A 57,671-nucleotide genomic window follows, 5' to 3' on the forward strand; every position below is an offset into this window, starting at 1 on the left:
GGAAAAATCGTTCCCGGTTATGAAGCTAAAATTGTGGATGAACAAGGTCATGAAACTCAGGTGAATGAAGTGGGAGACCTTTTAATTAAGGGAGAAAGCATTGCAGCCTCTTATTGGAATCTTGATGATGAAAACAAAAAGAAGTTTTTCGGTAATTGGCTGTTGACAGGAGATAAATACTTTAAGGATGAAGGTGGCTTCTATTGGTACGCGGGCCGCAATGATGACATGATGAAGGTAAATGGAATTTGGGTATCGCCAATAGAAATAGAAAACGCATTCTTATCACATCCCGATATACTGGAAACTGCTGTTGTTGCTGTAAAGGATGAAAATGGTTTAATAAAACCAAAAGCCTTCATAGTATTAAAAGAAAGTGCGGAATCAGGTGAAGGAGTAAAAGCAGGAATAAAAGGATTTGTCAAAAAAGTGTTAGCGTCATATAAAGTTCCTCGCGACATTGAATTCGTGAACGAGTTACCAAAGACTTCGACAGGAAAGATAAAAAGATTTAAATTAAGAGAGCCAGAGATCAAATCACAATCGTAAACAAGAAGGATGATTCCATCTCCTTGAATGTGGATTGAAAATGAATGTCTGAAATCCAGAGGCGATGGCAAAAGCTGCTTCACGTGTCCATGAACTGGGAGGAGGAATCGTAATTGTCGATGGAAATGTAATAATACTTGAAATTCCATTACAGCTTACGGTGACTTCTGATCCTTCATTTAATAGGGCAGTAGAATTTAATAAAAAATAATTAAAGATGCTTCAAGCGAGAGGCTATCCTTTTCAAGCCATTTTGTATACATTATTATTTTTAACTTGCTACTTTCTTCCTGGGCTGCGTTTAAAACCCTTTGGGCTATATGATGTGAAAAACATAGAATCTTATTTCCTTCCACATCCATGACGAACTTTTTAAATGAAAGGAAAGCGTAGAAAAGAACAGATGATATTAGTGGGCTTGCGGGGCTGCCGTTTCACCAAATTATTTGGGAAACGGCAGCCAGATTTTCGTTAATGTGGCTCATATAAAAATTCCCAGGGAACTCCAAATCGATGTATAGAAATACTTCAAAATGCCGATTATCCCAATCTATATTCGTTCATATTTACTGCCATATGTATTATTTAGGGATGCGCCCACCCTGGAATTTTTGAGTGTTTTAATTAAGGAGATTAAAAAGTGACTGAGCGTATATATAAGATCTATACAGGATGGTTCGATCGATTAAACCAGTTATGTCGCTTGGATGATTCTTGGACACGGTGAAGAATAATAAGTTTACGAATGCGCAAAAGCTAAAAATCTAGGCATGAAAGTTAAGCTATAGATTTTTTATTTATTTACTCGTAAGCCAACTTTCAATAAACAATGAACTTGCCCATCCTTAGATGGGCTTTTCAAATTTAATAATACACCATGGATATAATCAAAAATATGATTTGTGAGTAGGTATAATCTATAATATGGTAAAAACCTACTTTTCACGATCGTTAGAAAACCAACTAGAGCCTGTGAAAATTCATAAATGAATTATTGGCATTTCGATGAATCCTCTACAGAAAGGCTTTATTTGTGAATAAAATTCATAAATGAATTGAGTTACACGTAAAATCTTGCTGTTTTACTCCTTTATAGGACTTGGCATGCAAGTTGCATAATAAATAAGTATAAATCAAACATGTACGATATGACATTCGTTTATGTGTGGAGGGATAAATGGTGCGAAAAACGATAAATAAACCATGGGAGCAATGGTATGTTGAAAGAATGAAATCTATGAAGCTACCGGAAATATCCGTCTATTCCCTGCTTGATAAAACAGCAAGTAAGTTTCCTCACCATACAGCCATCATTTATGAAGACGATTCATTGGATTATATGAATCTTAAAATGCAGGTAGACAAACTTGCAGGAAAGTGGCGTGAAATGGGCTTTGTTAAAGGTGAACGGATTGGTCTGATGCTGGCCAACCACCCTTATTTCATAATCAGTTATTACGCCGCGCAGGCTCTTGGTCTAATAGTTGTACAGATGAATCCCATGTATAAACCGAGGGAACTTTTGCAAATTTTAATAGACTCGGATGCTAAGTATATTGTATTTGATCATACGGCCGCGGATACAATCGAAGAAACGAAAGCGATATATGCATTTGATGTCTGCATGAAAACGGAAGATGATCAAAATGGCTCATACTCCCTTCAAACGTTGATTCAATCCGGAGAGGCCATTAAAGAGTCCGAAATCATAAACCCTCATGAAGATATTGCAGTCATCCAATACACAGGCGGCACAACTGGGAAGATGAAGGGGGTCATGCTCACTCACCATAATTTAACCTCCAACGTCGTGCAGAGCTTTGAAATGTATGGGGATTCTTTGAAACCTGGTGAAGAAATCGTGTTGGCAGCTACGCCACTTTATCATGTTTATGCCATGACAAGTGCGATGAATCTAGGTATCTATATTGGAGCAGCCATTCTCTTGTTTCCCAAATTCGATCTTCAAGATGTCCTTTCAAACATTAAAAAATATCGCCCGACTTTCTTTCCAGGTGTTCCAAAGATGTATAATGCTTTCGTCAATCATCCAGGAATTAAAAACTATGGACTGGATTGTTTAAAAAGTTGTTCTTGTGGCTCGGCCCCCCTTCCAGTTGAAGTGATCAAGCGATTTGAGGTGTTGACCGGTGCCAAAATAGGAGAGGGTTTCGGCTTGTCGGAAGCTTCACCTTCCACTCATCGTAATCCGCCTTTCGGAAAAAGGAAAATTGGAAGCATTGGAATCCCTTTTCCAGGCACGGATTGTATGATCATTGACGATGAAAATAATGAAGTGCCTAACACAGGTGTCGGGGAGCTGCTGATAAAAGGCCCGCAAATCATGAAGGGATACTGGAATAACGAAGCCGAAACAAAAAAAGCCTTACAGAATGACTGGCTATATACCGGCGATCTTGCTGTTATGGATGACGAAGGATATTTCTATATTGTCGGCAGGAAAAAAGAAATGATCATCGTCGGAGGATTCAATATTTACCCGCAGGAGGTGGAAGGTGTTCTATATGAACATCCGGCAATTAAAGAGGCAGCCGTGGTGGGTATTCCCCATAAAGAAAAAGGCGAAGTTGTGAAAGCATTCATCGTCCCTAAAGAAAGCGCTTCCGTAGATCTTGAAGAAATAGAAGGTTATTGCTATTCCCAATTGACGCCTTATAAGGTGCCGAAAGTATTTGAAGTGAGAAAAGAACTGCCGCGAAATACAGTGGGTAAACTATTAAAAAGATTGTTAGTTAAAGAAGAACTTGAAAAGGAAGGAAGAAAAGACTAAGGGGGATGCAGTTCGTTTGCTCATTCCAACCATTCAGGTTGAAACCTGCATTGGATGGAATGTCAAACACACATAAAGAAGAGGAGGGATTCATTATGCGTTGGGTTGTTCTCATTCTATTGTTCTTTGGAGCCGTGATTAATTTTGCAGATAAATCGATCGTAGGACTTGCAGCTGTTCCTATCATGAAGGAATTCGATCTTTCCTATGCGGAGTGGGGTCTAGTCGGAAGCAGTTATTATTGGCTCTATCCAGTAACGGGGATTTTTGGGGCAGCATGGGCTGATCGGCTGGGTGCTAAAAAAGTGCTTGGATTCATCATGCTGACATGGACTATTTTGCAATTTGGTGTTTTAGCCATTACCGCACTTCCATTATTAATTTTATACAGGATTTTACTGGGCGCATTCGAAGGGCCCTATAGCCCAATTGCTTATAGTCATGCAGATAAGTGGTTTCCGCCGAAATTAAAAGGCTTTGCCAATTCGGTAGTGGTTGGCGGAGGAACGGTTGGTGCGATGATCGTGGCGCCGATCCTCGTTTCCTTAATTACGATATTCGGTTGGAAGGTTGCCTTTGCCACTCTTGGTGCAGCAAGCCTAATTTGGTTCTTCCTCTTTCAATTTTTAACAAAGGAGAATCCAGTTGAAGTATATGAAAATGTACAAAAGAGAAAGAAAGTAAAACTTGAAAAAATAAAAGTGAAAGACTTTTTGTTGCTGCTGGCTTCACCTACTGCTTTATTTACTACCCTCGCTTATTTTTCAACTTATATATTAGTTGTTTGGTTTTCAGTTTGGCTCCCGATTTATTTAGTGGAAGCCGTAAAAATGACTCCCGGTCAGATGGGAACCAGTGTTGCCATAATCGGAGTCGTTTCCGTATGCATTTATATGGGTGTTTCGATGGTGTCCGATCATTTATTCAAAAAGAATCAGAATTGGCGGTCATCAAGGGTATTTGTCGTCGCGGGCGCAATGATTCTTGGTGCATTGTTCTTTTCCTCGATCATGGTGTTTCAAAATCCAATCTGGGTGATAGTCGCCATGTGTTTGGCAAAGGGCCTGACATACGCCATTTTACCGATTGGACCAACAATCATGATCAATGAAATGCAAGAGCGGGGGGGATTGATGACGAGCATTTTAACATCGTCTGGAAATTTAGCAGGCATTGTCGCACCTCTATTAACTGGCTATATCATAAGTTTAGCTGGAGGAAACCAACTAATGGGTTATAACTTATCGATATTGTTCATGGCCATCCTAGTCTTGGCTTTTGGCATCCTATTTGCGATATTCGTAAAACCTGCCAAATCAAAAGTGAATCATAAAAATAAAGGTTCGGATAACTTTGATCTTAAGTCCTCATAAGCAGGGTCGAACCTGCTTAAATTCAATGAAACTAGTGAAATGAAGGAAGGGCCATCAAATAATGTTATCAAAGAAAAGGAAAAGGAAAAGGAGCGGATGTTGAAATGAATAGAGATGCCGTCATAGTTTCTGCAGTACGAACAGCTATTGGAAAACAGGGAGGTGCACTTGCGTCTGTACCTGCCCACGTATTTGGAGCAGAAGTGATGAAAGAAGCGATAAAACGAGCGAATGTCGACCCTGAAATGATAGATGATGTCATCATGGGGAATGTATTAAGCGGGGGTGGAAATATAGCCAGGTTAACCGCGTTGGAAACTGGCCTTTCCATTCATCTTCCGGGACTGACTATTGACCGTCAATGCGGATCGGGAATAAATGCTGTCAATCTGGCTGCACAAGCGATCCGTGCTGGCGAAGGCGATGTCTATATCGCCGGTGGGGTAGAGAGTATGAGCAGGGCGCCTTACTTGATGGACCGTCCGGAAAAAACATACAGTGCAAAGCCACCGCAGTTCAGGAAATCCCGGTTGTCCCCAAAAGAAATTGGCGATCCCCCAATGGGAATCACAGCTGAAAACTTAGCTGAAAAATATGAGGTCAGCAGGGAAGAACAGGATGAATTCGCTCTACAAAGCCAAAAAAATATGGCTAGAGCCGTGGAAGAGGTCCGTTTTCATGAACAAATTGTGCCAGTTTCCATTCCGGTCAGAAAAGGTGAAGCCGTCGAATTTAAATTGGATGAACATCCACGACCGCAAATAACGAAGGAAGGGCTAGCCAAATTATCTCCGGCGTTTTTAGAAGGTGGGTCCGTGACTGCAGGAAATAGTTCAGGATTGAATGATGCCGCATCAGTCCTGGTGATAATGTCGAGGGGCAAAGCGGAGGAATTGGGGATAAAGCCTTTAGCGACGATCAGGGCTCAGGCAGTTGCAGGGGTGGATCCAAATTATATGGGAATAGGACCTGTTCCCGCTATAAGAAGGGTAATGGAAAAGTCAGGGCTTTCCTTAAATGATATGGACATCATAGAAATTAATGAAGCCTTTGCTGCTCAAGTCATTGCTTGTAATAGGGAGCTTGATATGGATCCCGCCAGAGTGAATGTGAACGGGGGAGCCATTGCACACGGACACCCACTTGGTGCGACTGGCGCAATTCTCATTACGAAAGCGGTTTACGAATTGAAGCGTTCTGCGGGAAGATTTGCTCTTATTACAGCTTGCATTGGAGGCGGGCAGGGGATTGCTACGATAATTGAGCGTGAAGCCTGATTTTGTTAGTGTGAGGACTCTAGTTAACTAGAAAATTAAGTATTTGGTCAATTGACTGACTAGGTGATAACACGACATTCAAATGAAGCCCCATAATATGAAAAAACCTTATCCATGTCTCACTTTACATGAACAGACCTAAGGAGGAGTAACTCATGACAATCACTTTAACCAAGGAAATGCAGCAAATGAAGGAAATGATCCGTAATTTCGTTGAAAGGGAAGTGGAGCCTTACGCCATACAAATTGAAGAAGAAGATGCCATCCCGCAGCATTTGGTGGAAAAAGCAAAAGACCTTGGCTTATTTGGAATAAGCATTCCCGAACAATACGGTGGAATTGGCTTAAATGCGGTTGGAAAGGCTACCGTATTGGAGCAGTTAGGAAGGACCCATAATGGTTTTGTTTCATTAATTAGCGCTCACACCGGGATTGGCAGTACAGGTCTGGTTAAGCTTGCATCCGAACATTTGAAAAATAAATACTTGCCTGAAATGGCAGCAGGCACTAAAATTGGCGCCTTTGCTTTATCTGAACCCGGAGCGGGATCGGATGCAACCAATTTGGCAACAAGTGCAGAAAAGAAGGGTGATTACTGGGTGATGAACGGGACCAAACATTTCATCACGAATGGGCCGATAGCTGATGTTTATACAGTATTCGCTTTAACGGATAAAGATAAAGGGGCAAAGGGAGGGATTACTGCTTTTTTAGTAGAAAGAGATTTTCCCGGTTTGACAGTCGGCAAAAAGGACAAAAAAATGGGGTTAAGGGGATCATATACCTCACAGGTCATTTTCGAGGATTGTATTATACCTGAAGAAAATGTTATCGGCGAGGTTGGAATGGGATATATCTCTGCCCTTAAAATTTTAGGTGAAGGGCGGGTAGGATTGGCTGCAAGAGCAGTGGGATCAAGCGGGAAATTGATTGAATTGTCAGCTAAATATGCAAAAGAGCGCATTCAATTCGGTAAACCAATCGCGGACAACCAAGCGATTCAATGGATGCTTGCTGATATGGCAACCGAAACGGAAGCCGCAAGAGCATTGACGATGATGGCGGCACAAAAGATTGATGAAGGAAAAAAAGTGATCAAGGAAGCATCAATGGCAAAACTGTTCGCTTCAGACGTTTTTAATCGGGTGGCGGATAAAGCGGTTCAAATTCATGGCGGAATGGGATATATGGCCGAATATCCAGTTGAACGTTTTTATCGGGATGCCCGCATAACGAAGATTTATGAAGGAACGAATGAAATCCAACGATTAATCATTGCTCGTAATGTCTTGGAAGAGTGTTAGGCGATTTTTGCATTAATTAGCAAAAACGTAAAGAACTTTGAGCGCTATAGAAAAAGCTTGCTGGCAGGCATTCTATTGCTCATGTATCTGTAATTTCAAGGGGGAGGAACGAAATGGGAGAAGATATTGTAATCGTGAGTGCTGTGCGAACGCCAATTGGAAGGTACGGAGGCGCATTTAAAGAGATTAGTTCCGGTCATTTGGCGAGCATAGCCATCAAAGAAGCGATCAAGCGGGCTAATATTGCAGCTGAACAAGTGGATGAAGTCATTTTCGGGGAGGTTAGGCAAACGACCGAATCCTCGAATGTAGCGAGAGTGGCAGCGCTGCGCTCAGGGATTCCCGATACTGTAACTGCTTTTACGGTAAATCGATTATGTGCATCTGGAATGCAGGCCATCACATCAGCTGCACAGCAAATAAGCTCAGGCCAAGCCAAAATAATCGTTGCCGGCGGTACGGAAAGCATGAGCCGTGCCCCCCTTTATTTAAGAAGTGCCCGTTTTGGGGGAGACCGGACCAAACTAGTGGACTCTAATACTGAAGCAGGCCAGCAACCTCAAGAAATTTATGGAAAAAACTTGGGGATGGGAATCACCGCTGAAAATGTCGCACAGCGATACAACATTTCCAGGGAAGAACAAGATGCCTTTTCAGTGGAAAGTCAAAGAAGAGCGGCAAAAGCGATGGAAGAAGGAAAGTTCAAGGATGAGATAGTTCCTGTCCAGCTATTTGACAGGAAGAGTACGGTTACCATTGAAACGGATGAATATCCCCGCCCGGAAACCACAATGGAAAAGCTTGCAAGCTTAAAACCGGCATTCAAGGAAAATGGAACCGTCACTGCAGGGAATGCCTGTGGCCGTAATGACGGGGCTACTGCTTTGGTATTAATGAAAGCTAGTGAAGCTGAACGGTTACAAGTACAGCCAATCGCAAAGATTGTGGATTGGGCGACTGCGGGAGTTTCCCCTGAAGTGATGGGAATTGGTCCAGTACCAGCCGTTGGAAAACTTTTGGAACGCACCGGAAAAAAGCTAGAGGAGATTGGGCTTTTTGAACTGAATGAGGCGTTCGCTTCACAGGCATTGGCCGTAATCCGGGATTTATCGCTTGATGAAAATAAGGTTAATGTGAATGGGGGAGCTATAGCACTTGGACACCCAGTCGGATCGACGGGTGCCCGGATAGTGACTACGCTAATATATGAACTGATTCGCAGGAAAGAAAGATATGGAGTTGCCACACTTTGTGTTGGCGGCGGACAGGGAATGGCGATCATGGTTGAAACGATATAGGCCAACGATAAAGGAGTGGAAACCCAATGTGTTTCTGCTCCTTTCCATAAGTTGAATCGCGCAAAAGTGAGGGGGAAGAAGATTGGCTGTTGAAGTGGAGGATATTCGCAATCAATTCGAAAGTAGTGCATTCTTTTCACATATAGGGTTTGAAATCATTCGGTTTGAAGAAGGGAATGTTACGATAAAGTTAAACATAGAAGAACATTTACTTAATGTTAACGGATCATTGCACGGCGGCATTCATGCTACCATGCTGGATACCATTCTAGGAATGGTAACTCGTTCCGTTACCAAATCTAAAGTTGTAACGACAAGCTTAACTGTACATTATTTAGCCAGCATATCGAGCGGTGAATTATTTGCGGAAGCAAAAGTCCTTCAAAAAGGGTACAAAATTGCCTTTACTGAAGGAGAAATAAAAGATACTGAAGGCAACATCATTGCAAAGGGCACAGGAATATTTAAAATCATTCGTGATAAATGAAAGCAAGGAAGATCAAAATTGGCTGATAAATGGCTATATTTCATTTAATTAGAAAAGAATGAGGTGTGAAAAAAATTGACTAGAACTTGGCATGGATTTTATCCGATAGAAACTCCTGCTGAAATTGACATTCCATTGATGTCATTATACGGACTTTTAGAACGTTCGGCCCGACATTACCCAACCTGCAAAGCGGTCATAGATGGAGAACGGGAAATGACATATATGGAATTGAAGGATGCCTCAGATCGTTTTGCCGTGAAATTATACAACCGTGGATTTCAAATGAACGATCGTATAGCGATCATGCTGCCAAATTGTCTAGAATATATCATTGCCTATTATGCCATTCATCGTTTGGGTGGTGTGGTCGTTCAAGTAAACCCCCTCTATCAGTCAAGTGAATTGGATTATATATTACGGGATTCGGAAGCCGATTGGTTCATTGGGCGTGAGGAACAACAGGAAAAATTAGTGCAAACGGGTTTTTCTGACAGGTTAACGTTCATTTCTGCCGAAAAATTAATCGAAACCGGAACGGATTTATCAAGGGTAGATATGGCACTTCCTGCTTTGACCATCGACCCAAAGGAAGCTCTGGCCGTACTTCAATATACAGGAGGGACTACAGGGAAATCGAAAGGGGTCATGCTTACGCATTTTAATTTGGTCTCCAATGTCTTCCAAGACTTTGCCTTTACGGCAGATGCCCTTCAACTCCAAAGGCCTGGCGAACGGATGCTTGGATTGACCCCATTATTCCATGTGTTTGGAAATGGGAGATTGAATAGTGCCATTTATGCCGGATCGACTTATATCACATTAGAAAAATTTGAAATAAACAAAGTGGTCGATTTGATTCGCACACATCGGCCAACCATTTTTCCTGGTGTCCCGACCATGTATATTGCTTTACTGAATCATCCGGATTTAACGGCGGAAGATTTAAGTTGCTTTAAATACTGCAGCTGTGGTTCAGCCCCGCTCCCTATGGAGATCATTCATCAGTTCGAAACAAAATTAGGCGTTTCGATATCGGAAGGATTCGGAATGTCGGAAACTTCACCTACAAGCCACCGCAATCCAGTTACAGGACAAAAAAAGCCAGGAAGTATCGGAGTTCCATACCCTAATACCGATGCCAAAATCGTTGATCTGAAAACAGGCATTGATGAATTGCCAACCGGCGAAATAGGCGAACTGCTCATTAAAGGCCCGCAAGTAATGAAGGGATATTGGAAAAATTCAGAGGAAACGGCAACGGCATTGCGGGACGGATGGCTATACACCGGGGATATCGCGAAGATGGATGAGGATGGATATTTTTATATAGTGGGCAGGAAGAAAGATATGATCATTGCAAGCGGCTATAATGTCTATCCAAACGAAGTCGAAGATATTATTTATGAGCATCCAGCCGTGAAAGAGACATGTGTATATGGTGTGCCGGATACATACCGTGGGGAAACGGTAAAAGCGGCCATAGTCTTAAAGAAAGGAAAGTCTGTCTCAGAGAAGGAAATCAGGGAGTTTTGCCTGCAGCGATTGGCCAGATTTAAAGTGCCGCGAAGATTTGAGTTCAGGGAACAGCTGCCGAAATCAGCTGTAGGGAAAGTTTTACGGCGATTATTATTGGAAGAAGAAACTCGGAGCCCCACTGTCGGGGAGAGATAAGCATATCTGTTATAGAATGAGAGTTCGTATGGAACCCTAATAAGGGAAAGCTTTTTTCGAAGTTCCCCTTATATAGGGTTTTTTACCGTATCCCTATAGTCTATAAAACTACTTTCCATTTAGGGGGATTTCAAATGAAGTCCCATCCACCAATAATTCGTGAGACTCTCCATCTGCTATATCATCGGTAGTGAATGAAAAGGAATCGAGCCCTTTGAATTTTTCATCAGGATCAACTAATAAGCCAATTGTGCCTTTTCTAGTTTCTCCGGGCTGGTAATCTGATCGACTTACTTTTTTTGTCCCCATAAAAGTATCCCCGGAGTGGATGAAATTTTTAGAAGGCACATTATATGTAAGATCATCATTGAAAGTAACTTGCTCCATGCTGAAGAACTGAAGTTCCTTCGAATCTTTATTTTCCACAGAATAAGTGATTTCCAGATAAGAAACCTCTTCACCAATATCCGTTTTGGACAACACAGTCTGTTGGTCGATTTCCTCCATGGATAAATTCTCTTTATAGTATATCGAATAAGCTTCTTCAAAGCTCAAACCAGTATAGGACTTGAGCTCCTCCTTTACTTCATCTGTGAGTGAAGATAATTGAATCCTGCGGATATCGTTGATTGTGATGACCATGGGAGCCAATTCAAATGACTCATTTATAGACTTCGTTTCAGTTAATGTGAATGTTCCCCAATCTTTTTGGCGGACCTTATCTCCGACTTTTTCAAGCTTGGTCCCGCCATATTCCTGAACCTCAGGAATTTTGGCCCCCTTGGCTTCTGCATTTTTCCTTTTTTCCGTTTTATTATCGCTGTCGATATAATTGAAGGCTATTACACTTAAAAAAATAAGCAATAATCCAACAATTGTTGAAATGATCCATCTTTTACGGATAATTCATCACTCCTTGTCTTAAACCATTGAAGTCATAAACAATAATATACCATTTTTTTCGTAAATGAAGGAAAGAGTACCTCCATATTGACCCTTTTAATTACTAGAACAATTGAATGTTACCTGTTCCTTTCACAGAAAGGATGGAGAGAGAAAAAATGCTTGTTTTTTCATTTGCTCGCCCAAATAATCAATGTTTCCTGTCCATGATGATATCTCAGCTACAGTACAAGCCATTTTATATTAAAGTCATATCATATTAGGAAAGAGAAACTGAAGACATGCTTGGTAAGGGATCCATGGATGAAGAAAATGACTTACGAACGACAAATAGATAGGTCCTTACTTATTTAAATTTCTTTGCCGTTTCGTGAAACTGCTGCTATTGCTCTTTCCTGGACATTATTTTTGCTTTCTCAGCATTCAGGAATGGGGTTTCCAACACTAAATCTTTTGCTTATTATTAATTCTTCTATGTACTTGTTTTTTCATCTCCCTGGAATCCATCTTCTAGTAAAAAAATTAAAAAGGAGACGTTTAGGGAATGTGGCCAATTAACAATGGTAAGGAACGGATACATCAGCCGAATAAAAGTAAAATGCTGTCCCGGCAAGAGATAAAGGCCATTGAGTCCTGGATATCTCAAATGGGGCCATTTCAATTTTATAAAACCGTAATACAAAATGTGTCTACTGCTAGAAAAACGCTAAAGTTCAAGTATAAAATGGTTGGACATGGATTTAACCGGGTCGTCTTTGATTTAAATAATGGCTATATATTAAAAATTGCATTGTCAGAAGTAGGATTAATAAGCACTGCAAATGAAGCCTATATTTATAATAACTGTAATGAGGAAGTCAAAAAGTATTTATGTCCGGTTAAGGAGTATGGAACTGGCTGGATCATCATGAAGAAGATGGACATTAATATGCCACGTGCAATCATGGAATATCCGAAACTTATCAAGTTGGAACTAAAGTTTCTAAAGTACGGTATCATTCCAATAGATTTGCGTTTAGCTAATGTCGGTTTTACCGAGAATGATGAAATGGTTGTCATTGATTACGGTCTCTTCACCAAGGATCTAAATAGTCCTGTGCTGCGTTGGTTAGTTTGATGATGGTTCTATCCATAGACACAAGATAACAAAGGTAGTTAAATTAAATGGTGGTTTGCTTAATAAATCAAATCTGCTTGTAGCAAAAAAAAAGGAACTGGCTTTAACATTACAAATTTTGCGAAGAAACAGCAGTCTATAAAAAGATATAGAAAAATTGTTAAAAACCTAAAAAAAGATAGATTGCTGATATTATTTGACATTAGTAGTTTCAGAATCAATATAAAAAAAGCAAAACAAGAGATCTCCTCTTGTTTCAGACTGTAGACCAACTCGAAGGAAAGCGAGTTAGCCTGCAGTTTTTTTATTTAAAAACGTTTAAGTTGTTTTCAGAAATTCCTCCCTTCCTCGTCTCGGCTAGCCAGTTATTCGGAAGGAGGGTCGCAAATTTCTTCAATCCAGTGAGGGTTTCATAAAAACCATGGAGTATAACTAAGTCTCGTTTTAAAGTTATGGTATTCATTCCCTCGAAAAATTCTGAAAGGGATTGAGACCAATCCGAACCTCATTTTGTCGATAAACTCAAACAAGAGATTTCCGCTTGTTTTTTAATTTACAACTAAGTAATATCTTTATACCATTTCGCCGAGAACATATAGTGAGGTAATGAAAAAGGTTTTTACTTTAACAAGTAGGATGTTGTAAACAAATAACAATATATTTAGGTGAAGACCTCGCTAGAATATTTTAGGTTAAAGTTTGCAGAGAGTAGTGGTGGATTGTTAAATGGGGGGATGGGTAATTAGAAGTTGGGGCTAAGAATGACGAGTTCCTTATTCAATTTTCAGATACAGTTGTAGATAAATATATAAAATATCTTAGAAAGGCTATACGATTAGAGGAACTGGAAAAGATCTTATAGTTTGTTGAAGGGATAGAAGATTCCATGTAGTTAGGAAAGGTTATGGTAAAAAGAAAAAGTAAACAAACTAGAAAAACGGTCTGATATAGTCATCTTATAGCTGGATTTGCTTATTAGAGGAACGCTTGCTTTACTACAATAATGAAGGTTGCTGAGGCAGCCTTTTTTCTCATGTCACTAACGGGGCAGTTAGTTGAAGAAAAATATTATATCTGTGTTCAACAATCGGGCCATATTCTTGAATAAGAAGTAAAACCTTCTTTGCAGGATATCCATTATTTTGTAACGAATTACTAGAAGAATTTTATATAAGAAGAAGGAGGATTATAGTGGAGATAAATATTGACGAATACGAACTTTTTGACAAAGATTCTGGCCCTTATGGAATAACTACGGGAAAAGATGGTGCGCTATGGTTTACACAACATAAAGCAAATCAAATTGGTCGAATGACTGTTAACGGTGAAGTTACTCATTTCGTTGTTCCTACACCTGATGCAGGTGTCCTATCTATAACCTCCACAACTCAGGGTGATATATGGTTCACGGAAAATAGGGCGAATAAAATTGGAAAACTGACAGTAACAGGTGAAATCATCGAATATACTCTCCCGAGTCCAAATTCAGCACCTTTTGGAATAACTGAAGGACACAATGGAGACATTTGGTTTACCGAAATGAATGGAAATAGAATAGGGAGAATTTTACCATCAGGTGAAATTATTCAGTATGATTTACCGAGTCCTGGCTCCTATCCCTCTTTTATTGTTGCTGGACCTGACGGTGCCATGTGGTTTACAGAGAATCAGAGTAATCAAATTGGTCGGATTACGATGCTCGGAGAAGTGACTAATTACAATTTGCCAACAAAACATGCTGGTCCTGTAGGTATTACAAGTGGACCCGACGATGCACTCTGGTTTGTGGAAATTAACGGAAATAAAATCGGTCGAATTACTACCTCTGGAACAATAAGTGAATACTCCATCCCTACTGCAAATGCTCGCCCACACGCAATAGTAACGGGTCCTGACCGTGCTTTATGGTTCACTGAATGGGGAAGAAATCAAATTGGTCGAATTTCAATGCAAGGTGAAATTACGGAATATCTAATTCCTACACAAAATGCGGAGCCACATGGAATTGTATTAGGACCTGACGGTGCCATTTGGTTCGCTGAGGAATGCAATAAAATAGGTCGGCTAAGTGTATTATAAAATTCCTGAAAGGCAGTTGATATCCATGGGATCAAATAGGCAACATGGGCCAAATCCTAAAGATAAATATCCGATTAAAGGAAATTGCGTTGTGCAATTTATAAAAAATACAATTACTAGACCAAACATTATTGTGGGTGAATACTCGTATTACGATGCAAGAAATGGTGAATCCTTTGAGGATCAAGTGTTATATCACTACGAATTCTTCGGTGACCGACTTGTCATTGGCAAATTTTGTGCAATAGCACCTGGTGTAACGTTTATTATGAATGGAGCTAATCATAGAATGGATGGTTTTTCGTCCTACCCATTCAATATTTTCGGACACGGTTGGGGGAAATATACACCAACGTTAGATCAGTTGCCGTTTAAAGGTGATACCATAATTGGAAATGACGTTTGGATTGGAATGGATACTGTCATAATGCCTGGAATAAAAATAGGGGATGGTGCAATTGTCGCGGCCAAATCGGTTATTACCAAAGATGTGGAACCTTACACTATCGTTGGAGGAAATCCTGTAAAGCAACTTAAAAACCGTTTCTCAGAAGAAACCATTAACGAATTACTGGAAATTAAATGGTGGGATTTGGATATTGATATCATTTCTGCTCATATAGATGTGATAGTAAATGGAGACATGGAGAATCTAAGAAATTTAAAAAATAAAATATGACAAAGTGAAGAACTTCAGAGAATCCGTGTTCGGCAAAAAAAGAAATATGTTTCTGGTTCCACAAACGGGGGCAATTGTTGCATAATTAAATCCCAATTTCTTATTACTATCACTGAGAAATTGTTTTTTTTGATACTGGAATATCCTTAACGTTGTAAATCAATGTTGTCGGAACCCCTTTATGCAACTTACGGGGCAGGATAGTTCAAGAACACATGTTGCTGAATATGGTGAAATGAATAAAAAGGGAGGGGCGTTATGAAGGTGGTTCTTCAAGCAATTATAGGTTCATTTTCTCTTCATGTAATCTATGTAGTCGTTGTGATGTTAGTCGGTTATATTAAAACAAAAAACTATAAACCAGATGTAAAGAGTGCATGGGATAAAGTAGAAACTCTTCAAAACGAGATAGAGTTTGTGAGTGTTACGCCTTCTCATTTTTATGTACTTTCATTTTTGGGAGTATCTGTAATATGTGGAATAGTAATTTTATCGTATGAAAAGTTAATGAACTAACAGATGCTTAACTTTAATAAGAGAGTTGCTTTGGCAGCTCTTTTTCTTGTGCAACAAACGGGGCAGCATTCCTGTAATAACTGAAGAAGTTGATATGATCCAGTTTTTTCGATAGAAAGGGCCTTTTAAATTCCATTCATTTTAAATGAAAAAATGGTAAAGTTAGGGGAGGATAGATGTTGTCAAACTGACCCTCTACAACAGGATATGGCTCCGTATATGAATAATGGAAGATAACGGTAAAAGTAAGATTTGGATATAACTCACAAAAAGGTTTTGCAGAGGAGGAACACATATGGGCAATTACTTATCAATCAGTGAAATGGCTTCCATTCACAGTATCTCAAGGCAAACACTCATTTATTACGATAAGATCGGATTATTTAAACCCGTACATATAGATGAACATGGTTATCGATATTATAGTGCAGTTCAGATTCCGTTTCTAAGGGAAATTTGCTTTTTAAAGTCGATTGGCATCAAACTGAATGATATTAAGGACCATATAGGAAATCGGAATTTAACTACTGCCATGTCACTTTTGGAATTTCATCAAGAATTCATTGATAAAGAAATAAGCGCCTTGATGAATACACGTACATTTATTCAACAGAGATTAATGAAATATTCAGAAGCCAAAAATATTAAAAGTGAATTGGATAAACCTATTATAGAAGAATTTCCTGAAAGGCATGTCTTATTTATACCATTTGAAAATGAATTGTGCCGTGAAGAATTACATTTAACGCTGATGAAAGCTTGGAATGTATTAAGTAAACATGAGATGCTTCCGTCAGAGGGATTTGGCACAGTTATTTTAAAGGATAAGCTTGGAACGGATGATGTTTTCGAGGGTGCGGGAATATATACTTCATTACCCTTTATAGATTCTGATATGGATAACATGATGACGTTGCCTGCTGGTCAATATGCATGTGTGTATAAATACGGAATGCCATATAACATTGAGTTTTTAAATGAATTGGTTCATTGGATCGGTGAAAATCAGTATAGAATTGTAGGGGACGTCGTGGACGCTTGCTTATTGGATACGACCTTTTACGAGAATGATAATAGTGTTGATTTTTGTCAGCTGCAAATCCCTGTAGAGAAAATTACTTGAATTTTCAAATATCCATTGACTGTATAGTAGAAATACACTTTAGAATATCAATTGTAACCGATAACATATAGGTTATTTGAATTTGATTGATACATAGGATACTGATCATAAAGTGATAGGGGGACTTTTTATGGCTGAAAAAATGAATAAAGTGACAGATTTACGTTCTGCCTTGGAACTACTGAAGTCCATTCCAGGACAATTGATTGAAACGGATGAACCAGTCAATCCTCATGCTGAATTATCTGGGGTTTATCGTCATGTAGGTGCTGGCGGAACAGTAATGCGGCCAACAAAAATTGGACCTGCCATGGTTTTCAATCATGTATTGGGGCATGAAGATTCAAGCGTGGTGATTGGACTTTTAGCCAGCCGGGAAAGAGTCGGCCTCATGCTAAATACAAAACCGGAGCGACTGGGGTTCCTTTTAAATGAAGCTGTAAAAAATCCAATTGATCCAATCACCATTTCAAATGATAAAGCTAAAGCTCAAGAAGTGGTTCACTATGCAGAAGATCCGGATTTCGATATCAGAAAGTTAATACCTGCGCCTACGAATACAGAGGAAGATGCAGGCCCGTATATCACCATAGGTATGTGCTATGCCTCCGATTCAGAAACGGGTGAATCTGATATAACGATACATCGTTTATGTTTACAAAGTAAAGATGAGATGTCCATGTATTTTGTTCCTGGCCGCCATTTGGAAGTTTTTCGTGAAAAGGCTGAAAAAGCAGGAAAACCGTTACCAATTTCCATTAGTATCGGTGTTGACCCTGCTATTGAAGTCGCTGCTTGTTTTGAAGCACCTACGACTCCCCTTGGCTTTAATGAGTTGAGTGTTGCAGGGGCGATCAGGAAAGAAGCGGTAGAATTGGTCCAATGCTTGACCATTGATGAAAAAGCTATCGCAAATGCTGAATATGTAATTGAAGGGGAATTGGTTCCCGGAGTGCGCGTTCGGGAAGATCAAAACACCAATACTGGAAAAGCAATGCCGGAATTCCCTGGTTATACAGGTTCAGCTGTTGCGGAACTGCCTCTAATCAAAGTGAAAGCTGTAACACACCGTGTCAATCCAATCATGCAAACAGTTATTGGTCCAAGTGAAGAACATGTGAATATGGCTGGCATTCCAACTGAAGCAAGCATTCTGCAAATGGTGGAAAAGGCAATGCCAGGCAAATTATTGAATGTTTATGCCCATACTTCGGGAGGAGGTAAATACATGGCTGTTCTTCAATTCAAGAAAAGTCAGCCAAGTGATGAAGGTCGCCAAAGACAAGCTGCACTATTGGCGTTCTCTGCCTTTTCTGAACTTAAGCATGTATTCATAGTGGACGAAGATGTGGATCCCTTCGATAGTAATGATGTTTTATGGGCGTTAAATACTCGTTACCAAGGTGATGTTGATACGGTTTTCATTCCTGGAGTGCGCTGTCACCCGTTAGATCCTTCACAAGATCCCGCATACAGCCCTACCATTCAGGAAAAGGGGATTTCCTGTAAGACCATTTTTGACTGTACAGTACCGTTTCATTTAAAAGATGAATTTAAAAGGTCTGAATTTAAAGAGGTAGATCCAAGGCGGTTTGTTCCTGAATTTTCTAATGTATAAGTTCTCGTTTCGATACAAGGACTAATGAATAAGGAGGGGAATTAATGAAAATCATCGTTGGGATAACAGGAGCGACTGGAGCCATTTTCGGAATTAGGATTCTTCAGATGCTTAAAAGCAGTGAAGTGGAGACCCATTTAATCATGTCCCCTTGGGCACATGCCACCATTCAACATGAAACTTCATATTCTGTTAAAGACGTGGAGGGATTAGCTGATCATTCCTATTCTTATAAAGATCAAGCAGCAAGAATATCAAGTGGATCTTTCCGGGTTGATGGAATGATCGTAGCACCTTGCAGTATGAAAACACTAGCTTCCATTCGCATGGGACTTGCCGATAATTTGTTAACGCGATCTGCTGACGTCATGTTGAAGGAAAGAAAAAAATTATTGCTAATGACAAGAGAAACTCCTCTAAATACGATTCATTTGGAGAATATGACGGAGCTTTCAAAAATGGGGACCATTATATTCCCTCCGATGCCAGCCTTCTATAATCATCCTGAAAACGTTAACGATATCATTGATCATCTTGCTTATAGGGCGTTAGATCAATTTGAAATTGATGCTCATGGTGCGAAGCGATGGGACGGAATGAAAATTCGCGCCAAAATTTAATACAATTGCCAGGGGACTTGGTGTTAATTACTGGGGAATTAAAGAAAAAGGTGAAAAAATGAATGGAATGGAAATGCCAGTAGAGGTATTCGCCTTGTTAAATGGCAAAGAATTGGCCGACAAACAGCATGAAGCCATGATGTTGTTGACGGTAAGTGAAGAAGGATGGCCACATACTGCTATGATTAGTGTGGGTGAGATCGTAGCAATAAGCCGTGGGGAATTAAGGATTGGTCTATGGCCGGATACTTCGACTACAACCAATGTCATTCGTACCCATAAAGCTACACTGGTTTTGTTTTGGAAAGGGAAAGCTCATTATATTCGACTATCGATAGAGAGATTAAAAGAGCTGCCAAATGCCCGGTACCAAAGAGAAAGGTTCTACGCCAAAATAGTAGAGGCACGGGAGGATATTGCTAAGTATGCTGAAATAACCTCTGGAATTAAAATCGACTTGAAAAATTCCAAAGAAGTCGTAGAACGATGGAGTGAGACCATAGAGGACCTCCTTCAAAAAAATTCCGCAAGTAACAACTTTTAGTTACAAAGAAATCGAAATTATCAAATTAAATTTGAAATAATATGAACTTCCTGTAAAATGGAAGCATTACATGTATTTATATCATGCCTATTCATTAATCATTAAAAAAAGTCCTTTTTTAATGAAAATTAATGAAGTGACTGGCTATCTTAATTTCGCGATCAAGTTACCTTGATGGTTAAGTTAAGATAGCTTTTTTTTATTAAATATGTAGGCTGGCTGGTTTATGTTGATAATCAAGGATATGGAGGAGTATTACTATGGAAATGTATGTAAAGGAATTGAGGGATCATAGAATCCAAATTGCAGATTATCCAGGAACGAAAGGGACAATCATCGCCATACATGGTTTAACGGGTAATCATAAGCAAATGCATTATTATGCAGAAATGTTAAAAGGCGAGTACAGAGTCATTTCGATTGACTTGAGAGGGAGGGGAAATAGTTCAAGTGCAGATGAGCAGTCTTCTATTTTCAATCATGCAGAGGATGTAATTGAGTTAATTCAGGAGTTAAAGATTAATAATCCAATTTTGATTGGGTATTCAATGGGAGCATTCATCTCAAGTGTTGTAGCCAGTAAATTAACCTCGGTACAAGCCCTGATATTATTGGATGGTGCGGCCACTTCCTCTCAACAACAAAGGGACATCGTACAACCATCATTAGGCCGATTAAGTAAAGAATATGAATCTCAAGAAAGTTATATTGCGGAAATTAAGGAAATCTATAGCCGTTTGGGTATCAAATGGACGGATCATCTGCAAAGTGTGGTGGAGTATGAGGTTCATGAAGTGGATGGTCACTGGGAGAATAAATCATCAGAAGATAGCATTCTTTCAGATTTCAATAGTTTTTATTCTTTTGTCCCTAAAGAAGTTTGTAGTCTAATTACCTGTAAAACCTTATTGGTTTATGCCAGTGGGAAAATAGGGGATTTTCCTCCATTATTTTATGAAGAAGCCTATGATGATACGAAGAAATATACACCTGATATTGAAACGATCGTTTCAACTTGTAACCACTATACAATGGTGTTTGAAAATAGAGTGGAGATTAGTGAAGGGATAAAGTCTTTCTTAAAACGAATTTAATTTTTTAAAAATAATTTTAAAAAAAATATTGAAATTAACAGAAAATAGTGTAATATTTAGAATATAAAATAAACTTAATTATTGCCTATTCACTAGCTATTAAAAAATAACCTTTTTTAATAACAACTGGTGAACAAATGGCTACCTTAAACACCTGCTGTCAATTATTGATAGTAATGTTTAGGGTAGCCATTTTTGTCGTGATAATGTAAACGCTTAATGAATTTGGGGGTTTTACCATTGAAAATCATTGATTTAACATTGGAACTGTACGATGGTCTAGTTACAAATAATGATTTACCTGCAATAGGCATTAAAGATGAACCTCTTGAACATAAGGGAAAACATGATTCGCTTCCTAAAGGATTCCGTACCAAGTTGATCTCTTTTTCTGATCATAGTGGGACACATGTCGATGTACCTTCACATTTCTCTGTAAATGAGGAGTCGTTTGAAAACATCAAGCTGAAGAAAATGTTTGGGGATGCCCTCATACTGGATGTAAGCATGTTAAAAGCAACAGATGAACCTGTTACGAAAGATTTACTTGAAGAGGCGGAACGCAGGCAGGGAGTATATGTTGAAAAAGACGATATTGTCCTCATCAGGATATGGGGACAAGAATGGGGGAAAGAAGGCTTTTTTGAAGCGCAGGCTTTAGATGATAGTGTGGCTGAATGGTTTATCGAAAAGCAAGTACATATTGTCGGGTTGGATTTGCCCAATGCCGATTCGAACCAGGATTCAGAAAGTGGAATTCATCAAAAGTTACTGAACAATGATATATATATCGTCGAAAATCTAGTGAATCTGGAAAAATTACCTAAGCACTCTCGCTTTCTTTTTTTCGGGATCCCTTTAAAACTAAAAAATGCAACAGCCTCACCTATTAGAGCACTATCGATACTTGACTCTCAATTAATTTAAAGAGGTGCAGACGAATGAGCGAAGGATTATCGTATTTTAAAGAAGTTTATGATGTGGTACCAGGCTGGGTGCAAAAAATGCACGATTATAGCCCAAATGCACTTGATCACTATACAAACTTACGCAGTAACATCATGCAAGAGGGAGCCTTGACGAAGAAGGAGAAAGATATCTTACTGGTAGGCATGAATGCTGCGAGGTTGTATGAACGGAGTATGGTTTACCATACAAAAGGGGCAATGGATGGTGGAGCAACATTACCGGAACTGGTGGAATACCTAATTGTTTCATACTTATATAACGGAACTAAAGCCTTAAGTATAGGAATTAAGTCTTTGGAATATGCCCTTACACTTAAAGGCATTCGATATCCCGAAATAAGTGGCCATAAAGAAACAGCAGAAGAAATCCTGCTTTATATGATTGAGCTATTAGGTGATGAGGAGACGGCATTCGTCTCGAATGTTTTGAAACTGGTTAAATCTGAAGACCAAAACTCCCTCAAAGATTATATATTAAGCGATTCAGTCGTTACAAAAAAGCTAAAACATATCCTGATGACAGGAATATTCATTACAGAATTAAAAGGGAAACAGGTTGGGGAATGGATGGAGACGGCAAGGTTAAATGGAGCTTCGGAAGAACAATTAGCGGAAGTGGGACTAATTTGCTTATTGACTGCTGGAATACCTGCTTGGTTTGAAGCAAGTGATTCATTAATAGAAAATAAGTAACGTGAGATTGGTGGGGAAAACATGACGAAAGTACATCAAGATATAGAAGCAGCTTTATCTTGTGTGAAGAACGGTCATACATTAATGGTTGGAGGGTTTGGCTTGATCGGTGCCCCTCTTACTTTAATTGATGGTTTGGCCAAAAAGGATGTAGCAGGCTTAACTGTCATCAGTAACAATTTAGGCGAGAAAGGGAAAGGTCTGGGAGTTCTCCTAAGTCAGAAGAAAATAAAAAAAGCGATTGGTTCTTATTTTACAAGCAATCGTGAAATTGGGGAGCTTTACCTACGTGGTGAAATTGAATTAGAACTTTTACCACAGGGGACATTAGCGGAATCCATTCGTGCTGGCGGTGCTGGCATAGGCGGTTACTATACGAAAACGAGTGTAGGGACCGATTTAGCAAAAGGAAAAGAAGAAAGGGAGATAAATGGGGCTACATATATGTTTGAACCTGCCATAAGAGCAAATGTAGCTTTGATCAGGGCATGGAAGGCAGATGCGCTTGGTAATCTTGTTTATTATAAAACTGCTCGAAACTTTAATCCGGTTATGGCAACAGCCGCAGACGTCGTAATTGCAGAAGTGGATGAGATAGTTGAACCTGGTGAACTCTCGCCAGAGGAGATTGTAACACCGCATCTATTCGTCGATGGAATTATTAAGGCAAAGAAATTCCTGACGAAGGAAGGTGTCAAAGATTATGAGTGAAAAAGAATCAATGCAAAATATGATAGCAAGACGGGCGGCAAAAGAATTGACGGGTCCTTGTATAGTGAACCTTGGAATCGGGATTCCGACCTTGGTTGCAAAATACATTGATGATGAAAATGTTTTTTTCCATACGGAAAATGGATTATTAGGGGTTGCAGAAGTGGATGAAGATAAAATCGATCCCAATTTAGTAAATGCAGGCAAGTTACCAGTAGGGGAATCAATTGGTGCATCATTCTTTAATAGTGCAGAATCGTTTGCAATGATCCGTGGAGGCCACATCGATGTTGCTATCTTAGGTGTTTTGCAGGTGGGTCAAACCGGGGAAATTGCAAATTGGGCGGTGCCTGGCAAGAATATCATGGGTGTTGGAGGAGCGATGGACCTATTGGTTGGTGCCAAAAAAGTGATCGTGACAATGACACATACAAGTAAGGAAGGTCAAAGTAAAGTTTTAAAAGAGTGCACCTACCCCATTACTTCCAATCGAAGCGTTGACATGATCATCACTGAATTGGCTGTCTTTGAAGTTATTGACAAACAGTTGAACCTGATTGAATTGATGCCCGGTGTAACGATCGAAGAAGTAAGAGCAAAAACGGAAGCGGATTTTATCTATTAAATGTTAAAAAGGTGGATTAAATGAAAATACGTTCAGTAGATGTATACATTATTGATTTACCCACAATTCGTCCTCATCAGCTTGCCATGCATACGATCGTGGAACAAACAATCATTCTTGCCCGTGTCATGGATGAAGAGGGAGCGGAAGGTTGGGCAGAGGTGGCGACAATAGGCGGGGCTTCATATGGTGAGGGGACGCCTGAGGCGATAAAAGTGAATATTGATACTTATATCGCCCCACTTATCATAGGTAAAAACCCAATCCATTATGACAAAATCATGCATGAGGTTTCACTTAATGTTAGAGGGAATAATTTTGCAAAGGCTGTCGTTGAATCGGCCATGGTAGATTTAGTAGCTAGAAGGAGAAACATCCCTGCCTATGAATTATTCGGAGGGCAAATTCATAAATCATTGCCGGTGGCATGGACTTTGGCAAGTGGGGATACGTATAAAGATATCGAAGAAGCGAAAGAATCCTTACACCAAAAACGTCATAATATCTTTAAATTGAAAATTGGCAAAGGTAATCCATATAAGAATGTGGAGCATGTATTGAAAATTATTGAAGCAGTAGGAGATCAAGCCCGCATTACGGTTGATGTTAATCAAGCATGGGATGAAACAACGGCTACGTATTGCATTGAAGCTTTACAGGAAGGTGGGGTTTCCATGGTCGAACAGCCGCTGCCAGCTTGGGATAATGAAGGGATGTCAAGATTGACCGAACGTTTTAAGGTTCCGATCATGGCCGATGAATCATTGAATACTTTACAAGATTCATTCCAAATAGCTAAACATAGAGCAGGTAATTCCTTTGCCTTGAAAATATGTAAACATGGTGGAATGACCCAAACAAAAAAGGTGGCTGCGATTGCCGAAGGTGTAGGTTTTGGTTTGTATGGCGGAACGATGATTGAATCATCATTAGGAACGGCCATTTGTGCACAACTTTATTCAACCATTCCAAAATTTGAATTCGGTACTGAATTGTTTGGACCGTTACTTTTCAAAGAAAATATTACGCTAAACCAAATTAAATATGAGAATTTTGAAATAATCATCCCGGATGGGCCAGGATTTGGCATGGAGATAGATATGGAAAAAGTAAAACATTTTTCAAGAGGTCTTTAATTAATATAAACTGGAAAGGGGATTATGGAACACCCACTGGTTTATGCAAGTAATCTTGAGAGGATGTAGTTTTATATGGGACAGCCAACATTATTAATCACGGCCTATGCGAAGGCACCGCAAAATACGAGCATGTATGAAAATTATAAATACGCTGGGATGGTACTTGAAATCCACAAGGAAAGTCACATTATCATTAATGCAGAATTTACGTTTTTAACAACTTTGGCCCAGGATTTTTTTAAGCGAATGATAGTAGGTTTTGATTTTAGTAAAGATATTGATTCCTTAATAGATAATATTAAAACGGACTTTTTGGCTCCATCGCAGCAGTCGGTGATTGTTGCCTTGAAAATAGCTCACCAAAGATATAAGGATAGTTTAGAAGAAAGAAATAAAAATAGGAGGGGGTAGAAAATTGAGCAATGTAGTTATTATAGACTCGGTTCGCACCGCTATAGGGAAATTAGGGGGAGCATTGGAAAATGTTCCTGCCGATTTCCTGGCAGCCGCTGTCCTTGATGAAGTGATCAAGAGAGCGGATATTCCTAAAGAGAGTATTGATGAAGTGATTATGGGACAAGCCAAACAAAGTTCAGACGCGTCAAATTTGGCAAGGGTTGCATCGCTCAGGGCAGGCTTCCCTGTGGAAGTACCAGGTTATACCGTTCACCGACAATGCGGATCCGGCATCCAGGCGATCAATTCTGCCAGTCAACAAATACAATGCGGATTTGGAGATGTAATCATTGCAGGTGGAGCGGAATCAATGAGCACGGCTCCATACTATATGAGAAATATCCGTTTTGGGTTGAAATCAGGCAATGGACAGTTATTGGACCCGAATACGGAAAGCCAGCCAGGTTCACAGCCTATAGAAGATTACGGTATGTTAACGATGGGAATGACAGCAGAAAATCTGGCTGAAAAATATTCCATTTCAAGGACTGAACAAGATGAATTTGCTTTAAGGAGCCAGGAAAATGCAAGACGGGCAATTTCTACGGAAATATTTTCGAAAGAAATCGTTTCCTATCAAATTAAAACGAAAAAGGGGTTAATGGAATTTAATGTGGATGAGCACCCAAGAGAAACCAGTCTGGAAAAGTTGGCCAGTTTAAAACCGGTTTTCAAAAAAAATGGAACGGTAACCGCAGGAAATAGTAGTGGAAGGAATGATGGTGCATCCGCTCTGATACTTATGTCGGAAGAAGCAGCCAAAAGGCGTGGTAAAAAGCCGAAAGCAAGAGTGATTGCTCAAGCTGCAGCAGGCGTATCACCGAATTTCATGGGGCTGGGGCCTGTTGACTCTACCTTGAAAGCGCTTCAAAAGTCAGGGTTGAAACTGAATGATATTGATTTAATAGAACTGAACGAAGCCTTTTCTGCACAAGCTTTGGCAGTGATCAAAGAATTGAACCTTGATATGAATAAGGTGAACCCTAACGGCGGTGCCATTGCCATGGGACATCCAATTGGTGCCACTGGTGCAATTTTAGCAACCAAATTGATACATGAACTAGAAAGAACCGGAAAAAGATATGGGCTAATCACACTATGTATAGCAGGTGGATTGGGAATCAGTACGATTATTGAAAATAAACAGATATAAAAACTTATAAAAATTGGAGGAATTATTATGAAGAATCAAAAAGTAATCGACGTTTATAATGGATTGGTAGTTAAATTCAAGGAATTAGTCAGTGAATACGAAATTGATCATAATGACTATCAAGCTCTTGTTGATTGGATGGATCAATTAGGCAGGGCAGGGGAAATTCCGTTGTTTATGGATGTTTTCTTTGAAACTCATGCACTTCAAGAAATGTATAAAAGTGTAAAAGGAACTGAACCTACTATTCTAGGACCATATTACATTGAAAATACGCCAGTCGTTCAAAATCCTGGAGTGCTGCCACAACGTGAAAATGAACCAGGTGACGCCCTTTACTTTTCAGGATCTGTGAAAGATGTTAATGGAAATCCGTTGGCAAATACAAAAATAGATATGTGGCAGGCCGATACAAATGGTGAATACTCATACTTCGCCGAAGGAATTCCAAATGATAATCTACGTGGAGTTTTTTATACGGATGCGAATGGTAATTTCGAAATTAAAACAGTTGTACCGGGTAATTACTCAATTCCAACAGATGGACCCTCTGGTCAGTTCTTAAAGTGGATTGATCATCATTCATTTCGTCCAGCACATTTGCACCTGTTATTCCAACCGGAAAATGGCGATAGATTAGTAACACAAATTTATTTTGAAGGCGACGAATATTTAGAAAATGATGTTGCACAAGGTGTTCGCGGAAGCTTAATTACAAAGTTAGAAAAACATTCCGGTGCTGAAAAAGGATTGAAAAATGAATATTATACAGCTCATTTAGATTTTGAACTTAGATTACAAGATAAACCTGTTTTCAATAAAGCTGTCGTGAAAAATTAATCATCCCTAAGAATATGCAGGCAAGAATCTTGAAAAAAGGGTTTGTTCCCTTAGTATATATACCCATGAATCTTTTCAAAATTATATATAACCGGGATTGATCCTTTTAAACGAAAGTGCCTAAGTGGATAATGAAATTGAAATAGTTTGCTAATGAACAACCTTAGTCTGTATTATCTGATTTTTTCGTTTTTTCGAGTTCCTGTATTGGAACTCGGAAAAAACATTCGAACGGACATTTTTTAAAAGGATGGGAGGCGGAAAATGCGTAGTGTAGTTGCTTCGGATATTATTGCTGTCAGTAAATTTAACCGCTTTCATTTACTTGTTTTTCTTTGGTGCTTTTATGCCATCGCATTCGACGGGTATGATATTGCGATGTATGGTGTGGGCTTGCCATGGATGATGGAAGAGTGGAATTTAACTTCCATTCAGGCAGGGGCAGTCGGCAGTTATTCCTTATTCGGCATGATGATGGGGGCCCTGATTTTAGCACCTATTGCAGATAAATATGGCCGGAAAAATGTTCTCGTTATTTGTATGATTTTGTTCAGCGTATTTACCTTGGGGGCAGGGATTGCACCCAACCTCACATGGTTCACCGTCATGCGCTTCATTGCTGCAATTGGCATGGGTGCCTTGATGCCGAATGTTATATCGCTAATGACTGAATATTCCCCAAAACAAAATCGGGCCATCATTGTAGCTGCGATGTATTGTGGCTATTCAATCGGTGGAATCATGGCATCGTTAGTAGGAATGTATATCGTTCCTTATACGGATTGGCGTGTATTGTACTTTATTGGAATTCTGCCATTACTTACACTTCCAATTTTCATGAAGCAGTTTCCTGAATCCCTTTCCTACTATTTAGCAAAGAAAGAAATTGGTAAGGTTGTTGAAATCCTCAATAAAGTCAAACCAGAAGGGGATTTTAAGGAAACAGACGATTTCAGGCTTAATGAAGCTGTACAGATGGGGAAAGGATCTCCAGTAAAAAAACTCTTCACGAACAAACGGGCATTCAGTACGATTTCAATATGGGTGGCTGTGTTCTGTACATTGATGATGGCTTATGGATTAAATACATGGCTTCCAAAAATGATGCAGGATTCCGGATTCAGTATCACCTCGAGCCTTTCATTTAACCTGGTTTTATGCCTTGGTCAAATTGGGGGTTCCTTAGTAGGCGGTTATTATGCTGGAAAAATGGGACATCGTAAAATTCTTGTTACACTATTCTTGATAGGGGCCGTTACCTTTGTCGCATTGAGCGCTACGACTAATACCGTCGGAGTATATTTATTGATCTTCGTGGGGGGTGCCTGCACTGTAGGTGCCATGAACTTGGCCAATCCGTATATCACAGAATATTACCCCCGTGAGATCCGTACGACGGGGATGGGCTATTCGCAAGCTATAGGCAGGATTGGCTCAATCCTCGCTCCTACTTTAATTGCCTTTCTTCTGTCAACAGGCATGAATCCAAAGATGGCTTTTGCTACATTTGCCCTTCCAAGTATCATCGCAGCAATCGGTTATCTTCTTGTCCAAGAGAAATATGGATCTTTTGACAGGGTAGTCAAGGAGGATAATGAAGAGGTAGAATCAGAGAAGGCTGTAACTAACTAAAGAAATCATTCACAATTCGGAATACTTCCCCTTAGTTGTTTAACTTTGCAATAAGGGGAATCTGCTATTCTAAGTTCTTAGGAGCTGCTCTTGAAAATATTAAACCCAGGTTGCTAAGTGATTGCAGGAAATATACAAGCATTTATATAATTTCAATAAAATTAGTAGAACGATGTACTAGTGTTAGGCATTAGGTTAGGGGGGAAAATATTGAGCTCAGAATTAAAGGCAATAATAGAAGATTGCACATCGGAACTGGAAACTGACAGATCAATAAAAGGAAAACAGAAAACTGTTCGATGGTTTATCTTATTTCTAATTGCTTTAGTCACTTGCATTAATTACATCGACCGTGCCATCATTTCGCTTGCGGCTCCGAATATTCAAGCCGATTTACAAATAGATCCGGCTTTAATGGGAATCATATTTTCCGTTTTTGGCTGGAGTTATACCTTTTCCATGTTATTTAGCGGCTACTTTCTTGATAGATTTGGTCCTAGAAAGGTATACACGGTTTCTTTGATTTTTTGGTCTGTATTTACATTCATGGTAGGAACCGCGAAAAGTATATCATCACTGGTTGCATATCGCATAGGACTCGGTGCATTTGAATCTCCTTCCATTCCTACAAATGCCTGGTGTGTATCCGAGTGGTTTCCTAAAAAAGAACGGGCTACAGCTGTAGGGATTTATACGGGTACCCAATATATTGGGTTAGCCTTCCTGACTCCAGTTTTTACTTGGATCATCATAACATTTGGTTGGAATTACCTTTTTTATATCGCCGGAAGTATAGGGATTCTTATTGGATTTGTTTGGTATGGATTCTATCGGAACCCAAGGGAACATAAGTGGATTTCTCAAGAAGAGCTAAATTATATCAAAGAAGGCGGAGGGATGATCGGAACTGAAGAGAAGCATCCGTTCTCCTGGAAACGAATGGGCCAACTGCTTAAACACCGTCAAATTTGGGGAATGTTCATCGGGCAATTTTCCATTCAAACTACTTTGTTTTTCTTTATGACTTGGTTTCCATCCTATTTGATTGATGAAAAGGGAATGACAATGTTAAAAACAGGAATTTATGCCAGTATCCCATACATTGTCGCGATACTAGGAACTCTCATTGGCGGCCGATGTTCCGATTGGATGATAATACGCGGGTTATCAACCGGAATGGCCCGTAAACTGCCCATTATTGTCGGATTGTTACTTTCTTGTTTGATCCTCGGGGGGAATTATACGGATTCACCAAACATGGTCATCACCTTTATGGCGATAGCATTCTTTGGACAGGGGATGGCATCAACGGTTACCGGTGCTCTTTTAGCTGATATTGCCCCGAAAGGAATGGTAGGCCTAACGGGTTCCTCACTATATTTTGTAGCTAATATTGGCGGGGCATTATCACCGTTAATCGTCGGTTTAATCATTAGTGCGACTCATTCTTATGCAGCAGCGCTAACCTTCATATCCGTAGTGGCCCTAATTGGTGCTTTTGCTTATATCTTTCTTCTAGGAAAAGTCAGGCGTATAGAAATCACTGAATGAAAAAATAAAAGGAGAAAGGCGGAATTACATTGAAACTGAGTTTATGCACTACAGGATTTAAAGAGTGGGATATAGAGGAAATAATAAATTGGCTGAATCCGTTGCAAGCGGATGTTAAAGGACTTGAATTATGGAATAAACATATAGAACGATATCAGGAGAAGCACGGACCACTGGACAAATTAGTCCAATTACTTGAAAAAAATGATTTACAAATACCTTCCATTAGTGGATATACGACTTTTTCGAAACTCTGGAACCAAAAAGAACATCAAAACGAAATCAATCAAGCAAGAACATTGTTAGATATGGCCCATCAATTAAACTGCCCATTAATACGGACGTTCGCTGGGCATATAGCATCAAGGAATGCCTCACCAGAGCAATGGTCGGAAACGGCTACCGAATTAAATAAATTAGGGCAAATGGCAGATCTCTATGGAGTGGATGTTGCAATAGAAATTCACTATGACTCCTTTGCTGATAACCTCGAAGCCATACATAAGCTTTTAGAAGATATCAACCATCCACGGATAAAACTGATTTTCGATGGAGCAAACTTATACGTTGATCAATTGAATCCGAAAGAGGTATTGGAATCCATTTTCCCTCATGTCAGCCATGTACATTTAAAAAATTATCACTACAATCATAAAGAGCGTTATAAAAACAAGCCGGCACCCATTTTTAGTGGGGATGTTGACAATATTCGCTTACTCGAAGAATTGAGAAAGCGAAATTATACAGGCTTTGTTTCTTTGGAATATTTTGGTCAGGAAGGAATGCCTAACTTGCTTGCCTCACTAGAACAATGGAAACAACAACTGACATATTGATTCTATGTATTCTAGATGAAAAATAATCGTGGGAAATTCATCTTTTATTAAAATCTTAAGAGATTGATACGACAACAATGCAGTCGAATATCCAGTAGTATAAGAGGGTCCTCATTTGCGAGAGGTTGAATACAAAATCTTGAACCTGAACAAGTCAGTCGAATTCTCCATGGAAAGAAGCGCGACATATTGATTTAAAAAGGATTCCAGTGGTACATGGCTCTGCATAATCGACAACTCTTATGGTGCTGAAATAATTGAACAATTGAAGTAATTAGTGAAAGCTGCTATATTTGGTGGCTTTTCATAATAAATGTGTTTTAATCACAGCCTCTGGGGAAATGTAAAATGGTTGTGCGACCACTATCAACTATATGGAACGAGAGAACCTGTCTGTGGCAGGTTCTACTCTACAGCAAGAATTAGGGCTAACTGTAACACAGTTAGGGGTGTTATTCTCAGCTTTCTATTTTAACTAAATTGTGGTGAAAAGGGATAATTTGGGTCAACTTATGAAAAACGGGAAATGACATGTACATATTCCCACTAAAAAAAGAAACCATCACCGGCTAGATTTAAAATTGATGAGCTTTTGTTGGGAAGTGAGATTAATTATCTTCACCGTATAAACATGGCAGTAGCTGCTTCTGTAAACCAAGATGTTTATTAAATTGATGATGGGTGTCCTTATTAGCTAGGCTCAAGGTTAAACGATTCCTTTCTAGGAATGTAAGCGTTATATTTGAGCGTCCTAAATTAATTCATAAAAACAGCAATAAATTTGATCCATTTTTTAAGATCCTTACAATTTTTGATTATATTAAGTTCAAGGTGGTTATGACCCAAAAATGAGAATATAGGATAAACCAGTAGAAGGGAAGACTTCAGGTTTTTAAAAAAAGAAAATCTTAAGGAGGAGTTACTATGAGCGAACCATTGAAAGTGGAAAATGAAAATGTATCTATATCCATTAAACATAGAAAACCATCTCGTGCCAGATTTATGATTCTTGCCCTTTTGTTTTTTGGAACTGCAATAAATTATCTTGACCGTACGAATATGGCAGTAGCTGCTTCTGCTATTCAAGATGATTTGGGATTAGATCCAGCTATGTTAGGTCTAATTCTTTCTGCTTTTGGTTGGACGTATGCGTTCATGCAAGTTCCCGGAGGATGGCTTACCGATCGTTTTGGCCCTCGGGTGGTATATGGCATCTCTCTTATATTATTTTCACTGTTTACTCTCCTTCAAGGATTTGCCAAAAACTTTGGGACCTTATTCGGACTTCGTCTTGGCCTTGGTTTTGCAGAATCACCTGCCTTTCCTGCAAACAGCCGTGTTGTCGCCTCTTGGTTTCCACAACGGGAACGTGCGCTAGCTACTGGGGTATACACAGCAGGTGAATATGTAGGGTTAGCAATCGCGACTCCTTTACTATTTTGGCTATTGTCCTCTTTCGGCTGGCATTCAATCTTTATAGTAACGGGTATAATTGGATTGATTTTTGCTTTAGTTTGGTACAAGTTTTACAAGGATCCGAAGGACAGTAAGTATATAAACAAGGAAGAAATGGATTATATACGTGAAGGAGGCGGACTCGCCGAAAGCGCTGGTCAAGGTCAAAAAATTAATTGGTCAAAGGCACGGCATCTTTTTAAGCATCGTCAATTCTGGGGTATCTATATTGGACAATTTGCCGTTGCATCAACTCTGTACTTCTTTCTCACCTGGTTTCCAAGCTATCTTGTTCAAGAAAAAGGGATTACTTTGCTAAAAGCTGGCTTTGTTGGTTCTATTCCATACATTGCGGCAGGGATTGGAGTGCTTGTAGGTGGTTATTGGTCAGATAAAATGGTAAAACGTGGAGTATCCGTTGGTGTTGCACGTAAAACCCCAATTATCCTTGGATTGTTGGGTGCTTGTACAATTATACTGGCCAACTATACAACGTCTATTGCTCTGGTTATCGCGGTTATGTCGTTCGCATTCTTTTCACAAGGAATGTCAGCCATTACATGGACTCTGGTTTCGGATATGGCTCCAAAAGAGCTAGTCGGATTAGCAGGCGGGATATTTAATTTTGCAGGAAACTTATCAGCAATTGTTACGCCTATCGTCATTGGAATAATTTTGAGCGCAACTAATTCATTTAATGGGGCTATCGTTTTCGTAGGTGTAGTTGCCTTAATTGGAGCTTTATCATACATCTTCATTGTAGGCGATGTTAAAAGGATTGTAATACCCGAAAATGAATAAATGCCATTTTTAAAGTGAAAAAGAGAGGTTAATAGCTCATTACAGATCTCCATGGGGAGTAATTTATACTTCATAGGAAACTGTTATGAGTTTTTTTAATATCAATATTTACATATGAAGAAAGATAATTATTTTGGAGGTTGTTCTACAATTGCCAGTATCTTGCTCTATTTTGCGGCATAAGGAGTTCAAGAAACAAAAAGCTTAGAGCATTCCATGATAAGAAAAAATCAGAAGGAAAGCTATCCTCGGTCGATATAATTTGTCATCGTACTAGTTAAACCAGAAAATATATTAGTTGATTATTATGGTCATTGAAACTATGTTACTTAACCTGACATGTCAATTGCTTTTTTTTCCATTACCAATTATATTTATTAAAATACCTTCTGCTATGTCTGACTAGAGCTCAGAAAAGAGTTTTATTGAAGTGGTTAGTTATAAAGGAAAAATGAATGGGGAAATAAACATTCATTTGAGGCACTGGTCCAGAAAGTTAACAAATTTAAATTAGTCCTCTTTGGTTAAAGAAATTTATAAACAAAGGTGGGTATGAGATGGGCTTGTTAGGTAGAGTGGTTTTTTTAAAAAGATTACGAGATGAACTGTTGGAAAAAAGAAAACAGGGAGCCACTGACCTTCAAATTGATGAAATTGACAAGCAAATACGGAAGATTAATATAGAGATACAGAATATGATGAAGATGATGGAATAAATAGTTTCTTGTTTTAAGAATACACGACTTGAACGATTGGTTAATTTTGTTTGTTACCATTCAAATTTTTAACAATGGGGCGTCTCTACAAGAAAGTATGGACGCTTTTTCTTATTGAACTTCCTTCTTGGCACTACAGACTGTAAAGTAAGGAAAAAACCGCTTCCTTACATTCTGTACGTGTCGCTTCGGCATTAAATGATGAGATAACGACTACCTGTATGATGCTTCGCCTAAATTCCGTAGGTTCCTTCCTATACCAATTACGGCTGCTGCCGCCAAATCGAACGACCGAAAACCGTAAGAATCGGCTCATGAAGATATGGTCGATTCCGTGTCAGGTGATTTCAGTTCGTAAGGATGGTCAATAAAAGGAATGTGAATTTCGCATAAGTTTTTGGGTATTATTGTGTCATTATCTTAATTAGAACATAAGGTGGAGTAACCCATTTAATTATTTTCCCCCTTAAACAAAAAAGGAGATGTTTTTATTGTCAAGTTGTGGTCATGAATCAAGTTGTGGTTGTGATAACGGTGTTGGTGGATTTGGTGGAGGTTTCGCATTTATAGTTGTATTGTTTATACTCTTAATCATTGTTGGAGCTGCTTGCTTCGGTGGTGATGGAGGTAACGGTGGCGGTTATGGCGCCGTTCAAGGGTATGGCGGTTTCTGTTAAAAATAGTATATGAAAAAAAGCCGACTCTTTATTGGTCGGCTTCTTCAATTAATCTGTCCCTTTGTTACATAGCTTGAAAGAAGGTGATGATTTGAGGAGCTAAATCAGCAGCTCTTTTTCTAATGCAACTATATGGGGAGTTTAGTTTCATAACGTGGCAGTTTTCAAGACTTCGGAGACAAGTTAAATAAAAAGACCCCTCCAAAAATCATCGGTTTGAGAGGGTCTTATTTTATTTAAAAGTTGTAGATTTGGGTCTCTCAAATGATTGCACAACTTCTAAGTCACATAAACAACGTTTTGATAATATTTCTTAAGCGGCATAATCCTGTGATGATACCCCCAATTTAAACTTACCCATACTAAATGAGTAAAAAGTTATTTGGAGTAATATGATTTTTTCTACTGTCAATCAAAGCAATACAGTGAGCCAATCGCTCTACCCCTGGTTTAATTTGGCTTTCGTTCACTTGAGAAATACTTAAACGAACGAGATTTTCCTTTTTATATTCAGCTAAAAACATTCTAGATGCATCATCTACATATATATGCTGCTCATTTAGCATATGAACTACCTGTTTTGCTTTCACATTTTCGGGCAAACTGATGGATAGATAGAATCCTGAAGTCGGTTTGGAAAAAGAAGTATTAGCCGGCAGCAATAATTCACATGCTTCTTGAAGAAGTTGCATTTTAGTACGATATACCTCTTTTACTTTTTTGAGATGGCTATTAAACATACCACTTTTTAAATAGATTTCTAGCGCACCTTGAGAAAGTGCTGAACTATTAAAATCCGAACTGAATTTATATCGTAAAAAATTGTTAATCATTAATGCAGGAAGAACGACAGTACCAATCCTTAACCCTGGGAGAAAAATTTTCGAAAGGCTTTTAATATAAATCACTCGCCCAGAAGGATCAAAAGAAAATAAAGGATCTGATTTTGGATTTGGATCAAGGTCTCCTAAAATATCATCCTCCACTATATACACATCGTATTTTTCAGCTAACTCAACGATTTTCTTCTTTTCGCCATTCGTGTAAGAATGTCCAAGTGGATTGTGAAATCTCGGGATAATATAGAAAAATTTTATATCATTATTTCGAAAAATGTATTCCAGACGATCAAGATCAATCCCTTCCATCGATAATTCAATCCAAAAAGTAGTAGCTTGATGCAGATTGATGGACTCAATGAATCCGAAATAAGTAGGCTGTTCAATCAGAATATTGTTTTTCCCATTTGGAAATGGCATAGAAACCAATAAATTAAGGGCTTGCTGCGAGCCAGACACAACGACTAGCCTTTCAGGTTGAGTGAACACCTGTAAATTTTGCAAATATTTCACTAACTGTACTCGTAGTGAGTAAAGCCCTTGTTGATCAGAGTATGTAAAAAGCTCTTCTTTATATTGGTCAATTGCTTGATTCATACAATGTTGAAATTCCACATAAGGCATAACATTTTTATCTGGACCTGCAGACAAGAAATCAATCACCTCATTTTCTTCCGTCGCTTTTTGAAATTCATTCACAACATAGTAGCCGCTTTTAGGAACAGAATAAATTAAATGCTCCTTTTCAAGTTCGGCGTATGCTTTAATGACTGTATTTTTGCTACATGAAAAATACTCGGATGACTGACGAACAGAAGGGAGTTTGCTACCTGCAATTAGCGAACCTTCTGCTAGTCGAAGCTTAATTTCTTCCATTATCTTAATATATTTTGAGTTCATTTATTGATCCCCTTTCAACTGTACCAGGACAGATAGGTAAAAAAATGGTTTATTTTTATTGTAAGTACTCATAGTATGTTAATTATATCAGAACTGTTTTTAAGATAAGTAAACGATGGTACAGATTTGATACAAAATATAAAGACTGGGGTTGGGTAAGATGCAGGGAGAAACCAGAGCGAAATTAGGATTGTTTTTGGGATTAGTGGGTGTCATTTGTTTTAGCTTAACGCTCCCTGCTACAAGTATTGCTGTAGCGTATTTTGGGACTACGGTCGTCGGTTTAGGAAGAACAGTTGTTGCTGCTATTTTAGTAGCTGTGGTATTGATCGTTCGAAAAGAAAAACTACCTTCTTCAGGGCAATTTAAAAGTCTACTTATTGTTGCTGTTGGTGCAGTTTTAGGATTTCCTCTCCTCACTTCTTGGGCAATGGAATCCTTGCCTGTTTCTCATGGGGCTGTGGAATTAGCCCTGTTACCGTTATCAACAGCCGGATTTGCTATGTTTAGGGCAGGTGAAATCCCTTCTCGCAAATTCTGGGTTTCAAGTATGATCGGCTCTTTAGCTGTCATTATGTATGCACTTCATCTTGGATTCGGACAATTGCAATTTGCCGATTTAGCTTTATTGGCAGCAGTAATTATACTGGGACTTAGTTATGCAGAAGGGGGGAAATTAGCGAAAGAAATAGGTAGCTGGCAAGTGATTGCTTGGGCAATTATGATTGGTGCTCCATTTTTCATTATTCCAGTAGGGCTAAACCTTACAACTGATATGCTCCATGCCCCTTTACAAGCTTGGGTAAGTTTAATTTATCTCTCAGTGGTTAGTCAATTTCTAGCATATGTTGCTTGGTATAGCGGAATGGCTATGGGAGGAATAGCAAGAGTTAGTCAGATTCAATACTTACAACCATTTTTAATGATTCTATTTGCAACAGTATTTCTAGATGAATCCATCACATTTTTCACTCTTGGAATAGCAGTGATTGTTGTCTTTTCTGTTATATTAGGCAAAAATGCTCACGTATCAATAAAAGGAGCTGTATCAGAGAAAAACTAACTGCATGTTCAATTCAGATAGCTAAATATGAAATGAATCGTATGGCATATAGCTTATGGAACGATCGAATTGTAATGGATGTTGTCATGAATAATGAGGATTGTGGTTGAAAAACGGTTATCTTATATAAATCTTAATGATAAGAAAAAATTCTAAGTGGAGAAAAAACATGTATATTCCTGCACATTTTAAAATTAATGACGAAAAACTTGCCTTCGATATTATGAGGGAACATAGTTTTGCGACTCTTTTTTCTCAACATAATGGAATACCTTTTGCGACTCATTTACCATTAATTTTAAACAAGGATAATTCATACTTATATGGACATTTTGCTCGTCCTAATCCTCAATGGAAAGACATCAAAAATCAAACCGTCTTAGCTATTTTTCATGGTCCGCATTGTTATATCTCCCCATCATGGTATGAGACGAATAATGCCGTACCAACATGGAATTATGTGACCGTTCATGTTTACGGAGAAGTCGAACTGCAAGAGGATGAACATGAGTTAATGAGCTCTCTACATGATATGGTGTCGAAGTACGAAGCACCTGACAGTTCATACAGTTTGCAAGATGTAGATGCTGTGTTTCTCACTGGCATGAACAAAGGAGTTCAAGGATTTAAAATAAAAATCAATAAAATAGAAGCGAAAGCAAAGTTAAGTCAAAACCATCCATTGCAAAGACAAGAGCTGATCGTTAATCAACTGGAACAGACTTCAAAAACAAATGAGCAACAGATTTCACTTTTAATGAAAGGAAACCTAAAAAAACAACCTTGAATGGTACTGCACTAGCGGGAGTGTTGATCCAGTATGGATTAACGCTCTTTTTGTGGAAAAAACTTGATCATAATCAATTTCTGGATACCAAAATTTAATACGATCTTAATGACAAATTTGTTGCCGTGACTGATATTAATAATTATCAAAAAAATCTAAAAACTTCTTCTTTTTCTAATTTAGTTGTGATAATGTATAAAATATAGAAGTATTAACTTCAACATTTTTTTATAAAGAAGTATTTAATTCATCAGAATAGGAGTTATATTATGGAACATCTTCCTTTTAAATTATTAGTGAAAGAAAAATTTCACCATTTATCGACAGGTCAAAAAAAAGTTGCCGCTTACCTGATTGAAAATTTGGATGAAGCCGCCTTTAAAACGGCTTTTCAAATTGGTCGGAAAGCGGAGGTTAGTGAAACAACGGTCATTCGGTTTTCCTATTCATTAGGATTTGAAGGGTTTAGTAAAATGCAGGACAGAATTCAAAAACAGCTGCTGCACCAAACTCAAATAGATATGTCCAATGGGGATGCCATTCTCCGCATGGATGACAAGCAAGATCCATTTACCAAAGTGATAGAAAACGAAGTACATATTTTACGACATCTATTAGATCATACGAACGTTCAGGATATATGGAAAGCAGTCGATGTCCTGATAAAGGCTGACCAAATATTAATTGCAGGGCATCGGATTTCCCATGCTGCCGCCTATTGGTTCTCCTATACGCTAAGTTCATTAAGGGAAAATGTAAGTTTATGTTCACCAACAGGTGACTTCTATGAAAAGTTTTGTAATCTCACTGACAAGTCTGTTTTAGTTGTTTTTTCCTTTCCAAGATATGCGAATGAAACATTAAAAGTTGCTGAGTGCGCCAAAGAACAAGGAGTTTGTTTAATCTCAGTTACAGACCGCCTCCTGTCACCTGTTGGTCGTATCTCTGATATTGCACTGACAACTGAAGAGAACGCAGAGACCGGAACCAATTCAATCGCTTCCGTTATTAGCTTATTGGACTTGGTTATTGCAGGCATACATGATAAAGACGCAAAACGGATCCATACCCATCAGCAAAAATTAGAAAATCTATATTCAAGCTATGAAGTGTTTAATGAGTGAGTTTTAATGAAGTTAAAATTCATGTAAAGGAGGTGAATATACAGCCCAAAATCCTAATATTACAGCAACCATGATAGGTTTAGGCTGCGATTTAACGCCTGGTCTGCACCATCCTGATATGAAATTTAATCTAGGTTATTTATGGAACGAAAATTTTAATTAACACAGTAATTATGGCGGCAGGAGAATAAAATTTTTCACTTTAAAAATTAATGAAGGGGTGTTTTATGGGAAATATCGCACAAACATCACAAACCGGTGGCCAAGCAGCTACTGATGAAAAACAACTGGAGCGCAAGCTGAAACCAAGGCATCTTTCCATGATTGCAATCGGTGGAACCATTGGAACGGGACTATTTTTAGCGAGCGGTTCCATCATTCATACTGCGGGTCCTGGAGGAGCTGTAGCTGCCTATATAATTGCCGGAATCATGGTTTTCTTTCTGATGACAAGTTTAGCCGAAATGGCTGCCCTTATTCCTATTACAGGCTCTTTTAGTACCTATACATCAAGGTTTGTCGACCCGGCATTAGGATTTGCGATCGGATGGAACTATTGGTATAACAATGCAATCGTAGTCGCTCTTGAATTAGCAGCTTCCTCTCTGATTATGAAATATTGGCTGCCTTCTGTTCCGGGCATCATTTGGAGCGCATTATTTCTTGCAATCATATTTGGCCTGAATATTTTATCGGTAAAAGGATATGGAGAATCAGAATTCTGGTTTGCCATAATAAAGGTTTTGACGATTATCATTTTTATAGCAGTAGGGCTATTAATGATTGTAGGAATCATGGGAGGGGATGCCGTAGGTTTTGAAAATATCACCAAAGGAGAGGCACCGTTTAAAGGAGGCTTTTTATCCGTTATAAGCGTCTTTATGGTGGTTGGGTTTGCCTTTCAAGGCACCGAGTTAGTAGGAATTGCGGCCGGGGAGAGTGAAAACCCAAGCAAAAATATTCCCAAGGCTATTAAGCAAATCTTCTGGAGACTACTCTTGTTCTATGTTTTGGCGATAATTGTGATTGGATTTTTAATCAGCTATAATGATCCGCGTTTGTTAAGCTCGGATATTGAAGATATTGCGGTAAGTCCCTTCACTCTAGTTTTTCAAAACGCAGGGCTTGCCATCGCTGCCTCCGTTATGAATGTGGTAATCCTTACTTCGGTTCTTTCTGCAGGCAATTCTGCGATGTACGGAGCTTCTCGTGTCCTTTGGGTGCTTGCGAAAGAAGGAAAAGCCCCTTCGTTTCTAAAAAAAGTGAATGCAGGCGGCATTCCAGTGAACGCTGTGTACTTTTCTACCATCGTTGGGATGGCAGCTTTTCTAACCTCTCTTTTTGGTGAAGGCACTATTTATACTTGGTTATTAAATGCTGCAGGATTATCCGGCTTTATATCCTGGTTAGGAATTTCGATTACACATTATCGTTTCCGGAAGGCGTATATTGCACAAGGAAGAGATTTGAAAGATTTGCCTTATGTATCAAAATGGTATCCATTCGGTCCGATATTAGCCACAATTTTATGTGTAACGGCTATCCTGGGACAAAATTACTCTGCTTTTTTCGGCCCTGAGATTGACTGGTATGGAATTTTAATTTCGTATATCGGGCTTCCGTTATTTTTCCTGGCTTTTCTAGGCTATAAAATCTTTAAGAGAACAAAAATGATTCCATTGCAAGAGGCTGATTTCAGTAAAGTGGAATAAGTTCTATGGAAAGTATTCCATTTAAAAATAATGTATTTAAATGATAGCTTCAGTGCCTAGCGACGACAAGCCGTCAGCTGTGAAACTAACTTTGCCATCTTATGGTTGGGTTTATCAAGGCACTTGTGCTATTCCAAGGAGGATGACCATGACGAAAACACAGGAAATTGTAATTCGTTCCCTTCATCGAATTGAAGAGCTAGAGGACGTAAGAAAGCTAGAATCTACCATTTGGGGAGAAACCGATTCAACCCCCTCACACCAAACCATAACAGCTGTGAAAAACGGTGGTTTGGTTTTAGGAGCTTATATGGAGGAGCAGCTGGTTGGATTTCAATACAGCTTTCCGGGATTCAATGGGCAATCAGCCTATCTTTGTTCACATATGCTGGGTATAGATGTGCAATTTCGCAACAAAGGAATAGGGGAAAAGCTAAAGCTGGCACAACGTGAGGAAGCGATAAAGCTCGGCTATTCCGTTATTACCTGGACATACGATCCGTTGGAAAGTGTTAATGGGTATTTAAATATAGCCAAGCTTGGTGGGGTCTGTTCTACTTATATCGCAAACTGCTATGGTGAAATGGATGACCTGTTAAACAGTGGAATTCCTACAGACCGCTTCCTTGTCGAATGGCATATTGGAAAGCAGGAAACAACGGATTATAGAGGACCGGGAATCGCGCTGGACTATGTGATGGAGAACTCGCTAATACAATGGGATACCGATAAAAAAGGATTACCTGTTCCTTCTCTCACTCTTCCGTTGCCTGAACAGGAATGTGGCACAGCTTTTGTGGCCATTCCAAAGGATTTCCGAACAATAAGAGACACAAATATTCAAGCGGCCACTGAATGGCGAATGAAAACTAGTGAAATTTTCACCAATCTATTTCAGCAAGGATGGCAGGTAACAGATTTTATAAAGAATTCTAAAACAGAAATTCCCGTTCATTTTTATGTACTCTCATTAAAATAAACTAGTTAATTTTAATGAGAGTTCGAAAATTCAGGCTGCTGTCAGCCTTAAATACAAAATGGTAAGACTGTTATTTAACGGTTTTATAACCAAAAGGAGAATTTTCTAATGAAAATTAAACAAGTTATTTTGAGGCATCTGAAGCTAGACTTGCTTCAACCTTTTACAACTAGCTTTGGGACGGAATACAATAGGGATTTTATCCTTGTTGAAGCCAAAAGCGATGATGGCATATCCGGATGGGCCGAATCTGTTGCGATGCTCGACCCTCTTTATAATGAAGAAACCCTTAAAACAAACTGGCACATACTCGAAGATTATCTAATTCCAATTATTCTAAAAAACGAAATCCGGCATCCTGATGAAATCTCCGAAAAATATTTTTCTCATATTCGCGGTAATTATATGGCAAAAGCTGCTTTAGAGGGTGCTGTTTGGGATCTGTATGCGAAAAGGCAAAATGCTTCTCTATCGAGTGTGTTAGGTGGAACAAAAAAGGAAATTGAAGTGGGGGTAAGCATCGGAATAAAGGACTCGATTGATTCGACTCTAGATATGATCGAGGCTCGCCTCGGTGAAGGCTACAAGCGTTTTAAACTAAAAATCAAACCGGGCTGGGATGTTGAATTAATAGACAAGGTCCGAAAAGTATATCCTGAAATCCCTCTCATGGCAGATGCAAATTCAGCTTATACCTTACAAGATATAGACCGGCTATCCGCCTTGGATGAATTTAATTTAATGATGATTGAACAGCCGCTTGCCTATAACGATATCATTGACCATGCAGATTTACAGTCAAGGCTAAAAACACCTATTTGTCTGGATGAAAGCATTCACTCATTAGAGGATGCAAGGAAAGCGATTAAATTAGGCAGCTGTAAAATTATTAATATCAAGATTGGCCGTGTCGGAGGTTTGACTGAATCCAAGAAAATCCATGATTTATGTCTTGAACATGAAATTCCACTTTGGTGTGGGGGGATGCTAGAATCCGGCATCGGAAGAGCGCATAATATCGCAATCACATCCCTGCCAAACTTCACTCTTCCTGGAGATACCGCAGCTTCCTCCCTCTACTGGGCAGAAGATATTATTGACCCTGAAGTTACAGTGGAAAACGGAATGATCATGGTTCCAGAATTGCCCGGAATTGGCTATGAACCAAGTTTGGAAAAAATCAATAAGTATACTATACATAGTCAAACCTATAATTTAAGTTAGAATAGGGTTTGAAAGACACGTCTAGGGCAGTTCCTTGGTTCAACATCAGTTTCCTTACATTAAAGGCATGATTCCCTAAAAAGGGAACATGCCTTTTTATGTAGTGAGGGGTATTTCTATAGTTTATCGTACTAACTTTTCTTCCTTCTTATCTTGATAAATAGGAATCTCTTTTTGGCTTATAGGACTATGTATATTTGATATATTGAGTCTTTTATTTTAACTAAAATCGAATTCCTTAATGACCTAATGAAGCTTTAGCTTAAGATCGGGGCTGTCCTTAAGTCAGCTTATGCTATCCTCATTGAGGGAGGTTAGGGCAATAACAATCTTTTGTAAATCTTACTTGTTATAATGGTAATAAAATCTTAACCATTATAGGAGATAAGATGCTTAAGGAAATTAAGACTTGGACGAGAAATTTAAAACGACAGATTTTTATCCTTTACTTTGCTTGTAAAGATGAACGGGTGCCTTGGTATGCAAAAGTGTTTACGGCTTGTGTTGTAGCTTATGCATTCAGTCCGATTGACCTAATACCAGATTTTATACCGATTCTTGGTTACTTAGACGATGTAATTCTCGTTCCATTAGGGATAATTATTGCATTAAAGATGATACCAAAGACTGTTTTAAACGACTGTGAATGTAAGGCAGAAAAAATGATGAAAAAGGGTAAGCCAAAGAATTGGATAGTCGGTTCAATAATAGTATTGATTTGGGGCTTAATTTTAATATGGGCAATTATTTATATTTATCGCTTACTCAAATAACAGGTGCTTTACTTCATGACGGAGGAGCTGTTCATCGGCTCTTATTTGTATGCAGCTATCGGGGCAGGAAAGGTGATGAGGTTCCTAGTTGAGTCGGATTTGCGAATAGAGGAGATCAATACCTTGTTATTGATCTCCTCTTAAATTATAATCAATTACAGACATTGAGGGTCTTTAATGTATTTATAAAGGAGAGAAACCATGAAATATTCAAGAGCCACAAATTATGCTTTACACACAATGGTATATTTAACTATAACTCCAAAGGGAAAGTCTATTGGAGTAGAACAATTAGCCAAATTACAGGAGCTCTCACCAACATACCTTTCTAAGATTTTAACAAAGCTTGTTAAAGCAGGACTAATTGAATCTAATCCTGGTGTTAATGGCGGATATAGTATAGTAAGACAATCTCATGAGATTTCTTTTTTAGATGTAATTCATGCAATCGAAGGTAAGGCAACTTTATTCAATTGTTCATTGGAACATGAGGTTTTTAATAATGAAGATTGTTTAATTGAAAATGTGATGATTGAAGCAGAAAAAAAGATGAAGGATGAACTAAATAATAGATATATTATTGATATTGCTAAACAAATCAAATCAACAAAGAATCATGAAGGTTTATGATTCTAATTTTTTATACTAATTATAGATATTAAGTGTCTGTAAAACACTTAATTTAAACATGGGGTGAAATGTTGGGACCCTCTTGAATAGTCATCCAAAATGCCGGGATGCCTGCTGTTAATAAAGATATAGGGCAGGTGAGTATTGTCGGGCATTGCATAATCAAACGATGGAGGCGATAAACAATGGTTCCCACATATGATACCTTATTTGAGATGGTTCAATCTTATTATCGAATTAAATTGGGCGAAAAAGAGGCATCACTGCTTGTGATCGGTGCAGGTGGCGGAAATGAAATTCGGCATGGGGACCATCTAACCCAAAATGATCATTCATTGGAGTTGATCCTCTTGAAAAGATGCTTAAGATTGCTGAAAATAAAGTAGTTTAGCTAGGCTTGGAAAGTCGCGTCAGACTCTTTCATGGAACAATTGACGACTTACCACTTTCAAGATTTTATTCTCCTGCACTTTTTGCGGGCTGGATTTGCCAGGCTGAATGATTTATTGTAAATAACAGCGATGAGTTAACCCTATAGGGGTACAGGCAGGAAAATCCGGATTTGCAACGTTAAGGAAATAATAATTTCTGATTGTGCCCATTAATAATACAATAAAAACATTAATTTACGACAAAACAAGAAGACGAAATCTTTAAGATATCGCCGTCTCATATACTACGGGTTTATAATTTCCCCTATGTTCATTTGTCGCTTATTTTAAAGCTGATAAACTTTTGCTCCATCATTTCATGCATCGCATATTTGACGCCTTCTCGGCCAACACCGCTGTCCTTCCAGCCACCATAAGGCATATTATCAATCCGATAAGTTGGGATATCATTGATTACGACTCCACCTGTTTCCAATCGTTCCGCCGCATAAAAAGCTCGTTCTATACTCGGTGTCATCACTCCTGAATTCAATCCGTAGCGCGAATCATTTGCATCATTGATGGCTTCATCCAACGTATCGAATGGGTAAATGCAGACAATTGGACCAAATACTTCGAAACGAAATACCTTTGAGTCACGATTTACATTGGTTAAGACGGTAGGCAATAGTACATTGCCCTCCACTGTACCGCCGCACTCAATTTTTGCTCCTTCCTGTACTGCCTCGTCAATCCAACTTTGTAACCGTTCCAATGATTTTTTTGAAATAACCGCTGTAATATTTGTACTTTCCTCCAGTGGGGAACCGATGACAAGCTGTTTTGTTGTACTTACGAATCGATCTAAAAATTGTTGATATAGTGATTTGTGGACATAAATTCGTTGAATCGAGATACACACCTGCCCATTATTCGTAAATGAACCCATCACACTTCTTTGAATAATTTTATCGATGTCGACTCCTTCATCAATGATGAACGGCGAATTGGATCCGAGTTCAAGGGTAAGCTTACGGAAGCCTGCCTGCTGCTGGATAAGGTGTCCGACCTCTACACTGCCTGTGAAAGTCACTTTTTTTACATGTGGATGGGTCGTCAAGGCTTCACTTAAAACATCCCCTTTGCCCGGTATGATGTTCAATACTCCATCTGGCAACCCTGCTTCTTTAAAAATATCGGCAAGAACCAGTGCACTCAACGGGGTTTGTTCGGCAGGTTTTAACACAATCGAATTTCCAGCCGCAATAGCTGGACCAACTTTATGGGCGACCAGATTAAATGGAAAGTTAAATGGGGTAATCGCTGTAACGACGCCAATCGGGGTGCGAACCGTGAAGCCAAAACGGTTTACCCCACCCACTGCCGCATCCATCGGGATTTGTTCTCCATAATTGTTCTTTGACGCTTCTGCAGCAAAACGATAGGTCTGAACCGTACGATTCATTTCTTCACGAGCATTTCGAATCGTTTTCGCCGCCTCTAGAGAAATGATTTTCGCAAGTTCTTCACTGCGTTCTTCCATGATTGCTGCAGCTTTAAATAAAATTTCTGCTCGTGCATGAGCCGGGTAGGATCGGTATTTCTGAAAAGCGGCATTGGCCTCAACAATCGCTTCAACGGCATCCGCTGGTTCAGCCTGTCCGATTTGTGCAATTTCTTCGTTTGAATGGGGATTATATAATGGCTCATATGATTTAGCCTCCCGCCATTTACCACCAATCCACAATTGCCACTTTTTCTTCATCTGAAATCCCTCCAATAATATCTGCTTTTATAATTTACAAATATAATCACCTAGTGTTTTCGAGAGCTTTACATTTTCCGAATAATCGACATCCACATCAATCAAGACAATTTCCTGACTCGAAATAGCTTCTTCTAATGCATGAAGCAATTCATCGGAGTGGGTTACTTTCACTCCTTTAACCCCAAAACTTTTTGCGAATCCTAAAAAGTCTGGGTCTGTAAATTCAATCGCATTCGTACGATCAAATTTATTCAATTGCTTCCACTCAATTAGGCCGTATTTTGAATCATGGAAAATGACTATCACGAAAGCAAGACCTAGACGTTTTGCAGTTGCCAATTCAACCCCATTCATCAGAAATCCACCATCTCCTGTAACCGCAATGACAGGTTTATCAGGTTTTGCCAGTTTGGCTGCGATTGCTCCGGGAATGGCAATTCCCATCGATGCAAAGCCATTGGAAATGATAGTGTGATTAGGCATTTCCGGCTGATACATCCGGGCAATCCATAATTTATGGGCACCCACATCCGAAATGACAATCGCATTACCCTTTTCCGCCCTTTTCAAATCGGCGATAATTCGCTGAGGGATAATAGGACTTCCTGATACATCATCAGAAGAATGAAATTTTTCAATGATCTGAGACCTTAACTTTTTCACTTCTTTCCAAAGCTCTTTTTTTGCTACACCAGTGGTCAAGGCTTCGAGTGCCTCCGTAACGTTCCCGACCAACTCAGCTTGAACGGGGTAATAAGCATCAATCTCAGCCGGTCGAGCATCAATATGAATAATCGGATTCATTGCCTCATCGTTCCAATACTTTGGCAAATACTCGACGAAATCATAGCCGACGGTGATAATAAGATCAGCCAAATCAAACCCGCATAGAACATAATCCCTTGCTTGCATCCCTACTGTAAAAAGGGTCAATGGATGGTTAGAAGGTAAAACTCCTTTGGCCATGAACGAATTCACAACGGGAATTTGCTTCTCTTCTGCAAATTTCCGTAAGGACTCAGCAGCTCCATCGCGGACTACGCCATTACCAGCTAGAATAATAGGCTTTTTAGCACGATTTATTAAATCGACGGCTTTTTTGATTTCTTCCTCGGCTGGGCGGGATCTAGGCATTGGTGTAACCGGAAGAGGTTCACCTTCTGTATCCATCATCGCCACATCTTCCGGGAGTTCTATATGAACAGCTCCCGGCTTTTCTATGACTGCAGTTTTAAATGCTTTACGGATAATTTCCGGAATCGTATGCGGCACCTTAATTTGTTGATTCCATTTCGTTACTTCATTAAAAACCCCAATAATGTCCACATATTGATGCGACTCCTTATGAATTCGATCAAGGCCCGCCTGACCAGTAATCGCAACAACAGGGGAATAATCCAGATAAGCACTTCCTATCCCTGTCAATAAATTAGTTGCACCCGGTCCCAATGTGCCCAAACAGACGCCGGGCTTTCCAGTTAGCCGGCCATAAATGTCTGCCATAAAAGCTGCAGCTTGTTCATGATGAACCAAGATAAATTTAATATCAGAGCTTATTAGAGAATCAATAAAATCTGTATTTTCCTCACCAGGTATCCCAAAAATATACTGAACCCCTTCATTCTCTAAACATCTTACAAACAAATCAGATGCCTTCAAATTATTCCCTCCTCGACCATTTCAATTTCTTTCCCTATATGTTGGCTTTGCCTACTAGAAATTATGTATTTGCGTATATTAAAACCAATTCGAACATTTGCAACTCTGTATAAAGAAATTCAGGTTCAAGTAAATGAACCTCAATAGTCATAACTAGGTTGGGTAAAATGGATATCGCAAGTCGATTAATTATCATCTCATTTATTACTGTTGCATTTGTTGTAATAGCACTTGTCCTTTTTCTTATCAATTTATTAATATTTGACCGAAATCAGAAGCATCACGCCATACTACGGAATTATCCAGAACTAGGCAGGGTGCGCTATTTTTTTTAGAAAAAATCGGACCGGAATTTCGGCAATATTTATTTAACGAGGAAACTGAAGGGAAGCCATTTTCAAGGGATGACTACGAACATATTGTTAAAAGCGTAAAGTATAGGCGATCTTCTAGTCTTAATGAATAATTAAAATTATATCTTTGGAAAAATTTTAACGTTGGAAAAGAAAAACAGTGGATTATGATGGTAGCAAAAAACTCAAGCACCAATTGAAAATAGTACGGGCAGAAGTATATCTAGAGGAAGTGCGGACGGGTTCTCTCGTGATACCAGGGTCATTTCCTGAAATTTACAGTTCATGTCGTGAGTTGAATCTTAAACATAGAAGAGATGGCACCACTGTATTTCATTCTTACTGTTCATTACACTGTTTATTTTTCTTATTCACTTTATGAGCAGGATAACCCAACAAGGCAGTCGAATATCCATTAGTATTAGTCGGGTCTCATGTGCGAGAGGTGGAATAGGAGGGTGAATATGCAAAATCATGAACTGGAACATGTCATAAAAAATGCAGACAGGGCAATAAATAACGAGGATTTCGATCATTTGATGGAATTCTATTCAGAGGATGCAACTTTAATTGTCAAACCTGGAACATTCGCAAAAGGGAAAGAAGAAATACGTCGGGCATTCGTTGCTATCGCTGATTACTTTAATCATAGTTTAATAGTCAATCAAGAAAAGATGGCAATAATCGAAACGGGTGATACGGCATTGGTTGTGGCAAAAGCCCAGCTTAGTGCCAATCAAAAAGACGATTCCGAATTCTCTATGGAAAGAACCGCGACATATGTATTTAAAAAGGATTCCACGGGTACATGGCGCTGTATAATCGACAACTCTTATGGTGCTGAAATAATTGAAGAATTAAAGTAATTAGTGAAAGCTGCCGTACTAGGTGGCTTTTATTATTTTAATAAAAGTATGAATTAAACGGCTTGACAATATACCCCCATAGGTATAATATGAACTCACAAGTTAAGAACGCATAAATTCACGAGTAAAACGTGCAAATTCACGAGTAAAACGTGCAAACTCACGAGTAAAGCGCACAATTCTAGTCATTGCTTATAATAATCTTCGTTATTTTGGTCCTGTTTACGTATAAATGATATGTACCTGTTAAGGGCATTCCTTGCCAAAAGAATGAAGTAAAGGATGCCATTTTATTGGATATAAGGGCTTTTAATCATGAGCGTGATGATGTCGATAAGGAGGTTTTGAATGTTCCTTGTGCCTATTTAAAACGTTTTAATGAAGTAATCCCATATGAAAACATTCATGTAATTGCTTCTGATAAATTGGAAGTGAACTTGCGGCTGCACTTCTTAATTGGCAAAGGAATTAAGGTAACCAGTTATGAGATTAGTGATTGTCTTTGTAAATAGATGGGTGGGTAGAGTATGGAATATGATAAAAGCGTCATTAATCGCTTGAAGCGGATTGAAGGACAAATTAAAGGTGTTCTTGGAATGATGGAGCAGGGGAAAGATTGTAGGGAAATCGTCATTCAGTTATCTGCTTCACGTAATGCCATCGACAGGACCATGGGCGTTATTGTAAGTGACAATCTTGAGAAATGCGTTCGGGAAAACGTCGAGAAAGGCGAAGGCACTGAACATCTAGTCAATGAAGCGGTTGAGTTACTGATTAAAAGCAGGTAAAAGAATTTGGCATCGAGAAGGTAAATGGCAAAACATTGGAAGTGAATGAAGGTTTGAATTAAATATCATTCAGGGGGAACACATATATGACTGAAAAGAAAAGAACGACGATCATTTTATTTAGTGGTGATTATGATAAGGCAATGGCTGCATATATCATTGCCAATGGTGCGGCAGCTTACGATCATGAAGTGACCATCTTCCATACATTTTGGGGATTGAATGCTTTAAGGAAAGATGAGTCGATGATATTAAAAAAAGGATTTCTTGAAAAAATGTTTGCAAAATTGATGCCCCGTGGTTCTGACAAAATGGGTCTATCCAACATGAACTTTGCTGGAATGGGTCCCAAAATGATCAAACATGTGATGAAAAAACATAACGCCATGTCACTCCCGAATTTAATTGAGTTGGCCCAAGAACAGGAAATCAAACTAATAGCCTGTACGATGACAATGGATTTATTGGGCTTGCAGCAAGAGGAATTATTGGATGGAATTGAGTATGCTGGTGTTGCGGCTTATTTAGCTGAAGCAGAGGATGGAAATGTAAACTTATTTATTTAAATATGGGTACAGGAGGGATTAGGCTAAATGGGAACTATATTTAATATCATCATATTAGGTGTCATCGTTTGGTTTCTATATCAGCGATTTGTCCCGGTAAAGGGGATAAAAAATATAAATGCGACTGAGTTAAAAGCGGAGTTGAATAACAAAGGTGATAAGCAATTCATTGATGTCCGTACGCCTAATGAATATAGGGGCAACCACATTAAGGACTTTAGAAATATACCTTTAAACGATCTTGGCAGGAGGGCGCAAGAACTTTCAAAAGATAAAGAAGTAGTTGTGATCTGCCAAAGCGGGATGAGAAGCAGTCATGCAAGTAAAGCATTGAAAAAACTCGGATTTAAAGAAGTCACCAACGTAAAAGGCGGCATGAGTTCTTGGCGCTAATAAAAGGAGGGTCTCCAAAAGATGAAAGAAATTTTACCGAATGAAGTGAAGGCATTATTGAAGGGAAACTCGCCAGTCCATATTATTGATGTGCGGGAGGTCGATGAAGTAAAGGCAGGGAAAATACCAAATGCTTTGAATATCCCGTTGGGGCTAGTGGAATTTAGAATGCAGGATCTGGATAAATCAAACGAGTATATCATGGTCTGCCGATCAGGGGGAAGAAGTTCAAGGGCTGCACAGTTACTAGAGGATCATGGATATAAAGTGGTGAACATGATGGGAGGTATGAATGAATGGGAAGGTCCCATAGAATAATTTTTAAATCTAAATATACCCCCACTCCTATTTTAATGAAAGGAGGAAATAAAAATGATTAAAACAAATTCCGTTTTGGATGCTAAAGGTTTAGCTTGTCCAATGCCAATCGTAAAAACGAAAAAAGCCATGAACGGATTGGAAGCAGGGGAAGTGCTGGAAGTTCAAGCGACTGATAAAGGGTCAACTGTCGATATGAAAGCCTGGGCGGAAAGTACAGGTCATCAATATTTGGGTACCGTTGAAGAAGGAACCACACTAAAACATTATCTTCGGAAAGCAAGCGGAGAAGAAACAGAATTGAAGAAGCATGAAAAAATAATTTCAAATGAAGAACTTCTACAAGTATTGGAAGAAAATAAAAATACGATCATCCTGGATGTACGAGAATCTGCAGAGTACGCTTTTAATCATATTCCTGCAGCTAAATCCCTACCATTGGGTGAATTGGAACAACGTATGGGTGAACTGGATAAAGAGTCAGAGATTTTCGTGATTTGCCGAACTGGCAGCCGAAGTGATCTTGCTGCACAAAAACTGATGGCAGCTGGATTTGAACAGGTATTCAATGTTGAACCTGGCATGAGACAATGGAGTGGTCCTATACAAAAATCCGTAAATGAATAAAAGGGTGTGTCAAATGACCATGGACGTTTTGGGCATGGAAAAAGTAGTTTTCGTTGACGGCATCGAAGTGGGCGGAGCGGTCACATTTTTAGAGTTCGCTATAGTTGCTGATGTTACATTAACCTTTTAATGAAGGTAAAAATTTTTGAAATATTAAATACTATAGGGGGTATGAAAGATGACGTTTAAGCAAATGACAGCCGCTGAGGTAGCAAAGAAAGTAATCAATAAAACGGACTTATTCATCTTGGATGTTCGAAATGAAAGTGACTTTAATGATTGGAAAATTGATGGACAGAACTTTGAATTTCTCAATATCCCTTACTTCGATCTACTGGATGGCGTAGTAGAAATTCTCGATCAAATTCCGTCCAATAAAGAAATCCTGGTAGTATGTGCAAAGGAAGGCTCATCTATTATGGTAGCTGAAATGCTATCTGAAGCTGGATTGGATGTTTTTTATTTAAAGGGCGGCATGAAAGCATGGAGTGAACACTTGGAACCAGTGAAAATCGGCGAGTTGACCAAGGGGGGAGAAATTTACCAATTTGTTCGACTAGGTAAGGGCTGTTTATCTTACATGGCCGTTTCCAATGGTGAAGCTGCCGTTATTGATTCTACTAGAATGATTGGTGCATACCTTGATTTCGCCGATGATATCGGGGTGGAAATTACGCATGTTCTTGATACGCACCTACATGCCGATCATATTTCAGGTGGAAGACGAATAGCGGAAAAAACAAATGCAGCTTACTGGCTGCCGCCAAAAGATGCGGCTGAAGTAACTTTTGAATATCAGCCATTAGAAAGCGGTAAAGTGATAACGATTGGTCATACATCGTTTGATATCCAAGCATTATATTCCCCGGGCCATACCATTGGATCCACTTCATTTGTGGTCGATCAAAAATACTTGCTTTCCGGAGATATACTATTCATCGATTCCATTGGCAGACCGGACCTAGCTGGATTGGCTGAGGATTGGGTTGGAGACTTGAGAGAAACACTGTATACACGTTATAGGGAATTATCAGACGAGTTAATCGTATTGCCATCTCATTTCATGATCATCGATGAATTGAATGAAGACGGAAGTGTCGCTAAAAAGTTGGGTGCGCTGTTTGCAGACAATCATGGATTGAACATTGCCGATGAAACGGAATTCAGAGCGCTGGTAACAGGTAATTTACCGCCTCAACCAAACGCTTATCAAGAAATTCGCGAAACCAATATGGGGAAAATTGAACCTGATGATGAAAAACAGCGCGAAATGGAAATCGGACCAAATCGCTGTGCCGTTCGTTAAGTTTAATAAAAAATTGAAAAATTGGAGAGATGAAAAATGCATTCAGATAAAGTATTAGATGCTAAGGGACTAGCTTGTCCAATGCCGATTGTTAAAACGAGAAGAGCCATGAATGATTTGCAAACCGGGCAAGTGCTGGAAATTCATGTAACCGATAAAGGAGCTAAAGCCGACCTGGCGGCTTGGTCAAGATCCGGTGGCCATGAACTGATGGAAACGGCAGAAGAAAATGATATACTGAAATTTTGGATCAGAAAAGGCTGATAAAAAGAAGGGAACCATTAGGGTTCCCTTCTTTTAAGGGAGGCACTTACAATGGATATCACCTTTATCATGACCATCTTTTTGATTGGTTTTATAGGATCATACGTTTCTGGAATGCTCGGCATCGGTGGCTCGATAATAAATTATCCAATGCTGCTGTTTATTCCCCCCATCTTTGGTTTAGTGGCATTCAGTGCCCATGATGTGACAGGTATAAGTGCCGTACAAGTTTTATTCGCTTCCATCGGAGGGGTATGGAGCTATCGGAAGAGCGGACATTTGAATAACACGCTCATTATCTATATGGGGATCAGCGTGTTAATAGGTAGTGTTATTGGAAGTTTTGGATCACAATCGATGTCGGAAAACGGAGTGAATATCGTCTATGGCATTTTGGCGTTGATAGCGGCTGTCATGATGTTCATTCCGAAGAAAGGCATAGATGACATTCCTTTGGATCAAGTTACCTTTAACAAATGGCTTGCGGCCATCCTTGCCTTAATCGTTGGTTTAGGTGCTGGTATAGTCGGGGCTGGAGGGAGCTTCCTATTAGTTCCCATCATGCTCATCGTTTTAAGAATTCCAACAAGGGTAACGATAGCGTCTTCCTTAGCCATCACATTCATTTCATCCATTGGTGCAACAGTAGGGAAAATCTCAACGGGACAAGTTGATTACTATCCGGCATTAATCATGGTTGTTGCTAGTTTAATTGCATCTCCGCTTGGGGCAATGGCCGGTAAAAAAATGAATGTAAAAGTCCTGCAAGTCATACTTGCTCTCTTGATTTTAGCGACGGCTGTGAAAACTTGGATAGGGATCGTGTCTTGAGGCACATTACTCCTTCCTTGACAGGGAAGGGGTCGTGGGTTCGAATCCCTCACAGGTCATCAACTACCAAAGGCTCAAATCCTTGATATAACAGGGATTTGGGTCTTTTTTTGTTTTCAAAGATATAGTTCATAATATATTATTTACTCAATTGGTGGCGTATTGGTGGCGGATAGAGCAGCATTTAAACGTATTACAGGACAATTTACTTGTAATAATTAATATTTCAATGAACTGTAGGTAAAGCCTTTTGCTTATTCAGCTAATGATGGAGGTTAAAAAGAAGACCATCAACTTATTCCATGTTGGTCTTCTTATAATTAAATGTTAGTGCTTTTTATTTTGTCTAAAGGGTGCTTTGCAATATTTAAACAATGGCTATGTTAAAGGAACTTGTTGATTTTCTTATTGAACTGACGGGGCAGCATTCCTGTAATAACTGAAAATGAGGTTTGAACGAAAAAAGACCTCTTGATAAGATGAATGTGTCCTGAGCTGCCCAGCTAAAAAGGACAATACATCTATTTGGAGGTCTCACAATGAATTATAACCAAAATCATAAAATCTCTCAAATTACTTCTGAAACCTTAATTGTCGGAGTAGATATAGCCAAGCACAATCATGTCGCGAGAGCACAGGATTTTAGAGGATTGGAACTAGGTAAAACGTGTTTCTTTGAAAATACGAAAGCAGGATTTCATTCGTTTCTAGATTGGATTACCCAACTTGTTAAAGGGTGTAAGTTAAATCAAGTGATTGTAGGCATGGAGCCAACCGGTCACTACTGGTTAAATCTAGCTCATTTTCTAAAAGAGAATAATATTAAGTTCGTATCTGTCAATCCACTACATGTTAAACGAAGTAAAGAATTAGACGATAATTCACCTACAAAGAATGACGTGAAAGATGCAAAAGTCATCGCACAGTTAGTCAAAGACGGAAGATACGCCGAACCAACAATTCCACGAGGAATTTATGCAGAACTCGAGTGGCCAAAAAACTTCGCGATCTTCTCAACGTTGATTTACAGGTCGTTCAGGGACAAGTTCATAACTGGCTTGATCGTTACTTTCCCGAATTTTTGACGGTGTTCAAAAGTTGGGAAGGCAAGGCAGCTATTCATTTTCTAAAGCTAGAAGCTTTGCCACATGAACTTGTAAATTATACGGATGAAGAGCTCTTACTTTCCTTAAGACAAGTGGTAAAACGCAGTATAGGCTTAAAGAAGATACGAGCACTTAAAGAAGCAGCCAATCGTTCGATTGGTATTCGTCAAGGGGCAGCTATGGCGAAATTAGAGTTGAGAGCTTTACTAGAGAAGTATGATTTTATTCAAATGAAATTCGAAGAAATAGATCATCAATTAGATCAGTTATTAGACCATATCCCAGGTGTCACACAGATGTTAGAGGTGTCAGGAATCGGTCGAGATACAGTAGCAGGCTTTTTCGCAGAGGTCGCGACCTCAGAGACTATCAACATCCTCGCCAAATCGTAAAATTAGCAGGTTTAAGTTTAAAAGAAAACACATCCGGAAAGCACAAAGGTCAGACCAAGATTACCAAACGGGGACGAAAGAAATTAAGGGCTCTCTTATTCCGGGCAGCCATGATACTGGTGGCAAAGAACAAGGCTTTTAAAGCTCTTCATATATATTACACAACACGTTCTCACAATCCCTTAAAGAAAATGCAATCTCTGATAGCTTTGTGTAACAAGCTTATTCGAATTCTGTTTTCAATCGGTAAAAAACAATTTACGTTTCAAGAAGACAAGATGTTAAAGGATATCCCTCATATGGCAACATTTGTAGACCATCGAACAGTCGCATAGTTCATTGAATTTTAAGGTTACACGGTCATTTAATTAACACTTATTTAAAAGTGAAGCACGGATTAGTCGGCAAAGCAACTAACGTGAGGACTTAGATCCTGTGGGGCAGCATGACCGACATCCACCTCTGGAAAGGTTGAACGAAGGAATGGAGGAGCATCGACTCTGTGAGACATGGGAGGGTTGACCTCCATGAGACATGTGGATATCCAAAAGTGCGATCATGACATTGCTTAAACTAATTTTTTCCTATAATTGGCTAGTTTAGCATACACTTTTTTCGATAAATCCCTATCCTTGAGGAGTAATGCCGAGCTTACATAGATAACGGTTAATGATATGACTATGAAATCCTAAGAATTCTAGAGCAATCGTGAGATTGTGTTTAGTTTATTGAT

56 protein-coding genes and 3 pseudogenes (1 of these 59 running past the window's edge) are annotated in these 57,671 nt (G+C 39.0%); 54 read left to right on the forward strand and 5 right to left on the reverse strand.

From position 1 onward, the window contains the following. From ACDZ29_RS20575 to ACDZ29_RS20615, 9 genes and pseudogenes are all read left to right on the forward strand, one after another. Nucleotides 1–549, forward strand: the 3' portion of a protein-coding gene (locus ACDZ29_RS20575; protein WP_375088502.1) for a benzoate-CoA ligase family protein. Its footprint begins 1,053 nt before the window's first position; only the last 549 of its 1,602 coding nucleotides appear in the window; its start codon lies beyond the left edge, outside the window; the stop codon is at nucleotides 547–549. Between the two features lie 52 nt (nucleotides 550–601). Further along, a pseudogene (locus ACDZ29_RS20580) lies at nucleotides 602–913 on the forward strand (adenine deaminase C-terminal domain-containing protein); the annotation flags it as partial. An 813-nt stretch (nucleotides 914–1,726) separates the two neighbouring features. Beyond that, nucleotides 1,727–3,340, forward strand: coding sequence for a long-chain fatty acid--CoA ligase (locus ACDZ29_RS20585; protein ID WP_375088503.1), 1,614 nt, complete (start codon nucleotides 1,727–1,729; stop codon nucleotides 3,338–3,340). 95 nt (nucleotides 3,341–3,435) lie between these two features. After that, a complete protein-coding gene (locus ACDZ29_RS20590) occupies nucleotides 3,436–4,713 on the forward strand; it encodes an MFS transporter (RefSeq protein ID WP_375088504.1) in 1,278 nt (425 codons plus the stop codon). Between the two features lie 104 nt (nucleotides 4,714–4,817). Further along, on the forward strand, nucleotides 4,818–5,990 hold the full coding sequence (locus ACDZ29_RS20595; RefSeq protein WP_375088505.1) for a thiolase family protein: 1,173 nt from the start codon (nucleotides 4,818–4,820) through the stop codon (nucleotides 5,988–5,990). Nucleotides 5,991–6,145: 155 nt separating this feature from the next. Next, the gene (locus ACDZ29_RS20600; protein WP_375088506.1) at nucleotides 6,146–7,294 is read left to right on the forward strand and encodes an acyl-CoA dehydrogenase family protein; all 1,149 of its coding nucleotides are present in this window, start codon (nucleotides 6,146–6,148) and stop codon (nucleotides 7,292–7,294) included. A gap of 113 nt (nucleotides 7,295–7,407) precedes the next feature. Continuing rightward, nucleotides 7,408–8,592, forward strand: coding sequence for a thiolase family protein (locus ACDZ29_RS20605; RefSeq protein ID WP_375088507.1), 1,185 nt, complete (start codon nucleotides 7,408–7,410; stop codon nucleotides 8,590–8,592). Nucleotides 8,593–8,674: 82 nt separating this feature from the next. After that, entirely contained in the window at nucleotides 8,675–9,079 is a 405-nt protein-coding gene (locus ACDZ29_RS20610; RefSeq protein WP_375088508.1) for a PaaI family thioesterase, read from the forward strand. A 75-nt stretch (nucleotides 9,080–9,154) separates the two neighbouring features. Further along, nucleotides 9,155–10,753, forward strand: coding sequence for a long-chain fatty acid--CoA ligase (locus tag ACDZ29_RS20615; RefSeq protein ID WP_375088509.1), 1,599 nt, complete (start codon nucleotides 9,155–9,157; stop codon nucleotides 10,751–10,753). Nucleotides 10,754–10,861: 108 nt separating this feature from the next. On the opposite strand, the gene ACDZ29_RS20620 is transcribed toward ACDZ29_RS20615, so the two are convergent. Beyond that, nucleotides 10,862–11,617, reverse strand: a complete 756-nt coding sequence (locus ACDZ29_RS20620) for a hypothetical protein (protein WP_375088510.1) — start codon at nucleotides 11,615–11,617, stop codon at nucleotides 10,862–10,864. Nucleotides 11,618–12,200: 583 nt separating this feature from the next. Here ACDZ29_RS20620 and ACDZ29_RS20625 point away from each other — a divergent pair. The 22 genes from ACDZ29_RS20625 (at nucleotide 12,201) to ACDZ29_RS20730 (ending at nucleotide 34,622) form a co-directional block, all read left to right on the forward strand. Further along, complete coding sequence (locus ACDZ29_RS20625; RefSeq protein WP_375088511.1) at nucleotides 12,201–12,773, forward strand: hypothetical protein; 573 nt, start codon at nucleotides 12,201–12,203, stop codon at nucleotides 12,771–12,773. Nucleotides 12,774–13,964: 1,191 nt separating this feature from the next. After that, nucleotides 13,965–14,852, forward strand: coding sequence for a Virginiamycin B lyase (locus ACDZ29_RS20630; protein ID WP_375088512.1), 888 nt, complete (start codon nucleotides 13,965–13,967; stop codon nucleotides 14,850–14,852). A 25-nt stretch (nucleotides 14,853–14,877) separates the two neighbouring features. Beyond that, nucleotides 14,878–15,531, forward strand: coding sequence for a Vat family streptogramin A O-acetyltransferase (locus ACDZ29_RS20635; protein ID WP_375091182.1), 654 nt, complete (start codon nucleotides 14,878–14,880; stop codon nucleotides 15,529–15,531). A 258-nt stretch (nucleotides 15,532–15,789) separates the two neighbouring features. Continuing rightward, complete coding sequence (locus ACDZ29_RS20640) at nucleotides 15,790–16,047, forward strand: hypothetical protein (protein WP_375088513.1); 258 nt, start codon at nucleotides 15,790–15,792, stop codon at nucleotides 16,045–16,047. Between the two features lie 295 nt (nucleotides 16,048–16,342). Beyond that, nucleotides 16,343–17,170, forward strand: a complete 828-nt coding sequence (locus ACDZ29_RS20645) for a MerR family transcriptional regulator (RefSeq protein ID WP_375088514.1) — start codon at nucleotides 16,343–16,345, stop codon at nucleotides 17,168–17,170. Between the two features lie 130 nt (nucleotides 17,171–17,300). Further along, nucleotides 17,301–18,788, forward strand: coding sequence for a UbiD family decarboxylase domain-containing protein (locus tag ACDZ29_RS20650; protein WP_375088515.1), 1,488 nt, complete (start codon nucleotides 17,301–17,303; stop codon nucleotides 18,786–18,788). Between the two features lie 44 nt (nucleotides 18,789–18,832). After that, nucleotides 18,833–19,408: a non-oxidative hydroxyarylic acid decarboxylases subunit B gene (locus tag ACDZ29_RS20655; RefSeq protein WP_375088516.1), complete on the forward strand. Its 576-nt coding sequence runs from the start codon at nucleotides 18,833–18,835 to the stop codon at nucleotides 19,406–19,408. Between the two features lie 58 nt (nucleotides 19,409–19,466). Further along, nucleotides 19,467–19,952 (forward strand): pyridoxamine 5'-phosphate oxidase family protein, encoded by a 486-nt coding sequence (locus ACDZ29_RS20660; protein ID WP_375088517.1) that lies wholly within the window; start codon nucleotides 19,467–19,469, stop codon nucleotides 19,950–19,952. Between the two features lie 260 nt (nucleotides 19,953–20,212). Further along, on the forward strand, nucleotides 20,213–21,046 hold the full coding sequence (locus ACDZ29_RS20665; protein WP_375088518.1) for an alpha/beta fold hydrolase: 834 nt from the start codon (nucleotides 20,213–20,215) through the stop codon (nucleotides 21,044–21,046). A gap of 240 nt (nucleotides 21,047–21,286) precedes the next feature. Further along, complete coding sequence (locus tag ACDZ29_RS20670; protein WP_375088519.1) at nucleotides 21,287–21,973, forward strand: cyclase family protein; 687 nt, start codon at nucleotides 21,287–21,289, stop codon at nucleotides 21,971–21,973. 14 nt (nucleotides 21,974–21,987) lie between these two features. Continuing rightward, nucleotides 21,988–22,707, forward strand: coding sequence for a carboxymuconolactone decarboxylase family protein (locus ACDZ29_RS20675; RefSeq protein ID WP_375088520.1), 720 nt, complete (start codon nucleotides 21,988–21,990; stop codon nucleotides 22,705–22,707). Between the two features lie 21 nt (nucleotides 22,708–22,728). Continuing rightward, nucleotides 22,729–23,418 (forward strand): CoA transferase subunit A, encoded by a 690-nt coding sequence (locus tag ACDZ29_RS20680; protein WP_370014618.1) that lies wholly within the window; start codon nucleotides 22,729–22,731, stop codon nucleotides 23,416–23,418. Further along, complete coding sequence (locus ACDZ29_RS20685) at nucleotides 23,411–24,043, forward strand: 3-oxoacid CoA-transferase subunit B (RefSeq protein ID WP_375088521.1); 633 nt, start codon at nucleotides 23,411–23,413, stop codon at nucleotides 24,041–24,043. The genes ACDZ29_RS20680 and ACDZ29_RS20685 overlap by 8 nt, the downstream gene beginning before the upstream one ends. Before the next feature lie 20 nt (nucleotides 24,044–24,063). After that, a complete protein-coding gene (locus ACDZ29_RS20690) occupies nucleotides 24,064–25,179 on the forward strand; it encodes a muconate cycloisomerase family protein (RefSeq protein ID WP_375088522.1) in 1,116 nt (371 codons plus the stop codon). A gap of 75 nt (nucleotides 25,180–25,254) precedes the next feature. Then, the gene (locus ACDZ29_RS20695) at nucleotides 25,255–25,593 is read left to right on the forward strand and encodes a DUF3870 domain-containing protein (protein ID WP_370014619.1); all 339 of its coding nucleotides are present in this window, start codon (nucleotides 25,255–25,257) and stop codon (nucleotides 25,591–25,593) included. A 4-nt stretch (nucleotides 25,594–25,597) separates the two neighbouring features. Continuing rightward, entirely contained in the window at nucleotides 25,598–26,791 is a 1,194-nt protein-coding gene (locus tag ACDZ29_RS20700) for a thiolase family protein (protein WP_375088523.1), read from the forward strand. Nucleotides 26,792–26,818: 27 nt separating this feature from the next. Further along, complete coding sequence (locus tag ACDZ29_RS20705; RefSeq protein WP_370014621.1) at nucleotides 26,819–27,631, forward strand: dioxygenase; 813 nt, start codon at nucleotides 26,819–26,821, stop codon at nucleotides 27,629–27,631. Nucleotides 27,632–27,895: 264 nt separating this feature from the next. Continuing rightward, nucleotides 27,896–29,263: an MFS transporter gene (locus ACDZ29_RS20710; protein WP_375088524.1), complete on the forward strand. Its 1,368-nt coding sequence runs from the start codon at nucleotides 27,896–27,898 to the stop codon at nucleotides 29,261–29,263. 210 nt (nucleotides 29,264–29,473) lie between these two features. Further along, nucleotides 29,474–30,814 (forward strand): MFS transporter, encoded by a 1,341-nt coding sequence (locus ACDZ29_RS20715; protein WP_375088525.1) that lies wholly within the window; start codon nucleotides 29,474–29,476, stop codon nucleotides 30,812–30,814. 29 nt (nucleotides 30,815–30,843) lie between these two features. Then, complete coding sequence (locus tag ACDZ29_RS20720; protein WP_375088526.1) at nucleotides 30,844–31,650, forward strand: sugar phosphate isomerase/epimerase family protein; 807 nt, start codon at nucleotides 30,844–30,846, stop codon at nucleotides 31,648–31,650. 936 nt (nucleotides 31,651–32,586) lie between these two features. Further along, a complete protein-coding gene (locus tag ACDZ29_RS20725; RefSeq protein ID WP_375091183.1) occupies nucleotides 32,587–33,906 on the forward strand; it encodes an MFS transporter in 1,320 nt (439 codons plus the stop codon). Nucleotides 33,907–34,463: 557 nt separating this feature from the next. Next, nucleotides 34,464–34,622: a hypothetical protein gene (locus ACDZ29_RS20730; RefSeq protein ID WP_375088527.1), complete on the forward strand. Its 159-nt coding sequence runs from the start codon at nucleotides 34,464–34,466 to the stop codon at nucleotides 34,620–34,622. A gap of 133 nt (nucleotides 34,623–34,755) precedes the next feature. On the opposite strand, the gene ACDZ29_RS20735 is transcribed toward ACDZ29_RS20730, so the two are convergent. Beyond that, entirely contained in the window at nucleotides 34,756–34,938 is a 183-nt protein-coding gene (locus tag ACDZ29_RS20735; RefSeq protein WP_375088528.1) for a hypothetical protein, read from the reverse strand. 175 nt (nucleotides 34,939–35,113) lie between these two features. Here ACDZ29_RS20735 and ACDZ29_RS20740 point away from each other — a divergent pair, with 175 nt between their 5' ends. After that, on the forward strand, nucleotides 35,114–35,299 hold the full coding sequence (locus ACDZ29_RS20740; RefSeq protein ID WP_289324628.1) for a YjcZ family sporulation protein: 186 nt from the start codon (nucleotides 35,114–35,116) through the stop codon (nucleotides 35,297–35,299). A 362-nt stretch (nucleotides 35,300–35,661) separates the two neighbouring features. Here the strand turns inward: ACDZ29_RS20740 and ACDZ29_RS20745 are convergent, their stop codons facing one another. Continuing rightward, nucleotides 35,662–37,038 carry a PLP-dependent aminotransferase family protein gene (locus ACDZ29_RS20745; protein ID WP_375088529.1) on the reverse strand — a complete coding sequence of 459 codons (1,377 nt, stop codon included), beginning with the start codon at nucleotides 37,036–37,038 and terminating at the stop codon, nucleotides 35,662–35,664. A gap of 160 nt (nucleotides 37,039–37,198) precedes the next feature. Between ACDZ29_RS20745 and ACDZ29_RS20750 the strand changes: the two genes are divergently transcribed. The 10 genes from ACDZ29_RS20750 to ACDZ29_RS20795 all read left to right on the forward strand — a co-directional run bounded on the left by ACDZ29_RS20750 (nucleotide 37,199) and on the right by ACDZ29_RS20795 (nucleotide 45,716). Continuing rightward, nucleotides 37,199–38,101 (forward strand): DMT family transporter, encoded by a 903-nt coding sequence (locus ACDZ29_RS20750; protein ID WP_375091184.1) that lies wholly within the window; start codon nucleotides 37,199–37,201, stop codon nucleotides 38,099–38,101. A 169-nt stretch (nucleotides 38,102–38,270) separates the two neighbouring features. Next, nucleotides 38,271–38,888 carry an FMN-binding negative transcriptional regulator gene (locus ACDZ29_RS20755; protein ID WP_375088530.1) on the forward strand — a complete coding sequence of 206 codons (618 nt, stop codon included), beginning with the start codon at nucleotides 38,271–38,273 and terminating at the stop codon, nucleotides 38,886–38,888. A 269-nt stretch (nucleotides 38,889–39,157) separates the two neighbouring features. Further along, nucleotides 39,158–40,012 carry a MurR/RpiR family transcriptional regulator gene (locus ACDZ29_RS20760; RefSeq protein WP_289324631.1) on the forward strand — a complete coding sequence of 285 codons (855 nt, stop codon included), beginning with the start codon at nucleotides 39,158–39,160 and terminating at the stop codon, nucleotides 40,010–40,012. A gap of 227 nt (nucleotides 40,013–40,239) precedes the next feature. Then, a complete protein-coding gene (locus ACDZ29_RS20765; RefSeq protein WP_289324632.1) occupies nucleotides 40,240–41,724 on the forward strand; it encodes an amino acid permease in 1,485 nt (494 codons plus the stop codon). Nucleotides 41,725–41,872: 148 nt separating this feature from the next. Continuing rightward, nucleotides 41,873–42,703 carry a GNAT family N-acetyltransferase gene (locus ACDZ29_RS20770; RefSeq protein ID WP_375088531.1) on the forward strand — a complete coding sequence of 277 codons (831 nt, stop codon included), beginning with the start codon at nucleotides 41,873–41,875 and terminating at the stop codon, nucleotides 42,701–42,703. A gap of 108 nt (nucleotides 42,704–42,811) precedes the next feature. After that, entirely contained in the window at nucleotides 42,812–43,927 is a 1,116-nt protein-coding gene (gene menC, locus ACDZ29_RS20775) for an o-succinylbenzoate synthase (RefSeq protein WP_289316857.1), read from the forward strand. A 389-nt stretch (nucleotides 43,928–44,316) separates the two neighbouring features. Beyond that, complete coding sequence (locus ACDZ29_RS20780) at nucleotides 44,317–44,700, forward strand: YkvA family protein (protein WP_375088532.1); 384 nt, start codon at nucleotides 44,317–44,319, stop codon at nucleotides 44,698–44,700. Between the two features lie 15 nt (nucleotides 44,701–44,715). Continuing rightward, entirely contained in the window at nucleotides 44,716–44,844 is a 129-nt protein-coding gene (locus tag ACDZ29_RS20785) for a hypothetical protein (RefSeq protein WP_375088533.1), read from the forward strand. A 57-nt stretch (nucleotides 44,845–44,901) separates the two neighbouring features. Further along, a complete protein-coding gene (locus tag ACDZ29_RS20790) occupies nucleotides 44,902–45,330 on the forward strand; it encodes an Rrf2 family transcriptional regulator (RefSeq protein WP_289316855.1) in 429 nt (142 codons plus the stop codon). Between the two features lie 185 nt (nucleotides 45,331–45,515). Further along, complete coding sequence (locus ACDZ29_RS20795) at nucleotides 45,516–45,716, forward strand: hypothetical protein (protein ID WP_375088534.1); 201 nt, start codon at nucleotides 45,516–45,518, stop codon at nucleotides 45,714–45,716. A 316-nt stretch (nucleotides 45,717–46,032) separates the two neighbouring features. Here the strand turns inward: ACDZ29_RS20795 and ACDZ29_RS20800 are convergent, their stop codons facing one another. Both ACDZ29_RS20800 and ACDZ29_RS20805 read right to left on the reverse strand, forming a co-directional pair. After that, complete coding sequence (locus tag ACDZ29_RS20800) at nucleotides 46,033–47,466, reverse strand: aldehyde dehydrogenase family protein (protein ID WP_370014636.1); 1,434 nt, start codon at nucleotides 47,464–47,466, stop codon at nucleotides 46,033–46,035. 27 nt (nucleotides 47,467–47,493) lie between these two features. Further along, entirely contained in the window at nucleotides 47,494–49,128 is a 1,635-nt protein-coding gene (locus ACDZ29_RS20805) for an acetolactate synthase large subunit (protein WP_375088535.1), read from the reverse strand. Between the two features lie 817 nt (nucleotides 49,129–49,945). On the opposite strand from ACDZ29_RS20805, the gene ACDZ29_RS20810 reads away from it, so the two are divergent. From ACDZ29_RS20810 to ACDZ29_RS20865, 12 genes and pseudogenes are all read left to right on the forward strand, one after another. Then, on the forward strand, nucleotides 49,946–50,347 hold the full coding sequence (locus ACDZ29_RS20810; protein WP_375088536.1) for a YybH family protein: 402 nt from the start codon (nucleotides 49,946–49,948) through the stop codon (nucleotides 50,345–50,347). Between the two features lie 293 nt (nucleotides 50,348–50,640). Then, complete coding sequence (locus ACDZ29_RS20815; protein WP_375088537.1) at nucleotides 50,641–50,859, forward strand: hypothetical protein; 219 nt, start codon at nucleotides 50,641–50,643, stop codon at nucleotides 50,857–50,859. 15 nt (nucleotides 50,860–50,874) lie between these two features. Continuing rightward, on the forward strand, nucleotides 50,875–51,135 hold the full coding sequence (locus tag ACDZ29_RS20820; RefSeq protein ID WP_370014639.1) for a metal-sensitive transcriptional regulator: 261 nt from the start codon (nucleotides 50,875–50,877) through the stop codon (nucleotides 51,133–51,135). 86 nt (nucleotides 51,136–51,221) lie between these two features. Then, nucleotides 51,222–51,701 carry a DsrE/DsrF/DrsH-like family protein gene (locus tag ACDZ29_RS20825; RefSeq protein ID WP_289324642.1) on the forward strand — a complete coding sequence of 160 codons (480 nt, stop codon included), beginning with the start codon at nucleotides 51,222–51,224 and terminating at the stop codon, nucleotides 51,699–51,701. Nucleotides 51,702–51,728: 27 nt separating this feature from the next. Then, a complete protein-coding gene (locus ACDZ29_RS20830; protein WP_375088538.1) occupies nucleotides 51,729–52,094 on the forward strand; it encodes a rhodanese-like domain-containing protein in 366 nt (121 codons plus the stop codon). 21 nt (nucleotides 52,095–52,115) lie between these two features. After that, complete coding sequence (locus ACDZ29_RS20835) at nucleotides 52,116–52,412, forward strand: rhodanese-like domain-containing protein (RefSeq protein ID WP_289316842.1); 297 nt, start codon at nucleotides 52,116–52,118, stop codon at nucleotides 52,410–52,412. A gap of 54 nt (nucleotides 52,413–52,466) precedes the next feature. Continuing rightward, nucleotides 52,467–53,039 carry a sulfurtransferase TusA family protein gene (locus ACDZ29_RS20840; RefSeq protein WP_375088539.1) on the forward strand — a complete coding sequence of 191 codons (573 nt, stop codon included), beginning with the start codon at nucleotides 52,467–52,469 and terminating at the stop codon, nucleotides 53,037–53,039. 7 nt (nucleotides 53,040–53,046) lie between these two features. Then, nucleotides 53,047–53,169 (forward strand): annotated as a pseudogene (locus tag ACDZ29_RS20845) (DsrE/DsrF/DrsH-like family protein); the annotation flags it as partial. A gap of 48 nt (nucleotides 53,170–53,217) precedes the next feature. Next, entirely contained in the window at nucleotides 53,218–54,345 is a 1,128-nt protein-coding gene (locus ACDZ29_RS20850; RefSeq protein ID WP_375088540.1) for an MBL fold metallo-hydrolase, read from the forward strand. Between the two features lie 36 nt (nucleotides 54,346–54,381). Beyond that, nucleotides 54,382–54,609 (forward strand): sulfurtransferase TusA family protein, encoded by a 228-nt coding sequence (locus ACDZ29_RS20855; protein WP_375088541.1) that lies wholly within the window; start codon nucleotides 54,382–54,384, stop codon nucleotides 54,607–54,609. 51 nt (nucleotides 54,610–54,660) lie between these two features. Next, a complete protein-coding gene (locus ACDZ29_RS20860; protein ID WP_375088542.1) occupies nucleotides 54,661–55,440 on the forward strand; it encodes a sulfite exporter TauE/SafE family protein in 780 nt (259 codons plus the stop codon). A 539-nt stretch (nucleotides 55,441–55,979) separates the two neighbouring features. Next, nucleotides 55,980–57,273, forward strand: a pseudogene (locus ACDZ29_RS20865) (IS110 family transposase). The last annotated feature ends 398 nt before the right edge of the window (nucleotides 57,274–57,671 follow it).

It is taken from the genome of Peribacillus sp. RS7, assembly GCF_041956845.1.
Lineage (GTDB): Bacteria > Bacillota > Bacilli > Bacillales > DSM-1321 > Peribacillus.

Bases quoted from the DNA above. Each gene is read 5' to 3' on its own strand.
- ACDZ29_RS20595 (WP_375088505.1), top strand. From the start codon at position 4,818: ATGAATAGAGATGCCGTCATAGTTTCTGCAGTACGAACAGCTATTGGA.
- ACDZ29_RS20750 (WP_375091184.1), top strand. From the start codon at position 37,199: ATGCAGGGAGAAACCAGAGCGAAATTAGGATTGTTTTTGGGATTAGTG.
- ACDZ29_RS20660 (WP_375088517.1), top strand. From the start codon at position 19,467: ATGAATGGAATGGAAATGCCAGTAGAGGTATTCGCCTTGTTAAATGGC.
- ACDZ29_RS20710 (WP_375088524.1), top strand. From the start codon at position 27,896: ATGCGTAGTGTAGTTGCTTCGGATATTATTGCTGTCAGTAAATTTAAC.
- ACDZ29_RS20635 (WP_375091182.1), top strand. From the start codon at position 14,878: ATGGGATCAAATAGGCAACATGGGCCAAATCCTAAAGATAAATATCCG.
- ACDZ29_RS20600 (WP_375088506.1), top strand. From the start codon at position 6,146: ATGACAATCACTTTAACCAAGGAAATGCAGCAAATGAAGGAAATGATC.
- ACDZ29_RS20745 (WP_375088529.1), bottom strand. From the start codon at position 37,038: ATGAACTCAAAATATATTAAGATAATGGAAGAAATTAAGCTTCGACTA.
- ACDZ29_RS20835 (WP_289316842.1), top strand. From the start codon at position 52,116: ATGAAAGAAATTTTACCGAATGAAGTGAAGGCATTATTGAAGGGAAAC.
- ACDZ29_RS20680 (WP_370014618.1), top strand. From the start codon at position 22,729: ATGACGAAAGTACATCAAGATATAGAAGCAGCTTTATCTTGTGTGAAG.
- ACDZ29_RS20690 (WP_375088522.1), top strand. From the start codon at position 24,064: ATGAAAATACGTTCAGTAGATGTATACATTATTGATTTACCCACAATT.
- ACDZ29_RS20760 (WP_289324631.1), top strand. From the start codon at position 39,158: ATGGAACATCTTCCTTTTAAATTATTAGTGAAAGAAAAATTTCACCAT.
- ACDZ29_RS20855 (WP_375088541.1), top strand. From the start codon at position 54,382: ATGCATTCAGATAAAGTATTAGATGCTAAGGGACTAGCTTGTCCAATG.
- ACDZ29_RS20800 (WP_370014636.1), bottom strand. From the start codon at position 47,466: ATGAAGAAAAAGTGGCAATTGTGGATTGGTGGTAAATGGCGGGAGGCT.
- ACDZ29_RS20830 (WP_375088538.1), top strand. From the start codon at position 51,729: ATGGGAACTATATTTAATATCATCATATTAGGTGTCATCGTTTGGTTT.
- ACDZ29_RS20705 (WP_370014621.1), top strand. From the start codon at position 26,819: ATGAAGAATCAAAAAGTAATCGACGTTTATAATGGATTGGTAGTTAAA.
- ACDZ29_RS20655 (WP_375088516.1), top strand. From the start codon at position 18,833: ATGAAAATCATCGTTGGGATAACAGGAGCGACTGGAGCCATTTTCGGA.
- ACDZ29_RS20755 (WP_375088530.1), top strand. From the start codon at position 38,271: ATGTATATTCCTGCACATTTTAAAATTAATGACGAAAAACTTGCCTTC.
- ACDZ29_RS20770 (WP_375088531.1), top strand. From the start codon at position 41,873: ATGACGAAAACACAGGAAATTGTAATTCGTTCCCTTCATCGAATTGAA.
- ACDZ29_RS20675 (WP_375088520.1), top strand. From the start codon at position 21,988: ATGAGCGAAGGATTATCGTATTTTAAAGAAGTTTATGATGTGGTACCA.
- ACDZ29_RS20730 (WP_375088527.1), top strand. From the start codon at position 34,464: ATGGGCTTGTTAGGTAGAGTGGTTTTTTTAAAAAGATTACGAGATGAA.
- ACDZ29_RS20810 (WP_375088536.1), top strand. From the start codon at position 49,946: ATGCAAAATCATGAACTGGAACATGTCATAAAAAATGCAGACAGGGCA.
- ACDZ29_RS20640 (WP_375088513.1), top strand. From the start codon at position 15,790: ATGAAGGTGGTTCTTCAAGCAATTATAGGTTCATTTTCTCTTCATGTA.
- ACDZ29_RS20735 (WP_375088528.1), bottom strand. From the start codon at position 34,938: ATGAGCCGATTCTTACGGTTTTCGGTCGTTCGATTTGGCGGCAGCAGC.
- ACDZ29_RS20840 (WP_375088539.1), top strand. From the start codon at position 52,467: ATGATTAAAACAAATTCCGTTTTGGATGCTAAAGGTTTAGCTTGTCCA.
- ACDZ29_RS20795 (WP_375088534.1), top strand. From the start codon at position 45,516: ATGGTTCCCACATATGATACCTTATTTGAGATGGTTCAATCTTATTAT.
- ACDZ29_RS20860 (WP_375088542.1), top strand. From the start codon at position 54,661: ATGGATATCACCTTTATCATGACCATCTTTTTGATTGGTTTTATAGGA.
- menC (WP_289316857.1), top strand. From the start codon at position 42,812: ATGAAAATTAAACAAGTTATTTTGAGGCATCTGAAGCTAGACTTGCTT.
- ACDZ29_RS20585 (WP_375088503.1), top strand. From the start codon at position 1,727: ATGGTGCGAAAAACGATAAATAAACCATGGGAGCAATGGTATGTTGAA.
- ACDZ29_RS20780 (WP_375088532.1), top strand. From the start codon at position 44,317: ATGCTTAAGGAAATTAAGACTTGGACGAGAAATTTAAAACGACAGATT.
- ACDZ29_RS20665 (WP_375088518.1), top strand. From the start codon at position 20,213: ATGGAAATGTATGTAAAGGAATTGAGGGATCATAGAATCCAAATTGCA.
- ACDZ29_RS20625 (WP_375088511.1), top strand. From the start codon at position 12,201: ATGTGGCCAATTAACAATGGTAAGGAACGGATACATCAGCCGAATAAA.
- ACDZ29_RS20825 (WP_289324642.1), top strand. From the start codon at position 51,222: ATGACTGAAAAGAAAAGAACGACGATCATTTTATTTAGTGGTGATTAT.
- ACDZ29_RS20645 (WP_375088514.1), top strand. From the start codon at position 16,343: ATGGGCAATTACTTATCAATCAGTGAAATGGCTTCCATTCACAGTATC.
- ACDZ29_RS20790 (WP_289316855.1), top strand. From the start codon at position 44,902: ATGAAATATTCAAGAGCCACAAATTATGCTTTACACACAATGGTATAT.
- ACDZ29_RS20590 (WP_375088504.1), top strand. From the start codon at position 3,436: ATGCGTTGGGTTGTTCTCATTCTATTGTTCTTTGGAGCCGTGATTAAT.
- ACDZ29_RS20850 (WP_375088540.1), top strand. From the start codon at position 53,218: ATGACGTTTAAGCAAATGACAGCCGCTGAGGTAGCAAAGAAAGTAATC.
- ACDZ29_RS20820 (WP_370014639.1), top strand. From the start codon at position 50,875: ATGGAATATGATAAAAGCGTCATTAATCGCTTGAAGCGGATTGAAGGA.
- ACDZ29_RS20785 (WP_375088533.1), top strand. From the start codon at position 44,716: ATGACGGAGGAGCTGTTCATCGGCTCTTATTTGTATGCAGCTATCGGG.
- ACDZ29_RS20605 (WP_375088507.1), top strand. From the start codon at position 7,408: ATGGGAGAAGATATTGTAATCGTGAGTGCTGTGCGAACGCCAATTGGA.
- ACDZ29_RS20765 (WP_289324632.1), top strand. From the start codon at position 40,240: ATGGGAAATATCGCACAAACATCACAAACCGGTGGCCAAGCAGCTACT.
- ACDZ29_RS20695 (WP_370014619.1), top strand. From the start codon at position 25,255: ATGGGACAGCCAACATTATTAATCACGGCCTATGCGAAGGCACCGCAA.
- ACDZ29_RS20650 (WP_375088515.1), top strand. From the start codon at position 17,301: ATGGCTGAAAAAATGAATAAAGTGACAGATTTACGTTCTGCCTTGGAA.
- ACDZ29_RS20685 (WP_375088521.1), top strand. From the start codon at position 23,411: ATGAGTGAAAAAGAATCAATGCAAAATATGATAGCAAGACGGGCGGCA.